The organism is Paracidovorax cattleyae, assembly GCF_900104515.1.
GTDB lineage: Bacteria > Pseudomonadota > Gammaproteobacteria > Burkholderiales > Burkholderiaceae_C > Paracidovorax > Paracidovorax cattleyae.
In genome coordinates this window covers 1-57,671 of sequence record NZ_FNJL01000018.1, presented here as the reverse complement: position 1 = coordinate 57,671, position 57,671 = coordinate 1, and the positions used below count along the sequence as shown (strand labels likewise).

38 protein-coding genes and 5 pseudogenes (1 of these 43 running past the window's edge) are annotated in these 57,671 nt (G+C 65.8%); 21 read left to right on the top strand and 22 right to left on the bottom strand.

What is annotated here, in order from left to right; genetic code table 11:
* The 11 genes and pseudogenes from BLR05_RS15515 to scpA form a co-directional block, all read right to left on the bottom strand.
* Nucleotides 1-286, bottom strand: partial view of a VOC family protein gene (locus BLR05_RS15515; protein ID WP_092835767.1) — the 5' portion only. It extends 185 nt beyond the left edge of the window; the window shows 286 of its 471 coding nt (coding positions 1-286); it begins with the start codon at nt 284-286; its stop codon lies beyond the left edge, outside the window.
* A gap of 47 nt (nt 287-333) precedes the next feature.
* Nucleotides 334-1,152, bottom strand: coding sequence for a YdcF family protein (locus tag BLR05_RS15510; RefSeq protein ID WP_092835765.1), 819 nt, complete (start codon nt 1,150-1,152; stop codon nt 334-336).
* Nucleotides 1,149-3,197: an acetyl-CoA carboxylase biotin carboxylase subunit gene (locus BLR05_RS15505; protein ID WP_092835763.1), complete on the bottom strand. Its 2,049-nt coding sequence runs from the start codon at nt 3,195-3,197 to the stop codon at nt 1,149-1,151. The genes BLR05_RS15510 and BLR05_RS15505 overlap by 4 nt, the downstream gene beginning before the upstream one ends.
* Before the next feature lie 55 nt (nt 3,198-3,252).
* Nucleotides 3,253-3,792, bottom strand: coding sequence for an NYN domain-containing protein (locus BLR05_RS15500; RefSeq protein WP_092835761.1), 540 nt, complete (start codon nt 3,790-3,792; stop codon nt 3,253-3,255).
* Nucleotides 3,789-3,932: pseudogene (locus tag BLR05_RS15495) on the bottom strand (transposase); the annotation flags it as partial. The gene BLR05_RS15500 and the pseudogene BLR05_RS15495, both read right to left, overlap by 4 nt.
* Before the next feature lie 40 nt (nt 3,933-3,972).
* Nucleotides 3,973-4,401 carry a WapI family immunity protein gene (locus BLR05_RS25980; RefSeq protein ID WP_143015935.1) on the bottom strand — a complete coding sequence of 143 codons (429 nt, stop codon included), beginning with the start codon at nt 4,399-4,401 and terminating at the stop codon, nt 3,973-3,975.
* Between the two features lie 294 nt (nt 4,402-4,695).
* Entirely contained in the window at nt 4,696-5,094 is a 399-nt protein-coding gene (locus tag BLR05_RS25975; RefSeq protein WP_143015934.1) for a hypothetical protein, read from the bottom strand.
* A 144-nt stretch (nt 5,095-5,238) separates the two neighbouring features.
* Nucleotides 5,239-6,771 carry an acyl-CoA carboxylase subunit beta gene (locus BLR05_RS15490; RefSeq protein ID WP_092835756.1) on the bottom strand — a complete coding sequence of 511 codons (1,533 nt, stop codon included), beginning with the start codon at nt 6,769-6,771 and terminating at the stop codon, nt 5,239-5,241.
* A gap of 76 nt (nt 6,772-6,847) precedes the next feature.
* Nucleotides 6,848-7,870, bottom strand: a complete 1,023-nt coding sequence (gene meaB, locus BLR05_RS15485) for a methylmalonyl Co-A mutase-associated GTPase MeaB (RefSeq protein WP_092835841.1) — start codon at nt 7,868-7,870, stop codon at nt 6,848-6,850.
* The gene (locus BLR05_RS15480; protein WP_092835754.1) at nt 7,867-8,295 is read right to left on the bottom strand and encodes a GNAT family N-acetyltransferase; all 429 of its coding nucleotides are present in this window, start codon (nt 8,293-8,295) and stop codon (nt 7,867-7,869) included. The genes meaB and BLR05_RS15480 overlap by 4 nt, the downstream gene beginning before the upstream one ends.
* A gap of 101 nt (nt 8,296-8,396) precedes the next feature.
* Nucleotides 8,397-10,565, bottom strand: a complete 2,169-nt coding sequence (scpA, locus tag BLR05_RS15475) for a methylmalonyl-CoA mutase (protein WP_092835751.1) — start codon at nt 10,563-10,565, stop codon at nt 8,397-8,399.
* Between the two features lie 140 nt (nt 10,566-10,705).
* Between scpA and BLR05_RS15470 the strand changes: the two genes are divergently transcribed.
* Both BLR05_RS15470 and BLR05_RS15465 read left to right on the top strand, forming a co-directional pair.
* The gene (locus BLR05_RS15470) at nt 10,706-11,341 is read left to right on the top strand and encodes a GntR family transcriptional regulator (RefSeq protein ID WP_092835748.1); all 636 of its coding nucleotides are present in this window, start codon (nt 10,706-10,708) and stop codon (nt 11,339-11,341) included.
* Nucleotides 11,342-11,598: 257 nt separating this feature from the next.
* Nucleotides 11,599-13,737, top strand: a complete 2,139-nt coding sequence (locus tag BLR05_RS15465) for a sensor domain-containing diguanylate cyclase (protein WP_092835746.1) — start codon at nt 11,599-11,601, stop codon at nt 13,735-13,737.
* 78 nt (nt 13,738-13,815) lie between these two features.
* Here the strand turns inward: BLR05_RS15465 and BLR05_RS15460 are convergent, their stop codons facing one another.
* The 6 genes from BLR05_RS15460 to BLR05_RS15435 form a co-directional block, all read right to left on the bottom strand.
* Nucleotides 13,816-16,968 (bottom strand): CusA/CzcA family heavy metal efflux RND transporter, encoded by a 3,153-nt coding sequence (locus tag BLR05_RS15460; protein ID WP_092835744.1) that lies wholly within the window; start codon nt 16,966-16,968, stop codon nt 13,816-13,818.
* Between the two features lie 8 nt (nt 16,969-16,976).
* Nucleotides 16,977-18,230, bottom strand: a complete 1,254-nt coding sequence (locus BLR05_RS15455) for an efflux RND transporter periplasmic adaptor subunit (RefSeq protein WP_092835742.1) — start codon at nt 18,228-18,230, stop codon at nt 16,977-16,979.
* A 5-nt stretch (nt 18,231-18,235) separates the two neighbouring features.
* Nucleotides 18,236-19,456 carry a TolC family protein gene (locus BLR05_RS15450; RefSeq protein ID WP_244160112.1) on the bottom strand — a complete coding sequence of 407 codons (1,221 nt, stop codon included), beginning with the start codon at nt 19,454-19,456 and terminating at the stop codon, nt 18,236-18,238.
* A gap of 140 nt (nt 19,457-19,596) precedes the next feature.
* Entirely contained in the window at nt 19,597-19,977 is a 381-nt protein-coding gene (locus BLR05_RS15445; RefSeq protein ID WP_092835738.1) for a hypothetical protein, read from the bottom strand.
* Between the two features lie 290 nt (nt 19,978-20,267).
* A complete protein-coding gene (locus BLR05_RS25970; RefSeq protein WP_143015933.1) occupies nt 20,268-20,738 on the bottom strand; it encodes a hypothetical protein in 471 nt (156 codons plus the stop codon).
* A 450-nt stretch (nt 20,739-21,188) separates the two neighbouring features.
* Nucleotides 21,189-22,805 carry a methyl-accepting chemotaxis protein gene (locus tag BLR05_RS15435; RefSeq protein ID WP_092835733.1) on the bottom strand — a complete coding sequence of 539 codons (1,617 nt, stop codon included), beginning with the start codon at nt 22,803-22,805 and terminating at the stop codon, nt 21,189-21,191.
* A gap of 509 nt (nt 22,806-23,314) precedes the next feature.
* Here BLR05_RS15435 and BLR05_RS15430 point away from each other — a divergent pair.
* The 9 genes and pseudogenes from BLR05_RS15430 to BLR05_RS15395 all read left to right on the top strand — a co-directional run.
* A pseudogene (locus tag BLR05_RS15430) lies at nt 23,315-23,870 on the top strand (transposase); the annotation flags it as partial.
* Between the two features lie 43 nt (nt 23,871-23,913).
* A pseudogene (locus tag BLR05_RS15425) lies at nt 23,914-24,108 on the top strand (conjugal transfer protein TraG N-terminal domain-containing protein); the annotation flags it as partial.
* A 310-nt stretch (nt 24,109-24,418) separates the two neighbouring features.
* On the top strand, nt 24,419-33,127 hold the full coding sequence (locus BLR05_RS15420; RefSeq protein ID WP_092835729.1) for a Tc toxin subunit A-related protein: 8,709 nt from the start codon (nt 24,419-24,421) through the stop codon (nt 33,125-33,127).
* A 39-nt stretch (nt 33,128-33,166) separates the two neighbouring features.
* Nucleotides 33,167-34,876 (top strand): hypothetical protein, encoded by a 1,710-nt coding sequence (locus tag BLR05_RS15415; protein ID WP_092835727.1) that lies wholly within the window; start codon nt 33,167-33,169, stop codon nt 34,874-34,876.
* A gap of 10 nt (nt 34,877-34,886) precedes the next feature.
* On the top strand, nt 34,887-35,516 hold the full coding sequence (locus tag BLR05_RS15410) for a hypothetical protein (RefSeq protein WP_092835725.1): 630 nt from the start codon (nt 34,887-34,889) through the stop codon (nt 35,514-35,516).
* Between the two features lie 93 nt (nt 35,517-35,609).
* The gene (locus BLR05_RS15405; RefSeq protein ID WP_092835723.1) at nt 35,610-36,413 is read left to right on the top strand and encodes a hypothetical protein; all 804 of its coding nucleotides are present in this window, start codon (nt 35,610-35,612) and stop codon (nt 36,411-36,413) included.
* A 15-nt stretch (nt 36,414-36,428) separates the two neighbouring features.
* Nucleotides 36,429-43,661, top strand: a complete 7,233-nt coding sequence (locus tag BLR05_RS15400) for a SpvB/TcaC N-terminal domain-containing protein (RefSeq protein WP_167361274.1) — start codon at nt 36,429-36,431, stop codon at nt 43,659-43,661.
* 211 nt (nt 43,662-43,872) lie between these two features.
* On the top strand, nt 43,873-44,061 hold the full coding sequence (locus BLR05_RS27645; RefSeq protein ID WP_143015932.1) for a transposase: 189 nt from the start codon (nt 43,873-43,875) through the stop codon (nt 44,059-44,061).
* Nucleotides 44,037-44,729: an IS66 family transposase gene (locus BLR05_RS15395; protein ID WP_143015931.1), complete on the top strand. Its 693-nt coding sequence runs from the start codon at nt 44,037-44,039 to the stop codon at nt 44,727-44,729. Before BLR05_RS27645 ends, BLR05_RS15395 begins: the two co-directional genes overlap by 25 nt.
* Before the next feature lie 229 nt (nt 44,730-44,958).
* Here BLR05_RS15395 and BLR05_RS26790 read toward each other — a convergent pair whose 3' ends face one another.
* On the bottom strand, nt 44,959-45,144 hold the full coding sequence (locus BLR05_RS26790) for a hypothetical protein (RefSeq protein ID WP_196289341.1): 186 nt from the start codon (nt 45,142-45,144) through the stop codon (nt 44,959-44,961).
* A gap of 289 nt (nt 45,145-45,433) precedes the next feature.
* On the bottom strand, nt 45,434-46,345 hold the full coding sequence (locus BLR05_RS15385; protein WP_092835716.1) for a LysR family transcriptional regulator: 912 nt from the start codon (nt 46,343-46,345) through the stop codon (nt 45,434-45,436).
* A gap of 150 nt (nt 46,346-46,495) precedes the next feature.
* Between BLR05_RS15385 and BLR05_RS15380 the strand changes: the two genes are divergently transcribed.
* A complete protein-coding gene (locus tag BLR05_RS15380; RefSeq protein ID WP_092835714.1) occupies nt 46,496-47,194 on the top strand; it encodes a type 1 glutamine amidotransferase domain-containing protein in 699 nt (232 codons plus the stop codon).
* Between the two features lie 8 nt (nt 47,195-47,202).
* Nucleotides 47,203-48,384 (top strand): MFS transporter, encoded by a 1,182-nt coding sequence (locus tag BLR05_RS15375; RefSeq protein ID WP_244160110.1) that lies wholly within the window; start codon nt 47,203-47,205, stop codon nt 48,382-48,384.
* Between the two features lie 94 nt (nt 48,385-48,478).
* Here BLR05_RS15375 and BLR05_RS15370 read toward each other — a convergent pair whose 3' ends face one another.
* Nucleotides 48,479-49,399, bottom strand: coding sequence for a LysR family transcriptional regulator (locus tag BLR05_RS15370; RefSeq protein WP_092835710.1), 921 nt, complete (start codon nt 49,397-49,399; stop codon nt 48,479-48,481).
* Nucleotides 49,400-49,515: 116 nt separating this feature from the next.
* Between BLR05_RS15370 and BLR05_RS15365 the strand changes: the two genes are divergently transcribed.
* Genes BLR05_RS15365 through BLR05_RS15350 form a run of 4 tightly spaced genes read left to right on the top strand, consistent with a single transcriptional unit; the run spans nt 49,516 to nt 54,180 of the window.
* Entirely contained in the window at nt 49,516-50,706 is a 1,191-nt protein-coding gene (locus BLR05_RS15365) for a serine hydrolase domain-containing protein (protein ID WP_092835708.1), read from the top strand.
* Entirely contained in the window at nt 50,706-51,779 is a 1,074-nt protein-coding gene (locus BLR05_RS15360) for a zinc-binding alcohol dehydrogenase family protein (RefSeq protein ID WP_244160109.1), read from the top strand. Before BLR05_RS15365 ends, BLR05_RS15360 begins: the two co-directional genes overlap by 1 nt.
* Nucleotides 51,776-53,014 carry an MFS transporter gene (locus BLR05_RS15355; RefSeq protein WP_092835706.1) on the top strand — a complete coding sequence of 413 codons (1,239 nt, stop codon included), beginning with the start codon at nt 51,776-51,778 and terminating at the stop codon, nt 53,012-53,014. Before BLR05_RS15360 ends, BLR05_RS15355 begins: the two co-directional genes overlap by 4 nt.
* A complete protein-coding gene (locus tag BLR05_RS15350; protein ID WP_092835704.1) occupies nt 53,011-54,180 on the top strand; it encodes an MFS transporter in 1,170 nt (389 codons plus the stop codon). Before BLR05_RS15355 ends, BLR05_RS15350 begins: the two co-directional genes overlap by 4 nt.
* Nucleotides 54,181-54,185: 5 nt before the next feature.
* Here the strand turns inward: BLR05_RS15350 and BLR05_RS15345 are convergent, their stop codons facing one another.
* A complete protein-coding gene (locus BLR05_RS15345; RefSeq protein ID WP_092835702.1) occupies nt 54,186-55,103 on the bottom strand; it encodes a LysR family transcriptional regulator in 918 nt (305 codons plus the stop codon).
* Between the two features lie 131 nt (nt 55,104-55,234).
* Between BLR05_RS15345 and BLR05_RS15340 the strand changes: the two genes are divergently transcribed.
* On the top strand, nt 55,235-56,446 hold the full coding sequence (locus BLR05_RS15340) for an MFS transporter (protein WP_092835700.1): 1,212 nt from the start codon (nt 55,235-55,237) through the stop codon (nt 56,444-56,446).
* Nucleotides 56,447-56,602: 156 nt separating this feature from the next.
* Here BLR05_RS15340 and BLR05_RS25960 read toward each other — a convergent pair whose 3' ends face one another.
* Nucleotides 56,603-56,866, bottom strand: a complete 264-nt coding sequence (locus tag BLR05_RS25960) for a hypothetical protein (RefSeq protein ID WP_143015930.1) — start codon at nt 56,864-56,866, stop codon at nt 56,603-56,605.
* Here BLR05_RS25960 and BLR05_RS25955 point away from each other — a divergent pair.
* The 3 genes and pseudogenes from BLR05_RS25955 to BLR05_RS15325 form a co-directional block, all read left to right on the top strand.
* Nucleotides 56,853-56,963: pseudogene (locus tag BLR05_RS25955) on the top strand (IS5/IS1182 family transposase); the annotation flags it as partial. The gene BLR05_RS25960 and the pseudogene BLR05_RS25955 sit on opposite strands and share 14 nt — an antisense overlap.
* Nucleotides 56,964-57,057: 94 nt before the next feature.
* Nucleotides 57,058-57,360: pseudogene (locus BLR05_RS15330) on the top strand (IS110 family transposase); the annotation flags it as partial.
* 67 nt (nt 57,361-57,427) lie between these two features.
* A partial coding sequence (locus BLR05_RS15325; protein WP_143015929.1) for a transposase occupies nt 57,428-57,671 on the top strand: 244 nt, incomplete at its 3' end.

The window sequence follows — 57,671 nt, the reverse complement described above, 5'->3', positions numbered from 1 at the left end:
GCGGCAGGTCGTCGATCCACAGGCCCACGTGGTTCAGCGGCGTCGCGTGCACGGCGGGCTTGCGGTCGATGTCGAGCGGCTGCATCAGGTCCACCTCCACGGCATGGGCGCCCTGTCCCATCGAGAGAATGTCCTCGTCCACGTTCTCGCGCTCGCTGCGGAACGTCCCGGTCTGCTGCAGGCCCAGCATGTCCATCCAGAGCGTCTTGAGCCGCTGCTTGTCGGTGCCGCCGATGGCGATCTGCTGGATGCCGAGAACCTTGAAGGGGCGCGTGTCGGAAGTCATGAGGAAACTCCTGGAAGAAAACCGGCCCTGGCGAGGCCGCGGTGGATTCAGATCTCGCTCAGCGCCCAGCTGCTGAGCATGGCGAAGTATTCACGCAGCCAGGCGTTGTAGCGCGTGTTGACCGGCGTCGGGGCACCGACCGGCACCACGCCGGCCAGCCCCTGGCGGCGCGCGATGCGCGTGGCGCGCATGAGATGGAAGTCGCTCGTGACGACGGCCGTGGGCGCCGCAGCGGCCACCCCGCGCGCCTGCAGCAGCGGTCGGCTGAGCGCGATGTTCAGTTCCGTGCTGGTGCTCTCGCGCTCCTGCACGATCCGTGCGGGTGCGATGCCGTGACGCTCATTCAGGTAGCGGGCCATGATCGCGGCTTCGCTCTCGGTCTCGCCCAGGTCGATGCCGCCGCACACGGCCACGAGCGCCTGCGGCTGCCGGCGCGCCAGCTCGGCGGCCGTGTCCAGCCGCGCAGCCAGCGTGGGCCGCGGCTGCCCGTCCAGCGTGCCGGCGCCCAGCACCACGATCGCCTGCACGGGCAGCACCTCGGCCGGCGGCACCCCGTAGTTGCGCAGCAGGGCCCAGAACCACAGCACCGACACCATCCAGAGGCCGAGCGCGCACCAGGCCAGGCGCCACGCCCAGGTGCGGCCCCGGTGCCCGCGGCGCCAGCGGGCCGCCTGCTCCCAGCGCAGCACCAGCGCCAGCAGCGCGGCACCGCAGACCGCCGGCAGCGCCACGCCCAGGTTGAACTGGCGCATCGCCATGAGCCACACGCCGTCGGCCAGCAGCACCAGCCCGGCCAGGGCCAGCGGCAGGCGCGCACCGGGCAGGCGCCATCCCGGCCCGGCGGCAGCGGACGTCGCCGTCTTCACTGGAACTCGAGGATGATGTCGTCCACCGCGAGCGATTCACCCTTGCCGGCCACCACCTTGCCGACCACGCCGTCCTGCGCGGCGAACAGGATGTTCTCCATCTTCATGGCCTCGATCACCGCCAGCTTCTCGCCGGCCTGCACCTTCTGGCCCTCCCGCACCGCGACGTCTACCAGCAGGCCGGGCATGGGCGAGAGCAGGAAGCGCGACAGGTCCGGCGGCGCCTTGTAGGGCATGAGCCGGTGCAGCCGAGCACCCGCCGGCGACAGCACCATGGCCTCGATCTGGGTGCCGTTGTGCGCGATGCGCAGCGCCAGCGGGTTCTTGCCTGCGCCCCGCTCCACCTGGGCGGTGAAGCCCACGCCGTTGCACTGGCCCTGCACGCGGATCTGGCCCAGCGTGGCAGCGCTGCCGATCTGATAGTCCTTGCCGCCCACGCGCACGCTGCTGCCGCCGGACGGATCCTGGAAGTCGGTCACCGACACCTCGTGGTGCACGTTCTCGCCCCCGGCCCCCAGCACCACCACCACGAATTGCTCGCCCACCTTCACCTGGTGCCCCGCCAGCTGGCCGCTGATGCCGCTGGCGCGCGCGCGGTAGCGGCGGTGCATGCAGGCGGCCAGCGCCACCAGGAAGAGCGGATCGTCGTGCGGCACGTCCTCGGCATGGAAGCCCTGGCCGTAGTGCTCCGCGATGAAGCCGGTGTTGAACTGCCCGGACACGAACTTGGGGTGCGCCAGCAGCGCCGCCTGGAACGGGATGTTGCTGCTGATGCCGCGGATCACGAAGCCGTTGAGCGCCGCGCGCATCTTGTGGATCGCGTCCTCCCGGTCCGTGCCGTGCACGATGAGCTTGGCGATCATCGAGTCGTAGAACATCGGGATCTCGCCGCCCTCATAGACGCCCGTGTCCACCCGCACGCCAAGCTTCTTCTCGGTGTCGGCCTGGAACATGCTCTCCAGCGGCGGCTGGAAGCGCACCAGCCGCCCGGTGGAGGGCAGGAAGTTGCGGAACGGGTCCTCGGCATTGATGCGGCACTCGATGGCCCAGCCGTCGCGCTTCACGTCTTCCTGCGCGAGAGGCAGCGCCTCGCCGGCCGCCACGCGGATCATCAGCTCCACCAGGTCCAGGCCCGTGATGCACTCCGTCACCGGATGCTCCACCTGCAGGCGGGTGTTCATCTCCAGGAAGTAGAAATCCTGGTCCTTACCGACCACGAACTCCACCGTGCCGGCGCTCTGGTACTTCACGGCCTTCGCCAGCGCCACGGCCTGCTCGCCCATGGCCTTGCGCGTCGCATCGCTGATGAAGGGCGACGGCGCCTCCTCGATCACTTTCTGGTGGCGCCGCTGGATCGAGCATTCGCGCTCGTTCAGGTAGATCACGTTGCCATGCGCGTCGCCCAGTACCTGGATCTCGATGTGGCGCGGCTGCTGCACGAACTTCTCGATGAAGATGCGGTCGTCGCCGAAGCTGTTGCGGGCCTCGTTCTGGCAGGCGGTGAAGCCTTCGAGCGCCTCCTTGTCGTTGCAGGCCACGCGCAGGCCCTTGCCGCCGCCGCCGGCCGAGGCCTTGATCATCACCGGGTAGCCGATGTCGCGCGCGATCTCCACGGCTGCTTCAGCCGATGCGATGGCGTCGTTCCAGCCCGGGATGGTGTTGACCTTCGCCTCGTTGGCGAGCTTCTTGGACGCGATCTTGTCGCCCATGGCCGCGATCGAATGCGCCTTCGGGCCGATGAAGGCGATGCCTTCGTCCTCGCAGCGCTGCGCGAAGGTCTCGTTCTCCGAAAGGAATCCATAGCCCGGGTGGATCGCCTGCGCGCCCGTCTGCTTCGCGGCCGCGATGATGCGGTCCGCCAGCAGGTAGGACTCGCGCGAGGGCGCCGCGCCGATGTGCACGGCCTCGTCGGCCAGCCTCACATGGCGGGCGTCCTTGTCGGCATCGGAATACACGGCCACCGTGGCGATGCCCATGCGGCGGGCGGTGGCGATGACGCGGCAGGCGATCTCGCCGCGGTTGGCAATGAGGATTTTGGTGAACATGGTGCGTCGGAAATGGGGTTGCGGGCGGACGTGGATGGAGCTGCCGGGCAGGCGATCAGGAGGTCCGGTCGATGGTCGGGCTCATGTCCTCCATCCAGAGGACGTTGTCCGAATACGACTGCAGGTCCGGAGACAGGCTGGCCGCGGAGCCGGACACCCAGACCTCCTTGTGCAGTTCGGATTTCACGTAGGAGATCGCGTCCTCGAAATCGCCGTCTCCCGCGGAAAGGATCAGCCGGTCGTAGACGTTCTGCGCAGCCAGCTTGATGATCAGCGTGGCGATGCCCACGTCCACCCCCTTCTGGACCCACCGGTCGGACGAGTGGCCGCATGCCGCGCAGCTCATGTGCATCCTCTTGAGCTTGTAGAGCTGCACCCGGAACTTCGGCCCATGGGGCGGCGCGGTCTTGATCCACGAGTGGAACGCGTTCTGCGCATCCGTGGCAGGGTCGCTCACGGAGTTCAGGTAGTAGCTCTCGCGGATCGGCCCGCCATTCAGCCGGGTGATCTCGTTCTTCAGCTTGAGGTAGTCGAAGGGCCTGCTCTTGCCGTAGTTGAAGAGGTAGGCACCATCGACGATCCAGACAGTATTCATAAAGGCTTAGGAAAGGTCTGCGCAACACGCAACAGCGTGTGCAACTGCGCTGTGTTCTCAGCCAGCCCTCGGTGGCGCACATTGGCATGCCCGAACTGGCGCTTGAGCAATCGGAACGGGTGTTCGAGCCGTGCCTGGATGCCAGGGCTTCCATCGACTGAATAATAAAATAAGACCAAATCATTTTCCTCGAAAATCGAGCAGATCATCCAAATCCCCAATCATTTGGGGGAGATAACTCTGATCAATTTCAAACTCACCTTGAAGCTTTGGACCGACGGGGAAATCATGAAGGCAGTATTTCACAGATATATGGCCGACCAAATCAATCAACTCCAAATTCAATGAAAAATGCGGCTCAATTCCGGAGAAGCAGACAGATCCAGCACTTGGATTGCCACTTACAAGAGATTCGTAAAAAATCGAGAGTTCATCTTTGAATTTTTTTATCTCGAAAGGCATGACACTCCAATCGGACACCCCATTAAACGCCTTCGTAGAGATGTTTATCTGGAGCACAATCCAGTCCAAATACGGCCCACCTTGTTCCTCGACATGGCGAGAAATAGGGTTAATAAAAATAATGGCGTCAGGATGTTCGATTTTCATATCTACTACCAGTATTTAAAATGTGAAATCGTCCAATCGGCCTCTCGCACCAAAACCTCAAGATTATACTTTTTCGGGATGTATATCATCTCTCTCCGCCCCTCAATCATGACCACTTGCCTGGTCAGTTTTATCATTTCAGGAAATGTATACATAAAATAGCCTTGAACCCCCTTGGGATCTGCTCTTCTTGCACCGAATCGAATAGCCCCTTCGAGGATATGAATAGGCACGAATCTTGTTGGCTCTGCCATATGTCGCGCCGCGGATTCAGTGAATTTCAACTGCCTTGCTTTAGCGCGCCAAGAGTCTGGCGCGTAATAACTTGGCAAATCTCTGCACCACCACTTCTCCGGCAAATTTAATAGCGGCCGGGCCATTCTTACGTGCGACCCATCCCCATCGGCCCAGCTTCAAAAGCAGGCCCCCAAGAATCAACACATCGAAAGGATCAATCGGCGATGCCTCCAAAGGAATTTCTTCGATGGCGACCTTTTCTCCCATTGCATTGTAAATATGCCAAACCCCACGCGAGCCCTCGTACGCATAGCCAATGCATCCCCCCATTTGCTCGTCAATGATACGTCGAGCCGTTGGCGGAACCGAGGGCGGCCTGATTTCAAACCCGTCCAAAACACCTGGAGGGACATTATTTCCTATAATTAATCCAGGCTCCAGAGCAACACTCTCCATTATCAAATTCCTTCATTTTTATATATGACTTGGAAAGCCGCCCCAGCAAACCGGCTCTAGCGAGACGTTACATCCCAGGCAGTACACGTGGCACGACGAGATGCGGCGACGACGCCAGGCGGGTCATGCCATTCACCTTGCAACCTAAAGTGGAATGTTCCCGTGCTTGCGCCACGGGTTCTCGATCTTCTTGTTCTGCAGCATGACCAGGCTGCGGCAGATGCGCTTTCGCGTCTCGTGCGGCAGGATCACGTCGTCGATGAAGCCCCGGCTGCCCGCCACGAAGGGGTTGGCGAAGCGGGCCTTGTACTCGGCCTCGCGCGCGGCCAGCTTGGCGGGGTCGTTCTTGTCCTCCCGGAAAATGATCTCCACGGCCCCCTTGGCGCCCATCACCGCGATCTCCGCATTGGGCCAGGCCAGGTTCACGTCGCCGCGCAGGTGCTTGGAGGCCATCACGTCGTAGGCGCCGCCGTAGGCCTTGCGCGTGATCACGGTGATCTTGGGCACGGTGGCCTCGGCATACGCGTACAGCAGCTTGGCGCCGTGCTTGATGATGCCGCCGTACTCCTGGCTGGTGCCGGGCATGAAGCCGGGCACGTCCACGCAGGTCACGATGGGGATGTTGAAGGCATCGCAGAAGCGCACGAAGCGCGCGGCCTTGATGCTGGACTTGATGTCCAGGCAGCCCGCCAGCACCAGCGGCTGGTTCGCCACGATGCCCACCACCTGCCCGTCCATGCGGCCGAAGCCCACGACGATGTTGCGCGCGTAGTCGGGCTGCAGCTCGAAGAAGTCGCCGTCGTCCACCGTCTTGGCGATCAGCTCCTTCATGTCGTAGGGCTTGTTGGGGTTTTCGGGCACCAGGGTGTCCAGGCTCAGGTCCTTGCGGTCGGCCGGATCGGTGCTCCTGCGCACCGGGGGCTTCTCGCGGTTGTTGAGCGGCAGGTAGTTGTACAGGCGCCGCAGCATCATCAGCGCCTCCACGTCGTTCTCGAAGGCCATGTCGGCCACGCCGCTGCGCGTGGTGTGCGTGACGGCGCCGCCCAGTTCCTCCGCGGTGACCTCCTCGTGCGTCACGGTCTTGACCACCTCGGGCCCGGTGACGAACATGTAGCTCGAATCCTTCACCATGAAGATGAAGTCCGTCATGGCGGGCGAATAGACGGCGCCGCCCGCGCAGGGGCCCATCACCATGCTGATCTGCGGGATCACGCCCGAGGCCATCACGTTCTTCTGGAACACGTCCGCATAGCCGCCCAGGGACGCCACGCCTTCCTGGATGCGCGCGCCGCCCGAGTCGTTCAGGCCGATCACCGGGGCACCGACCTTCATGGCCTGGTCCATGATCTTGCAGATCTTCTCGGCATGCGCCTCCGACAGCGCGCCGCCGAACACGGTGAAATCCTGGCTGAAGACGAACACCAGCCGGCCATTGATCATGCCGTAGCCCGTCACCACGCCGTCGCCGGGGATCTTCTGGTCCTGCATGCCGAAGTCCGTGCAGCGGTGCTCCACGAACATGTCCCATTCCTCGAAGGTGCCATCGTCCAGCAGCAGTTCGATGCGCTCGCGCGCGGTGAGCTTGCCCTTCTTGTGCTGCGCCTCGATGCGCTTCGCGCCGCCGCCCTGGCGGGCCTGCTCGCGTTTTTTCTCCAGCTGTTCCAGGATGTCTTGCATGGTCTTCCTTCCAACGATCCGTGAAGTTGTCTGTGCGGTGTCCGTGTGGCGCGCCCGCTGCCCGCGAAGGGGCCGGTCAGGGCGGCGCGAAGCCGCCTGCCTGCAGCAGGCTGCGGGCCGCCGTCGATGCCGCGATGCGCCCGGCGAGCACGTCCTCGCGCAGGCCCGGCAGCATCGCCTGCACCTGCGGCTGCGCGCGGAACGCCTGCTTCAATCCGGCATCGATGCGCTCCCACATCCAGGCCTGCGACTGCTGCCGGCGCCGCGCCGCGAGGTGCCCGTTGGCCGCCTGCACGCGCCGGTAGTCGTCCACCGCAGCCCAGAAGGCGTCCACGCCGCGGCCCTGCAGCGCGCTGATCTGCAGCACGCGCGGATGCCACAGCGCCGTGTCGTGCCGCGCATGCCCGGGGTGGCCGTGCTGGCTGAACAGCCGCAGGCTCGAGGTGATCTGCGCCTCGGCACGCGTCGCCGCGTGGGCGTCGATGTCCGCCTTGTTGATCACGACCAGGTCCGCGATCTCCATCACGCCCTTCTTGATGGCCTGCAGGTCGTCGCCGGCATTGGGCAGCTGCATCAGCACGAACATGTCCGTCATGCCCGCCACGGCGGTCTCGCTCTGGCCCACGCCCACCGTCTCCACGATCACGATGTCGTAGCCGGCCGCCTCGCAGACCAGCATGGCCTCGCGCGTCTTCTCCGCCACGCCGCCCAGCGTGCCGCTGGAAGGGCTGGGGCGGATATAGGCCTGCTCGTGTACCGACAGGCGCTCCATCCGTGTCTTGTCACCCAGGATGGAGCCGCCCGACACGCTGGAGGACGGGTCGATGGTCAGCACCGCCACGCGGTGGCCCTGCGCGATCAGGTACAGACCCAGCGCCTCGATGAAAGTGGACTTGCCCACGCCGGGCACGCCGCTCAGGCCCAGGCGGAAGGCCTTGCCGGTGTCCGGCAGCAGGGCCGTGAGCAGCCCGTCGCCCTGCGCGCGGTGGTCGGCGCGCGTGGATTCGAGCAGCGTGATGGCCTTGGCGATGGCGCGGCGCTGCACGGGGCCGGGCGCGCCGGTGATGCCGGCCAGGAGCGGATGGGGGGGCGCATTCATGGCTGCGTCCCCGGGGCCGGGCCGTCCCACGACGGGCTCCAGCGGTACTCCAGGTCGAAAGGCGCCTCGGCCACCTGCCGGAAGCCGTGGCGCAGGTAGAAGCGGTTGGCGTCGCTGCCCTTGAGCGCGCACAGCGTCACGTCGCAGCCGCGCTCCCGGGCCTGCGCCTGCACCCAGGCCATGGCCCAGCTGCCGGCGCCCGCGTTCTGCGCGCCCGGCCGCAGATAGAGATGGTGCAGCCGTAGCGTGCCGTCGGCCGCGCGCGGCAGCAGCGTGAGGTAGCCGATGCGCTCGCTGTTCCGCACGATGTGGCGCATGCCTTCGGGCACGAAGGCATCGCGCAGCCGCTCCCGCACGCGCACCGGATCGAAGCGGCCCAGCCCCTCCAGGCTCTCGCGCAACGCCTCGGCCCGCAGGTCGGCCATGGCGGCGAAGTCCCCTCGGGAGACGGCCTCCCAGCCCAGGCCGGAGGGTCCGGGCGGTGGGAAAAACGACGAGGCGACAGGCATCGCGGACGCACGCATCCTCAGGCGGCCACGGCCTTGCGGATCTGCTCCAGCACGTCCTTCGCGCTCGCCGGGATCGGCGTGCCCGGGCCGTAGATGCCCCTCACGCCCGATTCGTAGAGGAATTCGTAGTCCTGCTGCGGGATCACGCCGCCCACGAACACGATGATGTCGTCGGCGCCCTGGTCCCGCAGGGACTGGATGATGGCCGGCACCAGCGTCTTGTGGCCGGCCGCGAGCGTGGAGACGCCCACGGCGTGCACATCGTTCTCGATCGCCTGGCGCGCGCATTCCTCGGGCGTCTGGAAGAGCGGCCCCATGTCCACGTCGAACCCGAGATCGGCGAACGCCGTGGCCACCACCTTGGCGCCGCGGTCGTGGCCGTCCTGGCCCAGCTTGGCGATCATCACGCGCGGGCGGCGGCCCTCGCTTTCCGCGAAGGCGTCGATCTCGCCCTTGAGCTTTTCCCAACCCTCGGCCGAATCGTAGGCGGCGGCATAGACGCCGGTCACCTTCTGCGTGTCGGCGCGGTGGCGGCCGAATACCTTCTCCAGCGCATCGCTCACCTCGCCCACCGTGGCGCGCAGGCGGATCGCCTGGATGGACAGCTCCAGCAGGTTGCCGGTGCCGGACTCCGCGGCTGCGGTCAGGGCATCCAGCGCCTGCTGCACGGCGGCGCCATCGCGCGTGGCACGGATGCGCTCGAGCCGCCCGATCTGGCCTTCGCGCACCCTCATGTTGTCGATCTGCAGGATGTCCACCGGGTCTTCCTTGGCCAGGCGGTACTTGTTCACGCCCACGATCACGTCCTTGCCGGAATCGATGCGCGCCTGCTTCTCCGCGGCAGCCGCCTCGATCTTGAGCTTGGCCCAGCCCGAGTCCACCGCCGCGGTCATGCCGCCCATGGCCTCGACCTCCTCGATGATCTTCCAGGCGGCGTCCGCCATGTCCTGGGTGAGCTTTTCCATCATGTAGCTGCCGGCCCATGGATCGATCACGTTGGTGATGTGCGTCTCTTCCTGGATGATGAGCTGCGTGTTGCGCGCGATGCGGGCCGAGAACTCGGTGGGCAGCGCGATGGCCTCGTCGAAGCTGTTGGTGTGCAGGCTCTGCGTGCCGCCGAACACGGCCGCCATGGCCTCGATGGTGGTGCGCACCACGTTGTTGTACGGATCCTGCTCGGTGAGCGACCAGCCCGAGGTCTGGCAGTGCGTGCGCAGCATCAGGCTCTTGGGGTTCTTCGCGCCGGTGCTCTTCATGATGCGGCACCACAGCAGCCGCGCCGCGCGCATCTTGGCCACTTCCAGGTAGAAGTTCATGCCGATCGCCCAGAAGAACGAGAGCCGTCCGGCGAACTCGTCCACGTCCAGGCCCGAGGCGATCGCGGTCTTCACGTACTCCTTGCCGTCGGCCAGCGTGAAGGCCAGCTCCAGCGCCTGGTTGGCGCCCGCCTCCTGCATGTGGTAGCCGGAGATCGAAATGGAATTGAACTTCGGCATGTTCCGCGCCGTGTAGCCGATGATGTCGCCGATGATGCGCATCGAAGGCTGGGGCGGGTAGATGTAGGTGTTGCGGACCATGAACTCCTTGAGGATGTCGTTCTGGATGGTCCCGGAGAGCTGGTCCTGCCGCACGCCCTGCTCTTCGGCGGCGACCACGTAGCCGGCCAGCACGGGCAGCACGGCGCCGTTCATCGTCATGGAAACGCTCACCTTGTCGAGCGGGATGCCGTCGAAGAGGATCTTCATGTCCTCCACGCTGTCGATGGCCACGCCGGCCTTGCCCACGTCGCCGGTCACGCGCGGATGGTCGCTGTCGTAGCCGCGGTGCGTGGCGAGGTCGAACGCCACCGAAACGCCCTGCCCGCCCGCCGCCAGCGCCTTGCGGTAGAAGGCGTTCGACTCTTCCGCCGTGGAGAAGCCCGCGTACTGCCGGATCGTCCAGGGACGCACGGCGTACATGGTCGCCTGCGGGCCGCGCAGGTAAGGCTCGAAACCCGGCAAGGTATTGGCATGGGGAAGGCCTGCCACGTCCTCTGCCGTATAGAGCGGCTTCACGGTGATCCCGTCCGGCGTGACCCAGTTCAGCGCGGAGACATCGCCGCCCGGTGCGGACCTGGCCGCCGCCTTCGCCCAGGCGGCGAGATCGGCGGGCTGGAATTCGGGCGGGGGCGTCTGGCTGCTGCTCATGGATGGCTCGCGTCGGGGTTTTGCTTGTCGGTCGGAGGTTCCGCGCCGCCTTGTCTCCGGGCCGCACGGAAAAGCGAGGGCTAGTCTAGCCGATTCCATAATTATTAATTCATCATTTTTTTGACGTACCATTCCGCGCCATGTCCACCGCCTTGCTCACCCCACGCGCACTCTACGAAGAGGTGGCGGAGCAGTTGCGCCAGCGCATTTTCCGCCGGGAGCTGCAGCCGGGCAGTTGGATCGACGAGCTCAAGATCGCCGAGGAATTCGGCATCAGCCGCACGCCCCTGCGGGAGGCCCTGAAGGTGCTGGCGGCCGAAGGGCTGGTGACGATGAAGGTGCGCCGGGGCGCGTACGTCACCGAAGTGTCGGACAAGGACCTGCGCGATGTCTATCACCTGCTCGCGCTGCTGGAAAGCGATGCCGCGCGCGTGGTCGCCGAGAGCGCCACCGATGCCCAGATGCGCGAGCTGGAGGTGCTGCATGCCGAACTGGCCGCCTCGGTGGACGACCGGGAGCGTTTTTTCGGCGTGAACGAACGCTTCCACATGCGACTGCTGGAGCTGGCGGACAACCGCTGGCGCAACCAGATGGTCGCCGACCTGCGCAAGGTCATGAAACTCAACCGCCACAACTCCCTGCTGCGCCAGGGCCGCATCGAGGAGTCGCTGCGCGAGCACGCGGACCTCCTCGGCGCCCTGCAGGCGCGGGATGGCAAACGCGCGGCGGCCGCCATGCTCGACCATTTCACCCAGGGCCTGCAGGCCGCGGCCTGAATCGCTCCCTCGCCCCTCCTCCCCGCCCCCTTCACGCTGCAGCCCTGGACCCGGAGGCTGACGCGCAGCCTGCCGCGCCGCATGCATGCCGCAGCACCGGGATATTGGGGCGGCGGCTTGTCGAGGGACGAAGCACGCCGCATCATTGGAGACACGAGAGAAAAGGCAACGCCGCCTGGGTGCGGACGGGGCACCGCCGGCGGCCGCTACGGAAGGGGGGCCGCCGACATCACAGACACCTGGGAGGAGCATTGCGCATGCTGGAGCTGGAGCGTTTCTTTCTTCTGGACGCGGCCGACGGGCTGCCCGCGGGCGCCCTGCTCACCGGCAGCCACGATCCCGCGCTCGTCGCCCTCTCGGTGGCCGTCGCGGTGCTGTCCTCCGCGCTTGCGCTCTACCTCTCCGGCCAGGCCCGCAGCGCCCAGATCTCGCTGTCGCGCGTGCTCGCCCTGGCCAGCGCCGGCGTGGCGCTCGGCGCGGGCATATGGTCCATGCATTTCATCGGCATGCTGTCGTTCACGCTGTGTGCCGAGGTGCACTACGACGTGGCACTCACGCTGCTGTCGATGTTCCCCGGAATGTGCGCCTCCTGGCTGGCGCTGTCGCTGCTGGCGCGCCCCGATGTGCGGCCCCGCCAGCTGGTGCTCGGCGGCGTGCTTGTGGGCGCGGGCATCGGCGCCATGCATTACATGGGCATGGCGGCCATGCGCATGGCCCCGCTGCTGCGGTACGACCCGCTGTGGTTCACCGCCTCGCTGGTGGTGGCCGTGGCGCTGGCCAACGCTGCACTGTGGGTGCGCTTCATTCTCAAGCGCCGCCTCGGCATGGCGCCGTGGAAGGCCAACCTGCTGGGCGGAGCCATCATGGGCTGTGCCATCTCCGGCATGCACTACACCGCCATGGCCGCGGCCCGCTTCGTGGGCGCGGCCGAGCCCGACGGCGGCGGGGGACGCGACTGGGTGCAGATGATGGCGCTCACCGTGACCCTGGTGACCGCCTGCGTGGGCCTGTTCGCCGGCGCAGTGAACGGCTTCATTCTCTACCGCGATCTCTACCGCAAGGTGCGGCGCAGCGAATCGCGCCTGCGCGTGCTGGTGGACACGGCCGTGGACGGCATCATCACCATCGACGGGCGCGGCATCATCCAGAGCTTCAACCAGTCGGCCGAGCGCATCTTCGGCTGGACGGCCGGCGACGTGCTGGGCCGCAACATCCGCATGCTGATGCCTTCCCCCGACAGCGAAGCCCACGACGGCTACCTCCAGCGCTATCTGGCCACCGGCGAGGCCCGCATCATCGGCACCGGCCGCGAGGTCGTCGGCCTGCACCGCGACGGCAGCGCCCTGCCGCTGCGCCTGTCCATCGGCCGCGCCAACGCACCGGACGGCCCGCTGTTCGTCGGCTTCCTGATCGACCTGCGCGGCGTGAAGGAAGCCGAAATGCGCCTGGGCATCGCGGCCAGCGTGTTCGAGCACAGCTACGAGGCCGTGCTGATCCTCGACTCGGACCACCACATCGTGGATGCCAATCCCGCCTTCGAGCGCATGACCGGCATCTGCCGGCAGGACCTGCTCGGCACCCCGGTGGAACAGCTTTACCCAGGCTCGGAAGACATGCCGGAGGACGGGGCCGCGGAAGACCGCGCACCCGACCGGCCGCGCTTCGCGGCGATCTGGCGCACCATCCAGTGGCAGGGGTACTGGCAGGGCGAGATCCTGGGCCGCGGCCTGGGCATCGCCATGCCGCAGCGCATTTCCATCGCCAGCGTGCTGGGCAAGGAAGGTTATCCGCACCACTACATCGTGGTCATCACCGACATCAGCCAGATCAAGGCGCACGAGCAGGAACTGCAGCACATCGCGCTCTACGACAGCCTCACGGGCCTGCCCAACCGGCGCCTGCTGGCGGACCGCCTCGTGCAGGGCATCGCGCAGGCACAGCGCAGGCGCCAGCTGCTGGCCGTCTGCTACCTCGACCTGGACGGGTTCAAGCGCGTGAACGACCAGCACGGCCATGCCGCCGGCGACCAGCTCCTCATCGAGGTCGGCCGGCGCATCCAGGCCCAGCTGCGCGCGGAAGACACCCTCGCCCGCCTGGGCGGCGACGAGATGGTCGTGCTCATCAACGGACTGCAGACCCCCGAGGACTGCACGCCCCTCATCGACCGCATCCTGCACGCCGTGCGCCAGCCCGTGCCGCTGCCCAAGGGCCAGGGTTTCGTCTCGGCCAGCATGGGCCTGAGCTTCTACCCCCTCGACGGCGATACGCCCGACCTGCTGCTGCGGCAGGCCGACCATGCGATGTACGAAGCCAAGCAGGACGGGAAGAACCACTGCCGGCGCTTCGGGAGCAATGCGGCCGGCACGCAGGGCGGCGGCACCTCCGGCGCGGATTGACGCGGACGGCGCCGTCGCCGCACAAGCCGCGGTCCGCAAGGGCCCTGGCTTGCGCCCCTGCGGGGCCGCGTTTCTCCGTCAGGCCACGCCCGCCCCACCGCTGCCGCGCATGCCATCCCTGCGGTGCGCCATGCTGTAGATTAGGGGGAGCACCAGCAGCGTCAGGACGGTGGAAGACAGGATGCCGCCGATCACGACCGTCGCCAGCGGGCGCTGCACCTCCGATCCGGTACCCGTGGCCAGGGCCATGGGAATGAAGCCGAGAGATGCCACCATGGCGGTCATGAGCACCGGGCGCAGGCGCTGCACCGCGCCGGTCCGCACCGCCTCGTGCAGCGGCATGCCTTCCCCGCGCAACTGCCGGATGAACGACAGCATCACCAGGCCGTTGAGCACCGCCACCCCGGAAAGCGCGATGAACCCGATGCCCGCGGAGATGGACAGCGGGATGTCGCGCAGCCAGAGCGCCAGCACCCCGCCCGTCAGTGCGAACGGTATCCCCGTGAACACCAGCAGGCCGTCCTTCGCGTTGCCGAACATGGCGAACAGCAGCACGAACACCAGGCCGAGCGACACCGGCACCACGATCTTCAGGCGGTTCGCGGCGGATTGCAGGTTCTCGAACTGGCCGCCCCATTCCACCCAATAGCCCGAGGGGAGCGGCACTTCGCGGATCGCCGCCTGCGCCTCCGACACGAAGGAACCGAGGTCCCGCGAGCGCACGTTGGTGCTGACGACGATCCGGCGCTTGCCATTCTCGCGGCTCACCTGGTTGGGCCCCGGCGCGATGTCCAGGGAGGCCACCTCGCCCAGCGGGATGAACGAAGTCGCGGCCGTGCCGTTCCTGGGCAGGGCGATGGGCAGCCGGCGGATCGCCTCCAGGTCGCTGCGGATGTCCTCCGGCAGGCGGACCAGGATGTCGAAGCGCCGGTCGCCTTCGAACATCGTGCCCGCGCGCCGGCCGCCCACGGCCGTCGCCAGGGTGCCCTGCACATCCGCGATGTTCAGGCCGTAGCGCGCGGCCCTGGCGCGGTCGATGCCCACGGTCAGGACGGGCAGGCCCGTGGTCTGCTCGACCTTCACCTCCGAGGCGCCGTCCAGCTTCTGCAGAACCGCCGCTATGCCGGCCGCCGTCCTGTTCAGCACGTCCATGTCGTCGCCGAAGATCTTGACCGCGACGTCGCTGCGGATGCCGGAGATGAGCTCGTTGAACCGCAGCTGGATCGGCTGCGAGAACTCGTAGCTGTTGCCGGCGATCTTCTCGACCTCCTCCTGGATGGCTTCCCGCAGTTCCGCCGGGGTCCTGCGCGGCTCGGGCCACTCGCTCTCCGGGTTCAGCATGATGTAGCCGTCGGAAATGTTCGGAGGCATCGGATCGGAGGCGATCTCCGCGGTTCCCGTCCGTGCGAAGACACGCCGGACCTCGGGAAATTTCGCCTTCACGGCGATCTCGATCTTCTGCTGCATCGCGACCGATTCGCTGAGGCTGGTGCCTGGAATGCGGATGGCCTGGATGGCGAGGTCTCCTTCGCTGAGGTTCGGGGCGAACTCGGTGCCCAGGCGGGTCGCCATGAGCCCGCACAGGACGATGGCGGCCATGGCGGCCGTGAGCACCACCAGCTTTGCGCCGAGCGCCCGTTCCAGCAGCGGTTCATAGCGTCCGCGCAGCCAGGCCATCATCCGGTTCTCCTTCTCCGCGACATGCCTGCCGATGAAGAGCGCGACCGCGGCCGGCACGAAGGTCACCGACAGGATCATGGCGCCGAACAGCGCGATCACGACGGTGAAGGCCATGGGATGGAACATCTTGCCCTCGACCCCCGCCAGGGCGAAGATCGGCAGATACACCACCATGATGATGAGCTGGCCGAAGATCAGCGGACGCCGGGCTTCCCGGGCCGCCTCGAACACTTCGGCGAACCGCTCCTTCAAGGTGAGCGCGCGCCCCGCGGCGTGCTGCACATGGGCCAGCCGCCGGATGCAGTTCTCGACGATCACCACTGCGCCGTCCACGATGATCCCGAAGTCCAGTGCCCCGAGACTCATGAGGTTGGCGCTGACCTTCTGCGAGACCATCCCCGTGAACGTGAAGAGCATCGCCAGCGGAATGACCATGGCGGTGATCAGCGCCGCACGGATGTTCCCGAGGAATGCGAAGAGCACCACGATCACCAGGACCGCGCCCTCGAGAAGGTTCTTCTTCACCGTGGCGATCGCCTTGTCCACCAGCACCGTGCGGTCATAGACCGTCACGGCCTTCACGCCCGCGGGCAGGGTCCGGTTGATTTCCTCCATCTTCCGGTCCACGGCCTGCGAGACCGTGCGGCTGTTCTCCCCGATGAGCATGAACACCGTGCCGAGGACCACCTCCCTGCCATTGTCCGTCGCGGCTCCGGTGCGCAGTTCCCTGCCGACGATCACCTCACCCACATCGCCGATGCGGATGGGGACGCCGGCCACGTTGCTGACGACGATGTTCCCGACATCCTCGATGGTCCGCACCTGCCCGGGCGCCCGGATCAGGTACTGCTCGCCGCGGCGCTCGATGTAGCCGGCCCCCACGTTCTCGTTGTTGCGCTCCAGGGCCGTGACGACATCGGCGAGCGTCAGGCCATGGGCATGGAGCTTCTCAGGACTCGGCGCGACCTGGTACTCCTTGGCGAATCCGCCGATGCTGTTGATCTCGGTCACGCCCTTCACATTGCGCAGCTGCGGCTTGATGATCCAGTCCTGGACCTCGCGCAGGTCGGTCGGCGTGTATTCCTTGCCGTCCGGGCGCCGCGCGCCCTCCTCGGCCTCCACGGTCCACAGGTAGATCTCGCCCAGGCCCGTCGAAATCGGCCCGATCACGGGACTCACGCCTTCGGGCATCTGCTCGCGCGCTGCCTGGATGCGTTCGTTGACCAGCTGGCGGGCGAAATAGATGTCCGTCCCGTCCTCGAAGATCACCGTGACCTGCGACAACCCGTAGCGTGAAAGGGACCGGGTCTGCTTCAGCCCCGGCAGTCCCGCCATCACCGTTTCGATCGGATAGGTGACCCGCTGCTCCGTCTCCAGCGGGGAGTAGCCTTGTGCCGCCGTGTTGATCTGCACCTGGACATTGGTGATGTCCGGTACCGCATCGATGGGCAGGCGCTGATAGTTGTAGATACCCAGGGCCGCCATGCCCGCGACGGCGAGCATCACGAGCCAGCGATGGGCGATGGAGAAATGGATGATTCGCTCGAACATGCTGGCTCTCAGTGTTCATGGCCCGAGGAGCCCTTGCCCTGCTGCGCCTTGACGACGAAGCTGCCCTTGCCGGCATAGGCGGTGCCGGCGGCCAGGCCATCGAGGATTTCGACGCGCCGGCCATCGGAGCGACCGGTCTTGACGGGTCTCGCCTCGAATCCGCCGTCCACCCTCGCATACACGGTCGGGCGGTTCTCCACCATCTGGATCGCGTCCGCGGTGACGGTGACGGGCGCAGCCGTCTTCCCGGTGACCAGTTCCACCGTGACGAACAACCCGGGGCGCCACGCCATCCCGGGATTCGGCAGCGCCACGCGCGCCGCGGCCGTACGCGTCTGCTCGCCGATGAGCGCGCCGACGTAAGACACCTTCCCCGTCGCCTCGCGCTGGAAGCCGGTTGCCTGGATGACCACGGAATCCCCCACCTTCACCAGCGGCAGGTTGGCCGCCGTCACGTTGATCCGGGCCCACACCGCGGAGAGGTCCGATACGGTGAACACATTCGCGTCTTCCTTCACCGACTCGCCCGGCGCGAGGTGCTTTTCGACCACCGTGCCGTCGAATGGCGCCCGCAGTTCGAAGCGCGCCAGGTCGCTGGAACCGGCCGCCGCGCCCAGGGCCCGCAACTTCTGGCCGGCGTTGGCGACGGCGATCTCCGCTTCGTGCAGAACCTGCTCTGCCTGCAGGACATCCTGCTGGGCCGAGATCTTGTCCTGGAAGAGCCTGCGCTCACGGTCCGCGGTGGTACGGGCCAGCGCCAGGCGCTTCTGTGCAGCCAGCAGTTCGCTGCGCTGCTCGGACAGCGCCACGCTCGAGATGACGGCCAGCACCTGGCCCTTGCGGACGTGCTGCCCCAGATCGGCACTGACACTTTCCACGACGCCGGCGACGCGGGGAACGACGTGCGCCGTGCGGTCCTCGTTGAAGCGGATTTCGCCAGGCAGCCGGGTGCGGGTTTCGATCTCGCCCGGCGCACTCGTCTCGACGACCACGCCGGAGGACCTGAACTGCTCGTCCGAGAAGGCGATGGGGCCTTTTTCATGGTCCTCCTCGTGGCCATGCTCCTCGGGTTTCCCGGTCTGGCCCTCGCCGTGCTCGTCGGCGGGCCGTGCGGCGGCCGCATGCCCGTCGGTGCCACCGGGTGGTTTGGCGGGCCGGAGGATGAAGAATCCGGCGATGGCCGCCAGAACGACAATCGCGGCGGCCAGGATCACGTGCCGGGCCTGGGTCTTGCCGGCGGAAGTTTCGATGGGGGATTGCATGGCGTTCAGGGCTTGGAGGGATGGAGGAGGCCGGACGACGCGTCCGTGACATGCAGCAGGCGCTCGAGTTCGGCCGCGGCGCGATAGGTATCGAGCAATGCACGAAGGAACTGGGCCTGGGTACCGACCAGGGTGCGCTGGGCATCCAGCGTTTCCAGGTAGCTGAACTTGCCCAGCTGGAAGCCTTGCGATGCAACGCGGTAGGCCTCGCGCGCGCCGGGAATCGCGTCCTGCTGCAAGGTCTGCGCTTCGGCACGGGCAGACCTCAGTTGCTCGCGGACCTGGGCGATCTCCGACGCCAGCCGAAGCTCGGCTGCGTTCTGTTCCTCGCGGGCCTTCTCCTCGCGCGCCAGTGCTTCGGCGAGGTTGCCCTGGTTCCGGTCGAACAGGGGCAGAGGCACGGTCAGGCCCACGACGGCAGCCGTCTCCCCGTTCTCCTGGCTGCGCTTGACGCCGACGGACACCGCGACATTCACGACCTGGCGCGAACGCTCGAGTGCCACGGCCGCCTCCGCCCGCTCCCGTTCCAGCAGGGCACGCTGGAGCACCGGCGATGCGGTCATCCGGGCGAACACCAACTCGTCGGACAGGCCTCCGGCAGGCAGGTCCAGCGGGCCGATCAGCGTGGGTTCGCGGTGGCCCGTGTCGCCCCAGAGAGCGAACAATTTCTGGCGGCCGGCCCGCAGCGCGCCTTCCGCCCGGGCCACCTCGGCCCGCGCCGCGGCGCGCGCGACCTGGGCGCGCGTCTCCTCCAGCGGGGCCACCTTGCCCGCCTGCACGCGCTTGCCGGTCGCTTCCGCATCGCCGGTGGCGAGCTGCAGCGAGGACTGAGCCAGCCGCAAGCGCTCCTGGCCGACCAGCGCCTCATGGAAAGCGACGACGACCTGGAAGCGCACGTCCGCGCGGGCCTGCTCGATGTCGGCAGCGGCTTGCGCACTGATCCGCTCCGCGACCGCCGTTCGGCTGGCCCGCTTGCCGCCGAGCTCCAGCGATTGCGTGATCTGGACGGTGGACGTTCGCCGCCCCTGTTTGAAATCCTCCTGCTGGACGGACAGCTCGGGGTTCGGGCGCAGCCCGGCCTGCAGGACGGCGCCGCGCGTCGCATCGAACTCGCGCTGCGCCACAGCGATGGCGGTGTTCCTGTCGAGCGCCAGCGCAATGGCTTCCGCCAGCGTCAGGAAACGGGCCGCGGGTCCAGTGGACGTGGCCCCGGGCGGGGTGGCCAAGGGCTGCGCGTGTGCGGGCGCAGGAAAGAGGGGCAAGCCGGCCAGCAGGACGGAGCAGGCCGTTGCGATGAATGGTCTGGTATGGGACACCTGGGTCTCCGAAGTGATGAAAACTTCGGTGGACCGCAGGGGGCAGTCAATCAGGCGATAGTTCCCCCGCCGTCCACCGTCGATGGAGCGTGGAAGGGCCACTTGGGGCGCTCGATATCATTGGCCGCGCCGGTGCCCTGGTGCCGGAGATGCCTGGGAACGACCCATGCATTCGCGGCCTGCTGCATGGGGAGCCACGGGTTCGGCAGGTCGCCGATCGACGAAGGTTGGGCGACGTTGTGGAATGGGCAGGGAACGCCGCGGTCTTCGGAGAAATGAAGGCTGCTCGCCTCGTCGGCGATTTTCTTCTGGGCCGAGGCGTACCCTGCCGCCACGGACCCGGCAGACGCCGCCGACTCATGGAACTGCGCTGCCGTCCATTGGAGCGGCAGCAGCAACAGCATGAAGACGATGACGATCCGGCGAACCATTGTCAGGAGGGGGACTGCTTCGTTGGCGGCGCGAGCCGGCCGATGGGACGTGGCACGGCACATGCACCGAGGAGCGCCGCGAGACGGGCGATCCGGGCAGGTGATTTTCGGAAGCGGATTCTAAGGCGCTTCGGCGGGCCCGGCCGCACCAGGCTGCCTGCCGACCTGTTCCTGCAGCCGCCGATCACGCGATGTACACAGCAGGAGCCGCGCCTTGGAAAGACCTGGCAACGTGTGCTGCATCAGGGCGCCTTGGCCTTGTCTTCGCGCTCCCTCTGCGGGCATCATCATCATCCTTTGCGGCATCCCCTGCGTATCTGGCGAGCGTCGCCAGGCATTGGGCATGTAGCCCGTTGCGGTACTGCGTGATGGCAAGGCCGTTGCGAATGGCCCCCCTCGTCTTCCCAGTCCAGGGTCACCGAAAATTTCTCCAGCACGGAAGACAGGGCGGCGAGCGCCGCCTTGGAATTCCGGCGGTCATAGAGACGCTGGAACGCAGCACGCGTGCGATCGACCTCGTTTCTGCCGCAACCTTCCTTCACCCGCATATAACGCCCTGCGAAACTCCCGTTGCAGCCACAAAAATCCCTCCACTCGGCACGCGTAGCGGCCTTCACATCGATCCCCTGCGCGCTGCGGCCAAAGCACACCATGCAGGAAGAGCGCCCGCCATCCAGCCTGGCAACGCCCTGCCCGCCGTCGATGGTTCCATCGAGCGAGCACAGGCTGTCACCCGTCGTGCTTTCCAGCGAAAACGTCATCTCGCCTTTCTCGCTCCCGATCAAAAGACGTCCCCGGCCCCGCTCCGTCATGTATCGCCCGGCTGCAACGCACCGCTTCCGGATGGCGACGGGCGCTCTGGAGGCTGCGGACTGCCGGCCGACTGCGCAGTGGCACCACCCGCATACGCCGAACAGGACATGGCAAACAGCAGAGTGATCGATGCAAACATCCGCGATACCGTCGGCCGGGAAACGCGATGGGGTGGCCGACAATCGCCTGTGTGCCGCTGGCGCAAGCGCAGGGCGCCAGCGAATACAACAAGGTGGCGATCAAGTCCACCGGCGAAGCCGCCACGACGGCGTTCGTATGCGGCAAGCTCAACCAGACCCAGATCGCCGTGAGATGTTCCTTCCCGGTGTGGTCCGAGAGATTGGACCGGGCCGAAGCGCGTTCGCCCACATTGCGGCAACGATACAAGGCGGGACGTGTCAGTTGCTCCAAGGTGCCAGCGCCCGGTCGCTGCTCAAAAAGACGGCCTCGCTCGTGGCCATCGACTGCCCCAGCCTGAAGATGCCCACCGCCTGCACCAGATCCTGCGCCCGTGCCTTGAGGCTGGTGGCTGCGGCCGCGATCTCCTCGACCAGCGCGGCGTTCTGCTGGGTGACCTGGTCCATCTGTATGACGGCTTCGCCCACCTGGTTGACGCCGGCGCTCTGCTCCCCGCTGGCTGCGCTGATTTCGCCCATGATCTCGGTCACCCGGCGAATGCTGCCGACCACCTCGCCCATGGTGCTGCCAGCCCGATCCGCAAGTTGTTCGCCCATTTCGACACGCGCGACGCTGGTGTTGATGAGGTCCTTGATTTCCTTCGCTGCCTCGGCACTTCGCACGGCCAGGCTGCGCACTTCCCCCGCCACCACCGCGAAACCGCGTCCCTGCTCACCCGCGCGCGCCGCCTCCACCGCCGCATTCAACGCGAGGATGTTGGTCTGGAAGGCGATGCCATCGATGACGTTGATGATGTCGGCAATCTTGCGTGAGCTTTCGCTGATGCCCTTCATCGTCTGCACCACCTGCGACACCACCTCGCCCCCCCGGGTTGCCACCACGCTGGCATCCTGTGCGAACTGATTGGCCTGGCGAGCATTGTCTGCATTCTGCTTCACGGTCGAGCCCAGTTGCTCCATCGATGCGGCGGTTTCCTCCAGCGCACTGGCCTGGCGTTCCGTCCTCACGGAAAGATCGGAATTTCCCTGGGCAATCTGGGTGCTGGCAGCAGCCACCGATTCGCTGCCCTCGCGCACCCGCTTGACAACCTGGGTGAGCGATTCATTCATGGATTTGAGCGCCAGCAGCAGGGTACCGACTTCATCGCGGGCAGCGACTTCGATACGCGTTGTCAGGTCGCCGTCCGCCACCGCCTGCGCGACACCGAGGGCCTGGGAAACCGGCTTGGTGATCGACCGGATGACCCACATTCCAAGAAGGGTCGCCATGACCACCGCCAATGCCGATCCGCCGAACTCGAGCATCAAGGTCGTACGCCTGGCACTGTCCAGCGCGGCGGAGCGCACCGCGAGCAGATCCCTCTCCATTTTGCTGAAATCGCCTTCCAGGGCGCGGAAGCCATCCATGGCAGCCTTGTCACGGCCTTTCCTGAAATCGGCGAGGAAATCATCCCAGGGAACGGCGCCACTATTGACTTCCCTGCGGATTCTTTGCATCGCCTCCGCGACACTGACGAACTCTGCTTTCCGGGCGCGCATATCCTCCAGGCGCTTTTGCTGAGCTGGATTATCGGAAGTCAGGGATTTTGCCTTGTTCCAGGCGGCATCGAAGTCCTTGATGCCCGCGCTCCAGGGCTCGAGGAACCGCTCTTCACCGGCGAGCAGGAATCCCCGGGCACCCGTCTCCATGTTCACCATGCTCTGCAGCATGTCCTGCCCGACACCCAGTACCACATAGGTGTGCTGATTCATTTCATCAGCCTTCTTGAGCTCGTTCTGGCTGCTGATCGCCACTCCGATGACGGTCAGAAAAATCCCTATCACGCCCGCGAATGCCATAGAAAGCCGGCGAGCGAGGGGCCAGTTTGAAAAAATCATGGCAAACCTCCCGTGTAGAATTTGGTTATTGGCACCGGTGGAGCAGTGCATTTTCCATTCTAGAAATTGACATAATTACGACAAGAGCTGACACTACGGATTGCGGCATCTAATTCGTTGTGGTATTTGAGCAGCAAAAACAACCGACTGGACAATAAAAATCACTTCTCGCAGCTTTCAACTCTTTTATCTCAATTCACTGGCAATTCCGATCCAAATGATCATTCAATTCAATATGAATTGACAAAAAAATCATCAATGCGCGGTTTTATTCATATATCTGAGAAATTTGAGGCTCACTGCCCAGCCTCGGCTCCACCGGGACTTTGAATTTGAAGTGCGACACCTGAGCTCCGAGTCAGTTGCTCACCATGGGCGGCGGCGCCCTGGCCAATCGCTCAAGTTGGCATACATCCGCTGCAGGAATGCCAGCAGCTGCATCTTCTCCTCATCGGAAAAACCGGAAAGCGAAGCATCGTTCCCCGCCTGGAGCACTTCCTTGCTCCTCGGCAGCACCTTCAGCGCTTCCGTTGTCAGTTTCGACCAGGAACGCGCAGGGCAAGCGCGACCCCGGGATGCACCAGACCAGGAAGGGCAGCCAGCGGCACTTCGGAATGAGGGCGCACATTGGCGTGGATGGATGCCGAGTCGGGCCTGGTGCATACGGTCATCGGCACGGCGGCCACCGTCAACGACGTCACCCAGGCCTCACGACTGCTGCATGGGCAGCAGCAGGATGCCTTTGGCGATGCGGGCTGCCAGGGAGTGGACAGGCGGCCCGAGGACCGAGGCCTTAAGGCGAGGTGGCCCATTGCCCTGCGCCCGGGCAAACGTGCCGTGCTGGACAGGAGCCGGCCACTGGCCCAGGTAATCGAGCGGGTCGAGCAGATCAAGTCCAGCATCCGTGCGAAGGTGGAGCGTCCGTTGCGGGTGATCAAGCAGCAGTTCGGCCACGCCAGGGTGCGCTACGGGGGGCTGGCCAAGAACACGGCGCGGCTGCAGGTGATGTTTGCGCTGGGCACTGCGTGGATGGCCCGCCGGCCGTTGCCGGCGCTGCAGGCATGAGTGTGCGTCCGGAATGCGCCGAAGGGCCGCTGCACGGGCCAAATCGAACGCGTTCACCACGCTCAACAACCAGAGTGCGCGCGTGCCGGTGTGATGGTTCTTCATGCACGCGATTTCCAAGGCCGTGACCGGCGCCGCCGTCGCCGCCATCCCCTGCGGGACGGATCTGCGGCAGATGCGGATGGAGATCGACAGCACGCGGATCAACGATTCCGTGCTGGCACAGGAGGTGGCCAACAAGAAAGGTTCGGATCACATCCCATATCGGCGGGTTGTATAGGTAATTCCATAAAAGTCAGGCTATTTTTTGGCCTCTCGCACTCAGTCTCGATGGTTTTCACGACGACTCCTCTGTGGATAAGGTCGACAACACCGCCGCGATCCGCTCTCGCGGCTGTCGTATTGCTTCAGCCTGAGTACTTTTCGACGAATCCGATGACCATATGGACTGTATGGGAATCACCGTTCTGCCGCAAAAAGCCGCTAGCCTGTCTCAAAAAAGGGCCGTGCATGTGCAACGCTCGTCGAAATCCCATCGACTGCATTGAATGGGCACGACGCCGCTAGCGGGCGATGCCTGCGCCGACTTGACAGAGGGTCCGAAGCGCATTTTGGGTAATGCGGTTCGACAAAAAAGGGAGGGAACGATGATTTCGGCAGAGTTTCGAAGCGTCAGCAATTTCCTGACAAAGCATCCCGAGTGCAGTATTCGGCGGCTTGATCTGCACGCAGAGCGGCGGCGTCTCGAAAAGATGCTGGAGGAAGCTTCGGCAGATTGCGACTGGAGCGACCTGACCCGCTACCAACGCATGGTGCGTCTACTCGACGACACGGTACCGATCCCCGCAGATGTTGAACTCGAGAGCCTGTCGGCGTTGAGCAACGCGCACTTCAGCTCCGCACACGAAATCGCGGCCGTTCCCGTGGCCAGTTTCATCGAACGCCTGAGGCAATCGCTCCCCGGCGGCGCGACACAGGCGCGAACGATTCACCAGCGCGCGTGCCAAATTCGGAACCTGAGCACCCACATCGCACTCTCCGTGCGCGCGCTGGTGGCCTCGCCCCATGCCCGAGCGCAGCCCAGCCACAACGCGGCAGCGGTCATCGCGTACATCGAGCAGATTCCGAGTTACCGCCAGATGTTCGGCACGCTCGACTTCTGTAACTGCACCGAATGCCAGAGCATCTTCGGGCCGGCCGCCTATCTGGTGGATCTGCTGCGTATCGTCGACACCTACCTGGAGCCTGCGAACACGATCGACGAGGCATGGAAGCTGCAGACGCGCCGCCCGGACCTCTTCACCACGCCGTTGGACTGCGCCTCGACCCAGACGCCGGTTCCCTACCTGAGCCTGGTCAACGGCATCCTCGGCGAGCAGATCGCGGCGCGCACTGGCCTGCCCGCCTACCAGGCCGTCTTGAACGCGCCCTACCCATTCAACCTGCCTTTCAGCCTGCCGCAGGCGCAGTTACGCGAGTACTTGTCGCACCTGTCGACCACTTTGGCCGCAGTGTATGCCGCCTTCGTGGTGCCGGCGCCCGCCAACTCGCCGGTCACGCCCGAGGCGGCGGCGCGGGAAGCGCTGCGGATGTCGATCGAGCAGTTCGCGATCATCACCACCGCGCTCAGCACCGCCGAGACCATCCTGCCCTACTACGGCGGCGCCACCCTGGCAGATCTGCAGGTGGTCGCGGTGTTCCTCGAACGCACGGGCCTGACGCGCGACCAGTTGGTCGCTCTGTTGACGCAGAACCTGAGCAGCGCCGAGTTCGCCGCTGGCGCAGCGGACGGCTTCTTCATCAACGCGACGGGCGAAGACCTGCCCGCGATGAAGCTCGAGTACCGCACGGTCGGCACCGACTTGGTGGAGCACATCGCCGATCTCTCTGTCCTGCGGCTGGACCGGCTCAACCGCTTCATCCGCCTGCACCAGCACGTGGGAGCGCAAAGCTCGGCTGTCAGCGCGAACACGCACGGATCGCTCGATTTCGCAACCCTGCAGTGGGCACTGACGACCTCAAACAGCACGCCGATCGACTCGGCAACGATCGTGAGCGTCTCGGGCCTGGTGCAACTGAGCATCGCAGTATCCACCGCAGCGCTCGACCTCACGGCCCTGTGGCACGACCTCAAGACCGACGGCCGCGGTAACGGCGCACAGCCGGCGGATCCTTTCGACCGCGTATTCAATGCGCCCTCGCTGCTCGATGGGCGCAATCCGTACACGTCGCCCGTGGCGATCCCCTTCGATCCGGCGCGCCCATTGGACTGGAACATCGAAGGGCTCGGCGCCGTCGACAACGAGATCCGCGCACGGCTGAGCGCCGCGCTTCAACTGTCGAATGACGACCTCGACACCATGGCGCGCTACCTACTGGCCCTCCAGGGCCTCACCGGAAGCACGCTCAAGACCGACCTGCCCACGCTGTCCTGGCTCTATCGGCTCGCGCGCACGGCGAGGCTGCTCAAGCTCGGAGTGCAGGGCCTGCTGCGGCTGGTGGGGCTGCTGTTCTATCCCGCTGCCTCTTGGCGGCAGCCGCCGAGGGCGGCCTGGAACGCCACTCAGTCCGAGATCGGCCGACTGTTCGATGCGGCGCACTGGCTCAAGGACAGCAGCTTCGACGTCTACCAGTTGCAGTATGTGATCACCGGCGAGCTGAGCCCGCAGGTCTCGCCTGGCTACCGAGTGGCCGACCTCGGCACGCTGCTCGACCGTCTGGTCGCGGCCAGTATCGACACACGCGTGGTGGTCGACGAATTGGTGTTTGGCGACATCGGCCCCGAGAGCGCGGAGGCGCTGCGCAAATCTTTGATCGAGTCGGGCTTCATCGATGCGCTTGGGCTGGTGCTCGCCGTGCCCAGGAGCTTCGCCGAGCTGTCGCCGATGCTGCCGCTGGCGGAGGCGAGCTTCTGGCAGCCCGGCGGCATGCTGACGCAGGCTGAGTCCCAGACGGCGTTCAAAGAACTCGTCGCCGAGCAGTTGATCGTCGCGCCCGCTGGCGCCGCCAGGGGCGCGCTGAGCGCGAGCTACACCAGCGCCACCCCGCTCGACTTCCTTTTCGTGGCAGACCCGCAGGCGCCGGCCAAGCGCGACCAGGTACGCAATGTGCTCACGGCGCGCAAATCGGACATCGACCAGTTGGTCGCCGTGATCTCCGCGGCCGCGAGCGCGCAGCAGGTGGTCGCGGTAACGGGGCTGGGCGAGCTCTTCAACACGGGCACCGAACGCATCGCGCTGCTCACGCCGCTGGCAGGCGCCATCGCCGCGCTGCCGAACTGGTGCGCGGCACTCCTTACGCCGCGGCCGGCGAACACGGTGCCAACGGAGATCCAGCGCTTCATCGAGTCGATCGCACGCAATCTGCGCCTGATCGACCTGCTGCCGCTCGACCTCACACAAACGGACGCCCTGCTGCGCTCTCCCGCCAGCTTTAACATCGCAAATCTGCAGGCGCCCAGCGTGGCCGACATGCGCTCGCTCCGCGCCTTCGTCGCACTCGAAGCCAGCCTGCAGGACCGCAACAATGAGCTGGTTCGCTGCTACTTCCAAATCCTCCCCGACAGTGGCTGCCAGGGCACGCCGGTCGAGATCCTGGCGCGCTTGACGGGCTGGCCCGAAGCGCAGATCGACCAGCTGATCGCACTGTTTTGGCCCGACAATGTGCTGACACCGCCACCTTGGCAGACGGTCGAGGGCCTGGTTCTGCTGCAGCGCGTGTTCTCGCTGTGCGCCGATTTGGGGGTCGACTCGCAGGCGTTGCTACAGCTCGCGCGGCTGTCCACCCTGCCGCTGCTCGACGGCAACGGCCCGATAGCCGCCAACTGGGCCACTTGGAACGAGCGCGCTCAGGCAACACTCGGCGCCGTCGCCGGTCGCTACGGCGACAGCTACGAATTGGTCTACGAGAAGATCGAGACTGCGATGCTCGCGGCCCAGCGCGACGCCCTGCTGGGCTACAGCGTGTGGCTGCTTGAGCGCGATGGCCTGCCGGTGCACGACGCCACCGACCTTTTCGACTACTTCCTGATTGACGTCGAGATGGGCGGCATCGATCGCACCTCGTGGGGCGCACAGGCAATCCAGTCGGTCCAGCTCTATCTGCAGCGCGCGCGTCTTCAGCAAGAACCCGGCATCACGCAGATTCCAGTGCCAGACATCTGGTGGCGCTGGCTGTCCCAGTACCGCGTCTGGGAGGCCAACCGGCGGATCTTCGTGTATCCCGAGAACTACGCCGATCCCGAACTGTTGAGCAACAGTTCGCCGATCTTCCGGACGTTCTCCGAGGACCTGCGCCAAAACGAGATCGACGACAGCACCGTCGCCGCCGCCTACACACGCTACTTCGACCAGTTCACGGTAGCAACAAGCCTGGCGCAAGTATCCGCACTGCGCGAACGCAGCGCTGACCTCCATGACGGTCGGCCGCGCGACACGCTATTCCTGGTCGGGCGCTCGCTGACCGAACCCTACAGCTACCAATTGCGCACTTTCATTGACGGCCGCCGCTGGACGCCCTGGCAGCCGATCGACCTGAGCATTGCATCGAGCTCGGTGGCCGCAGCCTACGCGTTCGGCCGGCTGCTGGTGTTCTGGAGCGAGAGGGAGCGTACCAGCAGCTCGGCCGTCTCGAGCGGCAACGCCAACGCCCAAACCACCCTGAGAGCGACGCTGAAGTACTCGTTCCAGAACGCGGCAGGAGAATGGGTACAGCCGCAGGTGCTCTACGAGAACTATGTCATCGACGCCCAGCCTAACAACTACCCGCCGATGGCAAACACAGCGATCTCCTCGCTGTTTTCCGAAGAGCGGCCCGGCTGGCAAACGCCGCAGGTTCTGCGCATCGGTCGTGGCATTCCGGGCCAGGGGCGGATCACGATCGCCAAGGGCGCTCTCACCGTCATCGGCTACGAAACCAACTTCCCGCACGAGCTCCGCGTCGGCGACCGCATCTGGGTCGCGGGCCAGGAGCGCGAAGTGACCGAGATGCTGAGTGCTTCTGCCATCGTGAACGACGTCTGGACCATGTCGGCGGACCAGGCGGAGTTCAAGATCATCCCAGCAGAGCAGGCACGCAGCACTCTTCCAACCTTCCAGGGCAAAGGCAAGGTCAGCATCACGGCAGGCTTGCCGCTCGCCTCGGGCACCGGCACCGACTTTACGGCGCAGATCGAGGTAGGCGACCGCATCAGCGCGATGGGCGAAACGCGCACGGTGCTGCTGGTCGACGTCACAGCCTCCGCGCAGCAGTTGGTAGTTGACTTCCCCTGGACCTTCTCGAGCGCCGGCCTGGTCGACTACACGATCACGCCGATGACCGCGGGCATTGACCGCCTTCTTGTGCTGTACGGCAGTGCACTACCCACCGCCGAGCGCGTTCCCGATCCGCCGCAACCGACACCGGTGGCCAATCCGGGGCGCGACCCCTTCACCAGCGCGCTCAACGAGTTCAACCGCGATCTTTATCAAACCTTGGTGCTTGCGGACCGCATCGACGCCTTCGTCGCGCCGGGCACTGAGAGCCCCGTCGCCGGCACGGTGACTGCGGGCATCGCGATCCAGCTGACCGAAGATCTCATCCCCAACGTCGGCCGCGCGCTACTGCTGGACTACAGCTTCGGCGCGGACTACTCCAAGCTGCTCAACCTTCAGCCCTACGCGCCGCACCTGGACCGCAACAATAACATCCTCTCGATCGTCCCGAGCTACGACATTCTTTCGGACGCCACCTGGGGCAACATCGAACCCAAGGCGATGCGCTACGCGCCCGAACTCGAGCAGGCGCTGGCGACCGCGGCCAACAGCCTCCCGCTGCTGTACAACCTGCCCGACCGTGTCAGCACGTTCCACAACGTGGTCAATCAGACCGGCTGGCTGGTCTACGGCAATGGCACCGACGCCTATCTGGTCCAGAGTCAGGAGCCAGGCCTGATCGACACCACCACGCTGACCTTCGTACGCCCCTATCTCACCTCGGGCGTCTACCGCAACGAGCTGGCGATCAGCACCGGGCCGTACACCGCCAAGCCGATGCCTTTCGCCGAGCTCAAGTTCCGCTTCACGCGGATCTCGACCTCGGTGGCGAGCCGCCTGAACACCACGCTGCTGGCGCGCGGCCTGCCGGGCCTGCTGCGACTGGAAACGCAGTACCTCCCCGAGGCTCCGTTCAGCCGCTTCTACAGCGACGCCACCCACCAGCCCGCACCGGCCATCGACAGCACCCACCTGCCGCCCGAGCTCATGGACTTCGACGGCGCCTACGGTCAGTACTTCTGGGAGGTGTTCTTCTACGCACCGTTCCTGATTGCCTCGCGCCTGAACAACAACCAGCGCTTCGAGCAGGCCAAGCAGTGGTACGAGTACCTGTTCAACCCGACGCAGCCGATGGAGAACGGCGCGCCCGATCCGGGCGACCGCTTCTGGCGCTTTCGCCCGTTCCGGCCGCTGGTCGTGCAGTCGCTGATAGACAGCCTGAGCAACGTTGAGCAGATCGACATCTACAACGATGACCCATTCGACCCGGACTCGGTCGCGAGGCTGCGCCCAGGCTCCTACCCGAAGGCGATCTTCTCGCGCTACGTCGGCAACCTGCTCGACTGGGGAGACCGACTGTTCACGGTCGACACGCGCGAGTCCATCGGCGCCGCCACCAACATCTACCTGATGGTGACTGAATTGCTGGGACCGCGGCCGCGCTCGATGGGCGACTGCGAGCAACAAGCGCCGCGCAGCTATGCGCAAATACGCGCCGCCTACGACACCAGCGGTACCGCCCAGGGCGGGAACGCCGACACATTGATACTCGAAAACACCGCCTCGGACAAGAACAACTTCTACAACGGCCTGTTCCTCACGATCACCAGCGGCGAAGGCAATGGCCAGCGCCGCACCATCGTCGCCTACGCCGGCGCCACGCGCACCGCCACCGTCGACCTGCCATGGGACGCGCAGCCGGTCGCGGGCTCCGGATACCGCATCAGCTCGGTGCCCCAATTCCTGATCGACACCGAGAACACCGGCATCGACGCGTCCGCCCTTCCCTCGCTCCGTGAACTGCCCTACAACATGCTCGACAGCTACTTCTGCGTGCCCGACAACGCCGATCTGATCGGTCTGTGGGACCGCGTGGAAGATCGGCTGTACAAGATCCGCCACAGCATGAACATCAACGGCGTGGTGCGCATGCTGCCACTGTTCGCGCCGCCGCTCGACCCCAACGGACTGGTGCGCGCCGCGGCCGCCGACGGCTTGGGAGCCAGCTACGAATCGGGCATGGCCGAGCCGCCCGTGTCGCCTTACCGCTTCGAGTTTCTCATCTCGCAGGCGCAGAGCGTGACCGGCACCGTGATGCAGTTCGGCCAGTCGCTGCTGCTGGCACTGGAAAAACGCGATGCCGAAGCGCTCGCTCAACTGCAGAACACGCAGACCGACACGCTGCTGCAGCTCACGCGAGGTGCCAAGGTCAATGCGCTGGCCGAGGCGCGCCAGCAACTCGAGGCGTTGCGCGTCGGCCAGCAGTCGGCGCAGTGGCGCCAGAACTTCTATCAGGGACTGCTGGACACGGGCCTGTCGATCGGCGAACGGCAGAACCTCGACGCGATGGCTGCGGGTCTAGCGGTCAACATCCTCGCGACCGCCACGAAGACCGCTGCTTCGATCGCCTACACAATCCCCAACGTCGGCTCTCCGTTCGCGATGACCTACGGCGGCGTCCAGGTTGGCAACGCGCTCGACGCAGCCGCGAGTGTTCTGGAGATCGGGTCGCTGATCTCGAACTACATCGCGCAGCGCAGCCTCATGGTGGCCGGCTACGAGCGGCGCGAGCAGGACTGGACTTTGCAGCAGACCATCGCCGGGTTCGACGCCACGCAGTCCATGCACCTGATCGACGCGGCCGTGCTGCGCGTAGAAATGGCGCAACAGGAGTTGTTGTTACTCGACGCCCAGATCGCGCAGAACCAGACACTGGGCAAGCTGCTCAAGCAGAAGTTCACCAACCTGCAGCTCTACGAATGGATGTCACGCCAGCTCTCAGGCCTCTACCTGCAGCTTTTCCAGATCGCAGAAGATCTCGCACGGGCGGCACAGCGCGCCTACGAGTACCGGCTCGGAGCGGGCCGCAGCTTCATTCGCGGCAGCACCTGGGACAACCTCTACAAGGGCCTGCTCGCAGGCGAATCATTGCAGCTGCAGCTGGCGCAGCTGGAGCGGGCCTATCTCGACGACAACCGCCGCCGCTATGAGATCGTCAAGACCGTCTCGCTGTCGCAACTCGATCCAGTGCAACTGCTGGCGCTGCGCGAGACCGGCGAATGCGTGTTCGCGCTGAGCGAGCTGCTGTTCGACCAAGACTATCCAGGTCACTATCAACGCACCATCGCCAACGTCACGGTCTCGATCCCGGCGGTGCTCGGGCCTTACCAGAATCTCAAGGCCACGCTGACGCAGCTGAGCAATCAGGTGGTGATCGATTCGAACATCGAGGCCATCACCTTCCTGGCCACCGGCAAGGGCGCGGGCACTTTCCCACCGCGTGCGCTGCGCTCGGACTGGCGCGCGCTGCAGCAGGTCGCGCTGTCGCGCGGACTCGACGACTCCGGGCAGTTCTCGCTCGACCCGTCGGATCCACGCTTCCTGCCGTTCGAGGGTACCGGAGCAGTGTCTTCGTGGCGCCTCTCACTGCCGCCGCAAACCAACCGCTTCTACTTCGCGAGTATCAGCGACGTGGTGTTGCAGGTGCGCTACACCGCACTCGACGGCGGTGAGAGCCTTCGCCGGAAGGTGGTCGCGATCCCGGAAATGAGCATCTACCACGGCGCCAGCCTGCTGCTGCTGCGCCAGATGTATCCGCAGCCCTGGCACGTCTTCATGACGGATCACGCTAGCGTCGCCGCGCAGACGATCCGGTTCCCGCTCGCGGCGGGCACGGTGCCTGCGCACGTCAGCGGCGCCGAGGCCACCGGCTTCTCCTTGCAACTGCAGCTGACCGCTGGCGTTACGGTGCCGGTCGGCAGCAACTTCCTGCAGCTGAAGCTGACGCCCACCGACAGCGTCGCCATCACCTTCGGCGCGAACGCCACGGCGCTGGTCACGCTGAGCTCTCCTGTGGACATGAGGGCGCTCCTTGCGCAACCGCTGGAACTGACCTTCGATCTCGCGGCGACACCGGCGGCGCTGCTGCAGGACGGCTTTCTCGATCCCGAAAAGCTGGAAGGGATCGGTCTGATCCTGGATTTCAGCGCAACCATCGACTGGTAGCCCCGGTCGCCATCGTCAACCACGTCAAGGAGCCGCGTCATGCCGGATTATTTGCCAGGATGTGTAGAGAAGGTCAAGGCCAAAAATGGCAAGCTGTGCAGTTGGGACAACGTCTGCAAGATCGTCCAGGACAACACCGACGTCTATTGCAAAAACCGCCTGGACCATGACGGAACCCCGTTCGACGAGCCGGTCCCGAACGTCGAAAATGGCAAACCCTGCTTTTGCTGTTGCTCTTGCTTCGCGCAGCACACACCGATTGAGGTCAGCCCGGGCGAGTTCGTCGCCGTACGCGACATCGAGACACGCGACTTCGTGCTCTCCGGATTCGAGCAGAATGGCCAGATGCAATGGCAGCCCAGCGAGATCGTGCTGAGCAACGGCATCGGCCCGAAGCTGGAGTTCGACTACATGTACTACGTGCAGTACATGTCGGGTGAATTCAACCAGCAGATGATCGTCACCGTCGACCACCTGTTCTTGCTCGAGAACGGCAAGGTCAAACCCGTGCAGTACCTGAACCCGCAGGACCGTCTGCGCCGGCCCGACGGCACGGTCGCCGAGGTGCTGTTCGTGCTTTCCGCCAAGTACGTCGGCGGCGTGCACCATGTGTCCTTCGCGGGCTTTGACAACACGACGCTCAACGGTCATCTGCTCAGCGCCAACGGCGTGATCACCTCCGACTACTCGGTGCAGCTGGCCTACAGCGCCGGCCAGCTCAATCCCGCCCTGCTCGACCGACCGGCAGCACCACCGCTGCGCGTGGGCACGGCCGAATATGCCGCGCAGTTCGAAAACCCCGCGCAGCGTGCCTTTCTGGCTGACCCCGAGCGCTGGCCCGCGGGGCTGGAGCCGCTCCCGCGCCCGCTGATCAACGTGCCGGCCACGGCACGCGCCTTCTTCACCGAAGCCCAGGCCAGGCAGTTGCAGGCCGCTGCGCCTTCCTATCCCGCTAACTCGTCGATCAACATGGCGACGCTGCGCTGGCTCATGAACACGATCTACGGCAGCTACCGGCCGAAGACGACGTTCCTGCTCGACTGGGAGAACCCGTTGCCCAACATCTACGGCTGGCAGGGCGACGGCACGACCTATGTGCTGGTCACCGGCGGCCTCGCACTGATCGAGGGCCTGCAGTACGAAGGTCTGGCGCTCATGATGGCGCACGGTATCGCCGCGGGTTCCGGGCTGATGTGCGTGGGGCCGGCGGACTACGACGCGGTGTTTAGCGTGCTGCGCATGAACTGGTCGAACGCGCTGTTCTTCGATGTCTTCGCCGCCGGCCTGGACCAGGTGACGACGCTGTTCTCCCACATCCAGGACAGCGAGGCGAACCCCGACAACATCTGCAATCAGCCCTCGCTGCAATGTCGCCTGGACACCTACAACGCGGCCTTGTCCATGATGCCGCTGCCAGCCTGTGCGACACCTGTTTCGGCCTTCTCGCTCGAAGGGGCCAAGGCGGGGCGCGCGTTGGACGGCGTGGTCGCAAGCTTCAGTCTCTCGGTCGACGTGTCCAGCGCCGAGAGCACCGACAACTACACGATCTCACCGGAAGATCCGACGCATGTGCCCGTGACGGTGGACAGCGCCATCGTCCGGGGCAAGGGCGGGGGTCGCACGGTGCGCCTGCTCACGACCGGCCTGCAGCCAGGGCAGAACTACGAGTTGAGCGTTGACGGGGTGCAGTCCAAGGACGGTGCCTCGCTCAACCCACAGAAGCGCACCGCCGTGTTCACCACGCCTTGAGGACGACACCATGCAGAACCAGACACCCCAGGCCCTGCTTGAAAATCTCACCACCGCCGGCTCGATGCCGCAAGTTCGCCAGCGCTTCGCCGAGTTCCTCGGGCTGGACGATCCTCTGCCCGATCCCGTGATCCACCGCGCGCTGTCGGATCGGCCCTTCCTTCACAACCTGATCGTGTCGCGCGGCTCGCCGCAGTTTTTGCAGATCCTGATTTCGGATCCAAAGAACGCCGCGTTTCCACGGCCGCCCGAGGGCCTGCTGGGAATCGAGGAACCTGCCGATCCCGACGTCCAGGATCCAGCCGAGGCAAAAGCGCTGCCCGGCAGTCTGCGGCTCGCGGCGCGCGCCGCAGGCGCACTCGCTCGCTGGGGCGCGGCAGGCATCGTGCGGGTCGAGCCCGAGGTCTTCGAACAACGCTGGTCGAGCTGCCAGGCCTGCCCACACCTGATCGAGCCGCCCGAGCGCGTGGTCTACAAGATTACGAGCAGCCTCGCCGCGCGCCAGCAGGCCGACGCACGAGTATGCGCGGCCTGCGGCTGCGTGGCGCAACGCAAGGCCCGGCTGCCGACCGAGCGCTGCCCGCGCGCCGATCCGGCGCAACCCAACTTCAATCGCTGGGGACAGGCGCTGGCGAACTGAGCCTGGAACGGCGACACAGGCCAGGGGGAGGCGTGCTCCCCGCTGACTAAACCGGCAGTCCTCGTTGATCACTCGCAAGGAGCCTAGTTATTTATGCACGAGTACGCGTCGATCTGCGTGGAGCAGGTCAAAGCTATGCGCGGTCAGCTATGCAACTGGAAGAGTACCTGCTGGCCAAACCAGCATGGCATCAGCACCTACTGCCAGGAGGTCGGATTCGACCATCCGGTAGCGCTGATCGAGGACGGCAAACTCTGCTACTGCTGCTGCGCCTGCTTCGGGCAGGACACGCCGATCGAGGTCAGTCCGAACAACTTCGTACCGGTGCGCGACATCGCGCAGAACGACCTGGTGTTGTCGGGCTTCCAGAAGGAGGGCGGCATCGAGTGGCAGCAGCGGGACATCGCGCTGAGCAGCGGTTTCAACGCGCAGATCGGGTTCGACATCATGTACTACGTTCACTACCTGCTGGACACTGACAGCCAGGGGGTCTTCGTGACCCGCGACCACCTGTTCCTGCTTCCGAGCGGAAAGGTCAAGCCGGTGCAGTACCTGACGCCGAGGGATCGCCTCGCAAGGCCCCATGGTGCCCCAGTCGAGGTAGTGCTGGTGGTGCTCGCGAAATACCAGGGCGGCGTGCACCACTTGGCATTCGGCGGCTTCGACAACACCACGCTCGACGGTCACCTACTGAGCGCCCACGGCGTGGTCAGCGCTGATTTCGCGGTGCAACTGGCCTTCAGCTGCAACCAGCTCAATCCGGCGCTGCTGGAAAGCAGTGCCGAGGAGCCCCTGCAGGTCGGCACCCGCGAATATCTCGCGCGCTATGACAGTCCAGAGCGGCGCGCATTCTTGGGTGATTCGAGGCAATGGCCGCCAGGGCTTGTGCCGCAATAGAGACCGATGACACCAATGAGCAACCACGCCTCTTTCAGCAACGCCAAAAGCGGGGACACCGCCGCCGCTGCGCCCCCGCTGTTCGGCAGCGTACCAACCCTGCAGGCCGGTGGCTTCACCGGCAGCGTCGAACTGAGTTTCGCGCTGGATCTGCCACAGGCGCGCGGCCTGGCACCACAACTCGCACTGGTCTACGCCTCGCGCGCCGGCAACGGCCCCTTCGGCCTGGGCTTTGGACTCGGCCTGCCCGGGTTCTCGGTTCGCACCTCCGTGGGTGTGCCCGAGTACCTAGGCGACGATCCGCTCGAATTCGCAAGCGCAGGTCCGCTTGTTCGGCGCACCACCACGGGCCCGGGCGACGACGAGGGTGTGGTTTATCTGCCCCAGTTCGAGAGCGACTTCACGCTAATGATCCAGCGTCCGAATGCCGACGGCACCAGCTCGTGGAAGACGGTGGACCGCGAGAACCGCGTCTCGATCTACGGCACCGGAACGGCTTCGCGCATCGCCGATCCGCGCGACGCCACGCGTACCACCGAGTGGCTGATCGAGGAAACCAGCGACAGCAAAGGCAACTGGGTGCGCTACCGCTACAAGAGCGACGACCAAGCCAACCTACCGAACGCGGTCTACGAATCCGACCGCGGTCCGCCAGCTCAGCGCTATATCGAGCGCATCAGTTGGGGCAACTACATCGACGACGACGGCACGGAACAAGCCGCGTTCGAACTGGTGTTTGACTACGGCGAATATGCCCTGGACACACTAGACCAGCCCGGCAGCAATCCCTACCAACCGGTACGCGCCTGGGCCACGCGGCCCGATGCCTGTTCGAGCTTTCGGCCGGGCTTCGAGTTGCGCACCCAACGACTCTGCCGCAACATCCTTCTGTTCCATCGATTCAAGGAACTCGGCGACCAGCCGGCGCTGACGCGATCGTGGGCGCTGGAGCACACGCCCAGCCCGGTCTTCACGACGCTGGCCGGGCTGCGCGAGACAGGCTGGCGCCGCCGATCCGATGACGGCACCTATGAACAGCTCTCGCAGCCCTCCGTCAAGCTCGACTACACGCGCTTCGACCCTCCGGCTGCGCCCACCTACCGAGTCCTGCAGGTGGACACTCTGGGCGCCCAGTTCCCGGGTACGGTTGGCTCGCCGGCCCTGCAAGCCATCGACCTGGACGGCGTCGGCCTGCCCGGGCTTTTGAACAGCGAAGGACCCACCCTTTACTACCACCGGCCGCTGGGCGATGGGCGCTACGCAGCGCCACTGCCGCTCGACGATCTCCCTGACCTGGGCATGCCGCAGGCGCCGTCACTCGAACTGGCCGATCTCAACGGTGACGGCCGCTACGCGCTGGTAGCGAGTACCGACACGCTGCACGGCTACTTTCAACGCGAGGACCACCGCTGGCTGCCATACCGCCCCTTCCCGAACCGCCCCACTGCGACGCCTGGCGTCGCGAGCATGGAGGTCGCGCTCAGCGGCACCGGCCGCAGCGACGCGCTGATGCTCGGGTCGGCCCGCGCCACCGTGTTCGAGGGCCGCGGTACCGAGGGCTGGGGCGAACCGCACGGCACGGCGCTGCCGGATGGCTTTCCGATCGCCAGCGAAGGCGGCGAGTCCGAGGTGCTGACCTTTGCCGATCCCTTCGGCGATGGCCTGTCTCACCGCGTGCGCATCCGCGACGGCAGCTTCGAGGTCTGGCCCTCTCTGGGCCACGGGCGCTTCGGCGAGCGCATCGTGCTGGCCAACGCGCCGCGCTTCGACAGCCGAACGCAAGCCACCCGAATCTTCCTGGCCAACCTCAGCGGCGGCGCGGGCGTCGACCTCGTGATCGCGCGCGACGACTGCATCGAGATCCACGTCAACGAATCCGGCAACGGCTTCTCCGCGCCACGACGCATCGCCCTGCCAGGCCAGCTCTCGGACACCGCGCAACTGAACTTCTCCGACATCCTGGGCGATGGCTCGGTCTGCATCGTATTTACGCAAATGCATCCGCAGACCGCGCACTTCTATTTTCCTCTGGACGGGCAGGCACCGGCCGGCATCACGGCCAACGCCACGCCGAGGCCCTGGATGCTGCTGCGCTGGGACACCCAACGCGGCACTGAGACCGTGTTGGGCTACGCCAGCTCCACACGCTACGCGCTGGCGGCGCAGCGCGCGGGCCAGGCCTGGCTCACGCAGATGCCATTTCCGGTCGAGGTGGTGGCCAACGTTTGCGTCACGGACCACATCAATCAGGTGCGCAGCTGGCAGGAGTTCGACTACGCCAACGGATACTACGACCCCGTTTGGCGCGAGTTCCGCGGCTTCGGGCACGTCACGCGGCTGGACCGAGAGGAATCCCTTGCGGGCTTCCCGAGCCTGGCTAGCACGTCGCAGGCACTCACGCGCAGTTGGTACTTGGCGGGAGATCCCCGTCAGGACCAGGCGCTGTTGGAGCAGGCGCGCTCGCAGTATTTCCCCGATCCGCATGGCTTCGTGCTCGAGCCGGTGATGCTCCAGCCAGATATCTCCAAGGCGGGCGCGGACACGGTCGACCAAGCCTGGCGAGCGATGGCCGGCCATCTGATACACGAGGAGCTCTATGCGAACGGCGGCAGCCAGGCAGTGCCACTGACCGTGAGCAGCAACGCCTGGTCGGCGCGACTCGAGCAATCGGCGGACGCCGACCGCCCGGCCAGCATTTACGTGCATCCGCACGAGTCATTGAATCTGAGTTACGACGAGGTCGCCGACGATCCCTCGACCCAGCACCATTTCGTACTCGAGGTGAACGCCTATGGCGACATCGTGCGCAGCAGCAGCATCAACTACCCGCGCCGCGCCACGCTCGACCCCGACCGCATCGTCTATCCGGAGCAGACCGTGGTGCGCGGCATCGTCGAGCTCAGTGACCTCAGCACCGTGACCATGCCGTTCCGCTTGCTCGGCGCCGAGTTCGAGATCCAGGGGTTGCAGCTGGGCGGACTGACGCTTCCTCCGGCTGGACACTTCGACTGGGCCGGGATGCGGGCACTGGTCGAGTCGGCGTTGCTGCAGCGCATCGCCTATGGCGAGCCCTTCGATCCGGCCAGGCAGCAGACGCGGCCCTACAGTTGGCGCCGCACCTACTACTGGAACGACGCGCAGGATGCAGCCTTGCCATTGGGCGAGATCTCCGCCCGCGCGCTCGCGCACCATCGCGAGGATGCAGCGTTCTCGGACTACTGGCTGACCGAGGTTTTCGGCACAAAGGTCGATGCGCCCCTGCTGCGCGACGAGGGCGGCTATGTGGCCGCCACGACCGGCTATTGGTGGAACCCGGGCCTCGTCACCGACTATGCGCTGCCGGCCAAACCCGAGTCCTTCTTCATGCCATGGCGAACGCGTTATGAGGCGCCGGCTGGCAGTCAGCCAGTGGACGGTCTGCTGTCGGAGACGGTGTTTGGTCACGACAAGCCGTACCACCTGTTCATCATCGGCAAGCGCGAACGCATCGCCGACACCGTCTGGCTCGACAGCTGGGTGCAACCCAACTATCAGAGCCTGTTGCCAGCGCTGGCCATCGATGCCAACGGCAATCACCAACAGTATCTATACGACCCGCTCGCACGCGTGCTCGCCACCTCGATCTTCAAGCCTGCCGATGCGAGCGGGCCACGCGTGGGTGACGGCAACCTCGACGATCCCGCCGACTTCCAGCGGCGCCCGGGCGCCACCTTCGCAGACGTGCTGGAGCACAAGGCCTACTACCTGCAACAGTCCACCTCCTTTTGCATGTACCACGGCAGGGCCTATGCCGAGCATGGGCAGCCTTGCTCACGTATCACGCTCACGCGCCAGACACATGTCAGTGACCTGGGCAGCGACCCGAACAATGGAAAGAGCACGCTGATCCTCGCCCAGGTCGATTACGAGGATGCGCAGGAAGGGTCGGTGCAATCACGGCGCGAAGCCGACCATGACCCAATCACGGGCTTGCCGCTCTGGCTGGTCGAGGGCAGCAAGCGATTCAATGCCTCCAGCCTCGAAGTCGAGCAGTTTTACGCCTGGCTTTCGGACAGCCCGCTCTACACGCCCGGCGATACAGCGATAGGCGGCTCACCGGTGCCGCCCACACGCCATGCCTACGACCCGCTGCAGCGCCTGTTGCGCAGCGATGATCCCAAAGGCTTCTTCTCGCGCTCTCGCTATACCCCGTGGGAGACGCTGAGTTACGACCGTGACGACACGGTGCGCGACTCGGTCTACTACCAGGCCTTCATGCGCGACTATCCCGGCGACCCCACCACCGCGCAGCGCGACGAATGGGAGGCGTTGACGCAGGCGGCGGACTTCTACAACACGCCGCGCACCGACGTATTCGACAACGCGGGCTCGCAGATCCGCGTGCTGCAGAACAACCTGGGCAACGTGCCGCCCGATGCCTTCGAGGCGATCGTCCAGGGCAGCGGCGTGACCTCCCAGGCGCTGTGGAACGAACTGCACCGTCAAGGCTATCTGGTCACGCGCAATGACTCGCCCACCGGCACATGGATCACCGGCAGGTTCCGTCCGTACTTTCCGGGCTTCATGTTGCATCTTGGACCAGAGTTCGCGCCATTCGCGGCAGCTGTGACGGCGCAGCTCAAGCCCAATGGTCTGACCACGTTCCTGCGCACCGATGCTCAGCAGCGGCGCCTGCTCGCGATCGATCCGCGCCTGTACTACGACAACGTCACCAACGGCACAGATCATGCGAACTTCCGCTACATGTACGCGATGCAAAGTTCCACGCCTGCGCGCTCGATCAGCGTGGATGCAGGCACGCGCTGGACGCTGGAGAACATCTTCGGTAGCCCAATGCGACGCTGGGATGCGCTGCGCGCCACCCTAGAGTCGTACGACCGGCTGCAGCGTGTGCTTCGCGTGGACATCGATGACGGCACCTCTGCGCGCTTACGCACTGAGCAAATCACCTGGGGAGAAACCGCCGCCAACGCCGCACGCCACAACCTCTGCGGCCGGATCCACGAATACCGCGATGAGACTGGCCTGCTCGTACACACCGACTATTCGCTTCAGGGACAACTGACCGCGGGTTCCAAACAACTGCCGTTGGACTATCGCGTGACACCGAACTGGAACCAGCCGGTCGAACTCGAAGCCACCGTCTACCGGATCGAATCACGTTTCGACGTGCAGAAGCGAACGATCGCGCAAGTTTTCCCCAATGGCAGTGCGACGCGCCTGCGCTACGACCTCACCGGGCGCATGCGGCAGTCTCAACTGCGCGGCAGCGACGGCGCTTGGCTCGAGGTCACAACCGACATCGTCTGGAACCCTTCCAGCCAGATCGAGCGCATCGCATTCGGTGGTGGTATCGATCAGGAGCGCGGCTACGAGGCCACCACGCGGCGGCTGTTGACATGGACCAGCAGTGCACCGCCGCCGCAAGGCAGCGGCAACCGGCGAGGGCTGCAGAACATCGGCTACGTCTACGACCCGGTCGGCAACCTCACGCTGGTGCGCGACCGCTGCGCCAGCTTGCTGTTCTGCTACCCGCAGCCCGAGGCCGTGAAACGCTACCGTTACGATGCGATCTACGAGCTCTGCGGCTCAACGGGCATCGAACACCCCGGAATCACCGCGAACACGCACGTGGCTGGCTTCAAGCAGTCGATCTTTGCACCGCTGTGCCCGGCCAATCCCGAGCAACAGGTCAGGCTGCGCGGCTACGAGGAACGCTACGTCTATGACGACGCGCGCAACCTGATATCGCTCACGCACCTCGTGTCCAGCAACGGCGGCACCGACTTCGAGCGGCGGCAGCCAGTGCAGCCCGACAGCAACCGGCTGGCAGGCCAGAGCTACGACTGCAACGGCAATCCGCTGCAGCTCCTGCTTGGCACCGAGGTGTCGTTGGGCTGGAACGCGCGCAACCTGATGGCGCAGGCCGGCCCTTACGACAAGACCGCACCGGGCACACGCCGCGAGTGGTACAGCTACGACCACACGGGCAACCGCGTGCGCCGCGTGATCGAAGAGCACGACGCCGAGGGCACAATGGTGCGAGTGCTCCAGCAGATCTTCCTGGGCCCTGGCTTTCAGGTCGACCTGATGCAAGACGTGGCAAGTGGCGGTGCACTCACCTTGCGCTCCACCCGCACGCGCCTGGCCAGCGCACAGCAAATGCTCGCGATACTCGATGAGCGCATCGACGGCGCGACGACGACCTCGCAGCTGCGCCTGCAACTGGCCGCAGCGCAGAACTCGATCAGCGTCGAGGCCGATCCCGGGGGCACCCCGCTGAGCTACGAAGCCTACTACCCTTTTGGCGGCACTTCGGTCGTCGCGGGCCCCGATGAGGCCACTGTCGATCCCAAGCACATACGCTACAGCGGCAAAATCGCCGACGATGGGCTGGGCCTCTACGACTATGGCGCACGCTATTTCGCTCCTTGGCTGGGACGATGGCTTAATCCTGACCCTTCGGGGACCATCAACGGCCTGAACCTGTTCCAGTTCGTGAGGGACGATCCGACCACGCTTGCGGATAGCGACGGGCGCCAGATCATCGTGTGGCGTGTCCCTGGACGCAACGGCAACCTGCCCACGCTGCGCATCAGGATGACCGGTGTTTTGTTGAGCAACGTTCCCGGCGGGACCTTCACGCCGTTGCAGGTACGCAGGTTCGCGCGCCGCCTCGAACGGCAGATAGCACGCAGCTATAGCCGCAACGGGACCATGGCGGGTGACACGGTACGCGTCGTAACGTCGGCGAGAATTCGCGCCTCCAACCACATTTATCCCAACGACCATGTTTTCCGGCTGGTGCCTTTGGGTCGACTTCCGAGTTTTCAGCAGGGAGTCGGGCCTCGCTACATGCCTGGGCAATACCGACCAGGGGGGGTCGCCGGCTACGCACCTGGTCGCAATATTGCCGGCGGCCTTCGAGAGAGGCAACGCGTAATCTTCATCCGCCAGAACATCGCGAACATCTTGCCCGCAGCGGCAGGCCCGCATGCGGGCACGGGCCGCAGCGCGGCCGGCGGCGCGTCGTTCGAACGCACGGGCGCGCACGAGTTCGGACACACGCTCGGCCTGAACCATCCGCCCATTGGAGGAGCACCTGGCAATCTGATGAATCAGACGAACCAACCCAATGCAGGCCTGCTTACCACCGAAGCGCAAGCACTCACCGTGGAGGCTGAATTCAATGCAGGCCGGCTCAATGGGCCAGATCAGGGCATCGATCCGCAGACACTGCCCTTCTGAGGGCTTGTCAAAGCGTTACGAGCGCACTTCAGTGCGCTGACATTCCCCTGGGATCCCAGAGATGAAGTTACTGATGGCGTACCGGAAGCCCTGAGGGCAATTTCCAACCTATCCCGCCACGCCAGCGACCGACGCCCGGTGCGCACCATAGAACTCCACGTTGGCGACGACCAAAGTCGGTTCCTCGATGTAAGCGGCGGGCCGTTCCCGCGTGAAGCTGCTCGTGCACGACGGCTTGGGCGTGTGGTGCGCGACGCGCCGGCTCAACCAGGGCCGCTTCGCCTGCCGGGCGCGGGCGACGCGGCCGTGCCTGCGCTCACGCGGGCACAGTTCGATGCCCTGGTGCCGGGGCTGCCGTGGCAGCGGCTCGAGCAGATGGACGAAGACCAGGCGAGCCTGATGGAGCAGTTGCGCGTGCTGCAAGGCGAAGACAATCACCCCGAGCCGCCGTTCGACGACAAGCGCCAGCCGGGCTGCAAGCCGCTGCCCGAGCACCTGCGCCGCGTCGAGCATCGCCACGAGCCCCAGAACACGACGTGTGCCTGCGGCCAGCCGATGACGCGCATCGGCGAGGACGTGAGCGAGCGACTGGACATCGTGCCGGCGGAGTTCTTCGTGCTGGTCAGCCGCTTCGTCGACCACCTGCCGTACTACCGGCAAGAGCAGGTCAACGCGCGCTCGAACGTGCACACGCCGCACTCGACACTGGCAGCGTGGTCGGGTGCAGGCGGCGCGGGCCTGATGCCGCTGTGCGACGCGCACCGCGCGTTCTTCCTGGGCGCGCCGGTGCCGCACGCCGACGAGACGCCTGTCAAGATGCTCGACCCCGGCGAGGACAAGATGGCCAAAGACTACGTGTGGGCGTATGCGCGAGGCGAGCACGACGCGGAGCCGGGTGTCATCTACGAGTTCTGCACGGGGCGCGGCCCAAAGTACCCGGTGGCGTTCCTCGATCGATGGCGAGGCACGCTGACCTGCGACGACTACGGGGACTGCGACGCGGCGCTCGAGGCTGAAGGCCGCATCGAGGCGGGATGCCTTGCACACGCGAGACGTTCGGTGGCTTGACGATCGCGGTCGCGGCGATGGCCGCCACCCTGCCCCGCAAGATTGACATCGCGCCGGCCGGCAATCTCATCGAGCAGGTCAAGGTGCTGGGCAGCGGGTGCCTGCTGATCGCGTTCGGCATGAACTTCCGTGCCCGGGGCGGCACCTTCGTCGCCCTCGCCTGCCTGCCCAGCATCCTGGCCGGCATCACCGGCTTCGGCCCGAACGGCGTGGACTGGATGCCGGCCCTCTACGGTGTCTCGGTGATCGTCGGCAATTTCCTTGGCGGGCGAGTGTCCGGCAAGAAGGTCGTGCCGACGCTGACGCCGATGCTCGCGCGCAAGCGGCGGTGCTCTTGGATCTTCACCTTCACGGCCCCATCCATGCTCGGTTCGATCCTGGCGCTCGGCGTGCTGGGCGCGCTGATGTTCTGCAACGTGCCGGGCCTGGCGCTCTACGTCGTGCAACTGGCCCAGCGCCATCGGCCGGGCAAGGTGGACATCGCTTCCACCATCACGTGTCGGCCGCCAATGCCGGCATCGCGCTCGGCGCCTTCATCGGCGGGCTGGTGGCGGATTCCCGGCCAGGGTTGGGGCAACGCCTTGGGTCGGCGCGGTCATGGTGGGCATTGGCCTGCTGCTGACGGTGTGGAGTGGCTGGCCGGACAGGCGGCCGGTGCCGGTTGCGGCAGTGTTGCCTGGCAGCACCCAAGGACACTGAACATGTCAGGCCGCATCCCACGGCGCGTCCCGCCAGCGTTCCAGCAAAAAATCGCTGAAAGTCGTCAGCCGCCGCGGTACGGGTTCGCGCCGCGCCCGGACGATGCTGATTTTGGAAGGTTTAGCCTCCCACTGCGGCAACACCCGAACCAGACGCCCGTTGCGCAGTTCCTCGTGAATGTCCCAGGTCTCGCGCAGCGAGATGCCCAGCCCGGCCAGGCACCAGGCATGCAGCACGTCGCCACTGTCGCTGCACAGTGTGCCGCTGACCACGGTGGGCTTCTCGCGGCGGCCCTTGCGCAACGGCCAGGCGTTTTGCAGCAGGCCGGGATAAGCGAACACCAGGCAGTGGTGCTGCGCCAGGTCTTCCGGCTGCGCAGGCTGTCCATGCGCTTTCAGGTAGGCGGGCGACGCCGCCAGGATGCGCCGGTTGTCGGTCACGCGCCGCGCTACGAGGCGGGAGTCGGCCAGTTCGCCCATGCGGATCGCCATGTCCAGGTCGCCGCTGTACAGATCCTGCACCTGATCGGACAGGCGCAGGTCGAAGCCGACTCCCGGATGCAGGCGGCAGAAGTCGTGGATCGCCGGAGCCACGAACTTGCGGCCGAATGGCGTGGGTGCGGTCAGGCGGATGGTGCCGCTGAGTTCCTGACTGCCGCCGGTCGCCAGTTCCTGCATTTCCTCCAGAACGCCCAGCGCCACGCGCGCCCGTTCGGCGATGGCGCGGCCTTCGTCGGTGATGCGCAGGTTGCGGGTATTGCGTTCGAACAGCGTGGTGCCCAGTGCCTGTTCCAGCCGGGCGATCTGCTTGCTGACGGTCTTGGGTGCGAGATGCAGTTCGCGGGCGGCGGCGGAGAAGCTCTGCCGCTCCACCACATGCACGAACACGGCAAGGTCGTCGAGATTGCGCAGCGCCATCTAGGTCATTCCGTAGAAAGTGTTTGTTTATTTTGATCATTTAAAGGATATACCGATTTGCCCAGACTGACACTCTTTGTTCCCGATGCCGTTGCCAACCTCGCTTTCTGTCGAGGTGTGTCCGGCAACGCCCATGGACAGGAGTTTCAGATGACCCAGCGCATTCTTTTCGTATTGACCAGCCATGACCGCAAGGGGCCAGCCGATGCCGCCGACGCGGCACCCAGCGGCTTCTACCTGTCGGAAGTCACTCATTCGCATGCGGTGTTGACCGCAGCCGGCTACGCGGTTGATTTCGTCAGCCCCAAGGGCGGCCGCACGCACGTCGATGGCCTCGACCTGGACGATCCGGTCAATGCCGCATTCTGGAGCGATATGGCGCTGCGCACGGCCACCGAATCCACACTGGCACCGTCACAGGTCGATACCGGCGCCTATGCCGCGATCTTCTACGCCGGCGGCCACGCGACCATGTGGGACTTCCCGGGCAACGCCGAATTGGCCGCCATCGCGGCGCGCATCTACGAGCGTGGGGGTGTCATCGCGGCGGTGTGCCACGGCCCGGCCGGGCTGGTGAACCTCACGCTGTCCGATGGCCGTTATCTGGTCGATGGGAAGGACGTATCGGCTTTCACCAACGACGAGGAACGTGCGGTCGGTCTGGCCGAAGCCGTTCCATTCCTGCTGGCCGATGCCCTGCAGGAACGCGGCGCCCGGCACGTTCCCGCAGCGAACTTCCAGGCGCAGGTGGTGGTCAGCGAGCGGCTGGTGACGGGACAGAACCCGGCGTCAGCCAAGGGCGTGGCCGAAGCGATGCTGCCTTTGCTGGCGCAGCGGGTATCGGCATGAACGAGCGCATGCCCTTCGTCATCTACGTGTTCGCGCTGTGCGCATTCGCCCTGGGCTTCACCGAGTTCGTCACCATTGGGCTGGTGTCCACCATTGCTGCTCACATTCATGCCAGCGTCAGTCAGGTCGGCACGGCGGTCACCGCCTATGCGCTGGGTGCGGTGATCGGTGCGCCGGGCCTGACCGCACTCGCTACGCGCTGGCCGCGCAAGCGGCTGCTGCTGGTGGCGATGGCGCTGTTCACGCTGGGCAACGCGGTGGTCAGCCTGTCCGATGCGCTGACACCCATGCTGATGGCTCGCTTTGCATCGGGCCTGGGACATGGCGTGTTCCTGGCCGTAGCGTCCAGCGTCGCCACGCAACTCGCGGGACGGCATCGCGCCGGCGAGGCTGTGGCCGTAGTGTTCGGCGGACTGACGCTGGCCCTGGCGCTGGGCGTGCCACTTGGCACTTACCTCGGCAGCGTGTTGAGCTGGCAAGTCATCTTCATGGCCGTGGCTGCCAGTGGGGCGATTGGTTTCCTGGGCCTGCTGACCCTGATGCCGACGGATCGCGCCGATGCCTCGGCGCAGGCCGATGCGATGGATGGCCTCAAGGCCATGTTCAATCCGCGCCTGCTGGCAGGGGCCGGCATCACCGTGCTGGCCTACGCCGGATCGTTCTCGCTCTACACCTACATTTCGCCGCTCCTGTTGCAGGTGACGAAGACCGGCGAAAGCACCGCCAGCCTGCTGATGCTGGTCTATGGCGTGATGGCGGCCATCGGCAACGTGTGGGGTGGACGGCTGACCGATCGCAAGGGCGCTGACACGGCCGTGATGACGGTGCTGGTCGGCCTGGCCGTGGTGTTGCTGGCGATATGGGCCTGTGCGCCGTCACTGCCGCTGATGGTGCTGCTGACCGGCGTGCTGGGTGCGCTGACCTACGCGTCGGTACCGGCCTTGCAGGCACGGGTTATCGGCTTGTCGCACCTGCACGCACCGCAGGCGCCCGCCGTAGCGGCCGGGCTGAACATCGCCGGCTTCAATGCCGGCATCGCACTCGGTTCGCTGCTGGGCGGTGCCAGCCTTGAGGCGATGGGGCTGACCAGTACGGCGTGGGTCGGTGCCATTGCCATGGGTCTGGGCATTGCGTGGATGCTTTGGCAGATGCGGCGTCCCGCGTTCCAGTGCAGGGCACTGCAAGAATAAAGCGCCATGGAGTCTCGGCATTTGCGTTGCTTTCAGGCGGTTGCCGAAGACACCCGCTTCGTCGGGCATTGGGCTGAATCTCCCATGGTTGGTGCTATCGCCGAGCGACTCGGCCCCGCTCGGCACGGCGCTCTGGAAACACCCTCGCGCCAAGGAAGTCCACCAGCGCCCTCACTTTCGGCGCGGGGTGCTTGCTCGCAGGCCAGAGCACGTGGAAGACGCCGCCGCGCTCCACATGGTCGGCGAGGATGGGTTGAAGCCGGCCGTCGGCCAACGGCTCGCGGATGGCGAAGTCCGGCAAATAGGCGATCCCCAGTCCTTGGAGCGCGAAGCACGCGCGCGTCTCGATGTTGTTGCAGATCATCGAGGTGGGCAATTGCAGCTCCGGCGCGCCAGGTTCCTGTCGCAATGCCCAGGTCTCCAGCTTGCCGCTGTTGGGGAAGCGGTAGTGCAGGCAAGTGTGCAGCAGAAGATCGGCAGGTGCTTGGGGTGTCCCCCGCCGTTCCAGGTAGCCAGGCGAAGCGACCAGCACCGAGCGGAAGGTGCCCAACCTGCGCGCCGTGAGGCGAGAGTCGGTCGGCTCGCCCGTGCGTACTACCGCGTCGAAACCTTCCTCGATCACATCGACCATCCGGTCGGTGAAGTCCAGGTCCAGTTCGATCTCGGGGTACTCGCGCATGAACTCGCCCAATACCGGCAGCACCAGCGAGCTGACCAGCGGCAGGCTCACCCGCAGGCGTCCGCGCGGCGCCGCGGTGGCTTGCGACAACTCCAGTTCCGCCGCCTCGATCTCGGCCAGGATGCGGCGGCTGCGCTCCAGGAACAGCGTGCCCTCGGCGGTCAGCGTGACGCTGCGCGTGCTGCGGTGGAACAGGCGCACCCCCAGCTTCTCCTCCAGCCGCGCCACGCTCTTGCCGACGGCCGAGGCCGACACACCCAACAGCCGGCCAGCGGCGACGAAGCTGCGCGTCTCAGCCACCTGCACGAACACCACGAAGCCGTTCAGGCTGTCCATTTCACACCTCTATTGCGGACACATGGCTCCGCACAAACAGGAACTGTAGCCTGCTTTTTCTTTAATCGCAGGCTTTCTATCGTCAAGGCTTCACTCATTGAGGCGAGCGAGTTGCCATGACGAATCCCCCACTTTTCCTGCGCCAAGGCGTTCCGCCGGCGCACCTCGGTACGCGCATTCACGACACCGTGCAGCAGGCGCTCGACGGCCAGCGGCTGGTCGGTGCCGTCATCCTCGTGGCGCGTGACGGCGAACTGATCCACCAGCAGGCGGCCGGCTTCGCCGACCGCGAAAGCGCGCGGCCGATGGCCTTGGAGGCGGTGTTCCGGCTGGCCTCGGTGAGCAAGCCCATCGTTTCCGCTGCGGCCCTGGCGCTGTTGGCGCAAGGCCGGCTCGACCTGGACGCGGGCATCGGGCGCTGGCTGCCCGATTTCAAACCCCGGTTGGCCGATGGCCGCCCGGTATGCATCACGGTGCGGCAACTGCTCAGCCATACGGCCGGTCTCGGCTACCGCTTCTTCGAGGCCGACGCAGCCGGCCCCTATGCACGGGCCGGCGTGTCGGACGGCATGGATGCGTCCGGCATCAGCCTGGAGGAAAACCTGCGCCGCCTCGCCAGCGTGCCGCTGTTGTACGAACCGGGCACGGCCTGGGGCTATTCGTTGGCGACGGACGTGCTGGGCGCGCTGATCGCGCGCGTCCACGGCACGCCGCTGGACGAGGCGGTGCGCCAGCTCGTGACCGGCCCGCTGGGCATGGTCGATACGGGCTTCGTCGCGCGCGATCCCCAGCGCGTGGCGACCGCCTATGTGAACGACGCGCCGCAGCCGCATCGGCTGGCCGAGGGTGAGACGGTCTCGGCCTTCGAGGGCGCCGTGGGCATCACCTACAGCCCCTCCCGCATCTTCGATCCGCGGGCATTTCCTTCGGGCGGTGCGGGCATGGCGGGGACGGCGCAAGACCTGCTGCGCCTGCTGGAAGCTTTGCGCCAGGGCTGCGGTGCGTTCCTGCCCAACGAATGGATCGCGGAAATGGCGCGGGATCAAACGGACGGCCGGGAACTGCCCGATGCGCCGGGCTTCGGCTTCGGGCTGGGATTCTCGGTCTTGCGCGACCCGGTGCGGGCCGCTTCCCCCGAATCGGTGGGTACCTGGCGCTGGGGCGGCGCCTACGGCCATTCCTGGTTCGTGGACCGGGCGCAGGGGCTGAGCGTCGTGGCCTTCACCAACACGCTGTACGAAGGCATGTCCGGCCGCTTCGTCACCGACCTGCGTGATGCCGTCTATGGCGCGCTGGAGGTGCGGTGATGAAGACGAGTCCCGCACGCATGGCGGCCATCGCGTTTCGTCGCGGCTCCACGCTGGACGATCCCGACTGCCTGACCGATGTCGAAACCGAGCGTCCCGAGCCGGGGCCGCACGACGTGCGCGTAGCGGTTCACGCCGTCTCGGTCAATCCAGTGGACACCAAGATTCGGGCCGGCCGGGTCGCGGTGCCCGATGGCGTCCGCTCGCTGGGCTGGGATGCTGCGGGCATCGTCGAAGCCGTCGGCGAAGCGGTCACGTTGTTCCAGCCGGGAGAGAAGGTTTACTACGCCGGCTCTTTCGATCGCAGCGGCAGCAATGCCCAGTTCCACCTGGTGGACGAGCGCATCGTCGGCCACATGCCCCGGACGCTGAGCTTCGCCGAGGCGGCGGCGCTGCCGCTGACTTCGCTGACGGCCTGGCAACTGCTGTTCGACCGCCTGGGCGTGGCACCCGGCAAGCCGGCCGATGCCGGCAGCCTGCTGGTGCTGGGCGGTGCCGGCGGCGTCGGCTCCCTGCTGATCCAACTCGCGCGGCGGCTGACCGGCCTGACGGTGATCGCCACAGCCTCGCGCGGAGAAAGCCGCGACTGGTGCCTCGCCCTGGGCGCCCACCACGTCATCGACCACCGGCAACCGCTGGCGGCGCAGGTCGGCGCGCTGCCGGTGCCGCCTGTCACCCACATCGCCGCGCTGTCGCATACCGCCGACCATCTGCACACACTGGCAGACCTGATCGCGCCGCAGGGCAGGCTGGCGATCATCGACGACCACGACACTCTGGATGCGGCGCCGTTCAAGGCCAAGAGCGTGTCGCTGCATTGGGAGATGGTGTTCACCCGTCCGCTGTACCGCACGCCGGACATCATCGCGCAGCACCGCATCCTCGACGAAGTGGCCGCGCTGGTGGATGCGGGCGTGCTGCGCTCGACCGCCCGCCACGTGCTGCATCCGCTGGATGCAACCCGCCTGATCGAGGCCCATCGGCTGGTGGAAGGCGATGGCGTTGCCGGCAAGGTGGTCGTGGCCCGCACCAAGGACGACGCGGTGCAACCCGCGCGGGAGGCCGGACGATGAGCGCCGTTGCTCATGACCGCCTGCCGCTTGCGTCGTTGCTGGCGTTGGCGATGGTAGCTTTCATCACCATCCTGACCGAAGCGCTGCCGGCCGGTCTGCTGCCGCAGATGGCGCACGGTCTGGCGGTGTCCGAGGCTTGGGTCGGCCAGACCGTGACGATCTACGCCATCGGTTCGCTGGTGGCGGCGATTCCGCTGACCGCCGCCACGCAGGGCGTGCGTCGCCGCCCGCTGCTGCTGGCGGCCATCGCCGGTTTCGTGGTCGCCAATACCGTCACGACATTCTCCGGCAGCTATGTGCTGACGATGGTGGCCCGCTTCCTGGCGGGCGTGTCGGCCGGGCTGCTGTGGGCGCTGCTGGCGGGCTATGCCGCGCGCATGGTACCCGAGCACCAGAAGGGGCGCGCCATCGCCATCGCGATGGTCGGCACGCCGCTGGCACTGTCGCTGGGCGTGCCGGCCGGCACCTTCCTCGGCAACCTGGTCGGCTGGCGGACGTGCTTCGGCATCATGAGCGCGCTGGCGCTGGTGCTCATGGTGTGGGTGCGCGTCCAGGTGCCGGACTTCGCCGGGCAGGCCGCGGGCAAGCGGCTGCCGCTGGGCCGTGTGTTCACCATCGCCGGCGTGCGCCCGGTGCTGTTCGTGGTGCTGGCCTTCGTGCTGGCGCACAACATCCTCTATACCTACATCGCGCCGTTCCTCGCGGCGGCGGGCATGGCCGAGCGGACGGACCTGGTACTGCTGGTGTTCGGCGTCACCTCGCTGCTGGGTATCTGGATCGTCGGCGTGCTGATCGACCGCCATCTGCGTGCGCTGACGCTCGCCAGCACCATCGTGTTCGGGATGTCCGCGCTGGCGCTCGGCGTGGCGGGCGATGCGCCTGTCGTGGTCTATGTGGCGGTGGCCGCCTGGGGCCTGGCCTTCGGCGGCGCGGCGACGCTGTTCCAGACGGCGCTGGCCAAGACGGCCGCGAAACACGGCGACGGGGCGGCGGACGTCGCCCAGTCCATGCTGGTCACCGCCTGGAACACGGCGATTGCCGGTGGCGGCATCGTGGGCGGTGTGCTGCTCGAACGGCTGGGCGTTGGCGCTTTCGCCCCGGCCTTGCTGGTGTTGCTGGTGGCGACGCTGGTGGTGGTGTGGGCGGCCAGGCGGCATGGCTTTCCCGCTCCGGCGGGTGCGTCCGGGGCACGCCCGGCAACGACGCCCGATCGACGGACAGAGGCGCAGCCATGAACGGCGCGCGCGCACTGTTTTTCATCGCGCTGGGGCTGTTCGGCCTGTATGCCGTCGAGTTCGGCGTGGTCGGCATCCTGCCGGCCATCGTCCAGCGTTACGGCATCAGCGTAGCCCAGGCCGGCTGGCTGGTCGCGCTGTTTGCCGGTGTGGTCGCGGTGTGCGGGCCGGCCATGGTGTTGTGGCTGTCGCGCTTCGACCGGCGCAAGGTGCTGGCCGGTTCGCTGCTGGTTTTCAGCCTGTGCAGCCTGCTGTCGGCGTGGGCGCCGAGCTTCGGGGGGCTGATGGCGCTGCGCGTGCCGTCGGCCCTGCTGCACCCGGTGTTCTTCTCGGTGGCCTTCGCTGCGGCTGTTTCGCTGTACCCGCCGGAACGTGCCGCGCACGCCACCTCGATGGCATTTCTTGGCACCACGCTGGGGCTGGTGCTGGGTGTGCCCCTGGCGACCTGGATCGAGGCCAGGGTGTCCTACGAGGCGGCGTTCTACTTCTGCGCGGCGGTGAGCCTGGTCGCTGCTGCCGGGCTATGGATCGTGCTGCCTTCCAGGCCTGAGGCGCAGGCGGCCGTACAGAGTCGTCCACTCGCCGTCCTGCGCAGACCCACGGTCTGGCTGTCGATCGCGATGGCGGTGTGCGTGTTCGCCGCGATGTTCTCCGTCTACAGCTATGCCGCCGAATACCTGGCGCGGCAGGCGCACCTGGGTGGCGAGGCGATCAGCGTGCTGCTGGCGGTCTTCGGCGTGGGCGGTGTGCTGGGCAACCTGCTGGCCGGGCGTGCGCTGGGACGCCGGCTCGCCCAGACCGTGCTGGGCTATCCCGTGGCGCTGGCGACCGCCTATGGCGTGCTGCTGGCGTTCGCTTCGCCTTCGTTCGCGGCCATGCTGCCGATCTGCCTGCTGTGGGGCGCGGCGCACACCAGCGGTTTGATCGTCAGCCAGATGTGGATGACTTCGGCGGCGCCGGATGCGCCCGAGTTCGCCACCAGCCTCTATGTCTCGGCAGCGAACCTCGGCGTGGTTCTGGGGGCGGCGGCCGGCGGCGGCTTCATCGAAGCAATAGGGATGCAGGGAACGGTGTGGAGCGGCTGGTTGTTTGCGGTGTTGGCGATGGCTGCCGTGCTAGCCAGAAAGCCATGGCGCTCAAACCTGCATGGATACATGGACGGATGAGAATGTCAGGATTCCCAAGGTGCCTGCCGCCACTGTCCGGCAAGAAACTCCACGAACGCGCTGACCCGGCGCGGGACAGGCGAACGCTGAACGCGCACCGCCTGGATCGGCACCGCGGGTTCGGCCCAGTCGGGGAGCACGCGCACCAGGTCGCCGCTGCGCAACTCCTCCGCCACGTCCCAGGTCTCACGCAGCGCGATGCCCAAGCCAGCCCGGCACCAGGTGCGCAGCGCTTCGCCATTGTCGCTGCGCAGGTCACCGGGCAATTCCACCTGCTCGATCGCACCGCGCCGGGTGGAGTGCCTGAGCGTCCACCGGAGCGGACGCAGCCCCGGGTAGGCGAACAGCAGGCATTGGTAGCGCGACAGTTCGCGTGGGTGGTCCGGGATGCCCAGGCGCCGCAGGTACGCCGGAGCCGCCACCAGGATGCGCCTGTTCTGCGCCAGCCGCTGACTGAAAAGACGCGAATCGGCCAGCCGCCCAACCCGGATCGCCAGGTCGAGATCACTGTCGTAGAGATTGACGACGTGATCGCTCAATTGCAGGTCGAACCCCAGCTGCGGATGGCGCTCGCGGAACGCCGCGGCCGCCGCCGCGAGGTAGCGCGCGCCCAGCGTCACTGGCGCCGTGATACGCAGCGTACCCGTCAAGGTCTGCACGCCTTTACGGGCCACATCGGCCGCCTCATCCAGCAGCGCCAGCGCGGGACGGGCGCGCTCGGCGACGGCCCGGCCTTCGTCGGTGATGCGCAGCTGCCGCGTGCTGCGCTCGAACAGCCGTGCGCCCAACGCCTGTTCCAGACGTGCGATCTGCTTGCTCACCGTGGCCGGTGCCAAGTCCAGCGAGCGGGCGGCGGCCGAGAAGCCGCCGCAGTCCACGACCTTCAGGAACACCGTCAGATCATCCAGGTTGCGTATGGCCATTTATTCCGATTCATCACATATGTTTTGCCAATCTACTCCTTTTTGGAAAACTGCGAGATTCCCAAAATTGACGGCTGGATCACTGTGTTCGTCGCGTTCGATGGCGACGGACCACGCTCTGGAGCCGTCCCATGCCCGTTGCCATCTATGTTTTCACCCTTTGCGCCTTCGCCATCGGCTTCACCGAGTTCATCAGCATCGGTCTGGCGGCTTCCCTGGCCGACAGCCTGAAGACCGGTACGGCTCAGGTGGGGTTGGCGGTTACGCTCTACGCGACTGGCGTGGTGATCGGCGCGCCAGTCCTGACCGCACTGGCGTCGGGATGGTCGCGCAAGCGCCTGCTGCTGGTCGCCATGCTGGCCTTCACCGCCAGCAATGTGCTGGCGGCGCTGGCTACGCATTTGCCGCTACTGCTGGTCGCACGGTTAATGTCGGGGTTGGCACATGGGGTGTTTTTCGCAGTTGCCTCCAGCGTCGCGACTCGGTTGGTGGCGCCGCAGCGGGCGGGTGCGGCACTGTCATTGGTGTTCGGCGGGGTGACCGTGGCGATGGCGCTGGGCGTGCCTGCGGGCACCTGGTTGGGCCGCGTACTGCCGTGGCAGTGGATTTTTGCTTTGATCGCTGGCTGTGGCCTCATCGGCGCGCTCGGGCTGGCTTGGTGGATGCCCGCCGGTGCAGGCGACCTCGACAAGGCCGGAGCAGGTTGGCGGCAGTTGCCGGTGCTGTTCGATCGGCGCTTGCTGGCCGGAGCCAGCTTGCCGTTGCTGTCTTATGCCGGTTCGTTCGCACTCTATACCTTCATCACGCCGTTGCTTCTGCAAGTCACCCTCACCGATATTCGGGGCGCGAGCGCGATGTTGCTGGCTTACGGGATTGGTGCGGCGGTCGGCAATGTCGTGGGCGGGCGGATGACCGATCGCATGGGCATGGATCGCGCATCCCTTTGGCTGTTGGTCGGTATCGCAGCAGTGCTGGCTTTTATCGGCATGGGCCAGGCAAATTTCCCGCTGATGATGGCGTTGATCATGGCACTCGGATTGACGACCTATGGCGCCATCCCGCCATTGCAGTCGCGCATCCTGGCACTGGCGCACCGGCATCGGCCGCAGGCACTCGACGTGGCCTCGGGCTTGAACATCGCCGCCTTCAACGGTGGGGTGGTGGTGGGCTCGATGTTGGGCGCAACCGCGCTTGCGCGTTGGGGACTGTCCAGATTGGCTTGGGTGGGGCTGGCCTTTGCGATATTGGCCGTTCTCACATTGCTGTGGCAGTGGACCCGGCCGTCCATGCGCTTCAATACAGTGAGGGACTGTCCGCGCGCATCGCACGGAGCACGCGATTGATCTTTGACACCAAGCCGTCCATCGAGCAACTGCCACAGGCCTGCAGGCCTTGCCGACGCATGAGCCACTGCGACGCCTTCTCACCTGAGCTGGCGCCAGACCTTGTCGGCGCCATAAACCCGTGGTGTTCGTGGTGCCGATCCACGAAGGCGTACGTCACTTCAGCCGGCGGTCGAGCCATACCTGGGCGAAAAACCCGTTGGCCATCTTCAGGATCTCGTTGGCACGGCGCAATTCACGCACCTCCGGCTCGAGGTTCTTGATGCGCTTGACCTCTTCGGTGCTTGGACCTTCACGCTGATTGGTGTCGCGCTCGTGCTGCTTGACCCGGTTGTCTAGCGTCTGGGCGGTGCAGCCGCTTTTGCTGGCGATGGACTCAATGCACGCCCATTGCGATGGATGTTTTGCAGGCTTTGGCAAGCTGCGCATTCGCGTCGAAAGGCGGCTGCACATCCACGAAGCGCTATTGAAACTGGCTGCAGCGATCATCTGTGCACGCTTCGTGGATCGGTGGTGTCAGCCAATGGAATGGACGCCCCTCCTTTACCGGAGCACAGTGAGCGCTCTGCCACAAAGGTGGCTCAGCCCTCATTCACCACCAGGAGTCCACCATGCAAGCGACGACCATCGGTATTGATCTGGCCAAGAACGTTTTCCAGGTCCACGGCGTGGATGCGCATGGAAAGAAGCTCTTCAACAAGGCCTTGAAGCGCGAGCAGATGGCGGCCTTCTTCGTCAACCTTCCAGCGGCCCTGGTGGGAATTGAGGCCTGTGGAAGTGCGCACCACTGGGCGCGCAAGCTCCAGAGCATGGGGCACACCGTTCGGCTGATGGCGCCGCAGTTCGTGAAGCCCTACGTCAAAGGCAACAAGCACGATGCCGCAGATGCCGAGGCAATCTGCGAGGCTGTGACTTGACCTGCTCCCCATAGGGCGTACCAATAGAAGGTTAGTAGAGTCCGTTTTCAGAGGAAGAACGGACATGAAGAAGAGCAGATTCACCGACGAGCAGATCATCGGGTTCCTCAAGCAGGCTGAAGGCGGCATGCCGGTCAAGGAACTGTGCCGCCTGGGCGGCTTCAGCGACGCGACCTTCTACAAGTGGCGCGCCAAGTTCGGCGGCATGCAAGCCAGTGAGGCCACACGACTACGCGAGATCGAGGGCGAGAACGCCAAGCTCAAGAAGCTGCTGGCTGAGGCCCACCTGCACATCGAAGCGTTGAAGG

Excerpts from the sequence above, each read along its gene's own strand:
- BLR05_RS15365 (WP_092835708.1), top strand. The coding sequence starts at position 49,516 with ATGACGAATCCCCCACTTTTCCTGCGCCAAGGCGTTCCGCCGGCGCAC.
- BLR05_RS15405 (WP_092835723.1), top strand. The coding sequence starts at position 35,610 with ATGCACGAGTACGCGTCGATCTGCGTGGAGCAGGTCAAAGCTATGCGC.
- scpA (WP_092835751.1), bottom strand. The coding sequence starts at position 10,565 with ATGAGCAGCAGCCAGACGCCCCCGCCCGAATTCCAGCCCGCCGATCTC.
- BLR05_RS15465 (WP_092835746.1), top strand. The coding sequence starts at position 11,599 with ATGCTGGAGCTGGAGCGTTTCTTTCTTCTGGACGCGGCCGACGGGCTG.
- BLR05_RS15480 (WP_092835754.1), bottom strand. The coding sequence starts at position 8,295 with ATGGCCGACCTGCGGGCCGAGGCGTTGCGCGAGAGCCTGGAGGGGCTG.
- BLR05_RS15505 (WP_092835763.1), bottom strand. The coding sequence starts at position 3,197 with ATGTTCACCAAAATCCTCATTGCCAACCGCGGCGAGATCGCCTGCCGC.
- BLR05_RS15395 (WP_143015931.1), top strand. The coding sequence starts at position 44,037 with ATGGACGAAGACCAGGCGAGCCTGATGGAGCAGTTGCGCGTGCTGCAA.
- BLR05_RS15490 (WP_092835756.1), bottom strand. The coding sequence starts at position 6,771 with ATGCAAGACATCCTGGAACAGCTGGAGAAAAAACGCGAGCAGGCCCGC.
- BLR05_RS15360 (WP_244160109.1), top strand. The coding sequence starts at position 50,706 with ATGAAGACGAGTCCCGCACGCATGGCGGCCATCGCGTTTCGTCGCGGC.
- BLR05_RS25975 (WP_143015934.1), bottom strand. The coding sequence starts at position 5,094 with ATGGAGAGTGTTGCTCTGGAGCCTGGATTAATTATAGGAAATAATGTC.
- BLR05_RS15460 (WP_092835744.1), bottom strand. The coding sequence starts at position 16,968 with ATGTTCGAGCGAATCATCCATTTCTCCATCGCCCATCGCTGGCTCGTG.
- BLR05_RS15350 (WP_092835704.1), top strand. The coding sequence starts at position 53,011 with ATGAACGGCGCGCGCGCACTGTTTTTCATCGCGCTGGGGCTGTTCGGC.
- BLR05_RS15445 (WP_092835738.1), bottom strand. The coding sequence starts at position 19,977 with ATGGTTCGCCGGATCGTCATCGTCTTCATGCTGTTGCTGCTGCCGCTC.
- BLR05_RS15435 (WP_092835733.1), bottom strand. The coding sequence starts at position 22,805 with ATGATTTTTTCAAACTGGCCCCTCGCTCGCCGGCTTTCTATGGCATTC.
- BLR05_RS15370 (WP_092835710.1), bottom strand. The coding sequence starts at position 49,399 with ATGGACAGCCTGAACGGCTTCGTGGTGTTCGTGCAGGTGGCTGAGACG.
- BLR05_RS15375 (WP_244160110.1), top strand. The coding sequence starts at position 47,203 with ATGCCCTTCGTCATCTACGTGTTCGCGCTGTGCGCATTCGCCCTGGGC.
- BLR05_RS15415 (WP_092835727.1), top strand. The coding sequence starts at position 33,167 with ATGCCGGATTATTTGCCAGGATGTGTAGAGAAGGTCAAGGCCAAAAAT.
- BLR05_RS15420 (WP_092835729.1), top strand. The coding sequence starts at position 24,419 with ATGGGCACGACGCCGCTAGCGGGCGATGCCTGCGCCGACTTGACAGAG.
- BLR05_RS15455 (WP_092835742.1), bottom strand. The coding sequence starts at position 18,230 with ATGCAATCCCCCATCGAAACTTCCGCCGGCAAGACCCAGGCCCGGCAC.
- BLR05_RS25980 (WP_143015935.1), bottom strand. The coding sequence starts at position 4,401 with ATGAAAATCGAACATCCTGACGCCATTATTTTTATTAACCCTATTTCT.
- BLR05_RS15355 (WP_092835706.1), top strand. The coding sequence starts at position 51,776 with ATGAGCGCCGTTGCTCATGACCGCCTGCCGCTTGCGTCGTTGCTGGCG.
- BLR05_RS25970 (WP_143015933.1), bottom strand. The coding sequence starts at position 20,738 with ATGACGTTTTCGCTGGAAAGCACGACGGGTGACAGCCTGTGCTCGCTC.
- BLR05_RS15340 (WP_092835700.1), top strand. The coding sequence starts at position 55,235 with ATGCCCGTTGCCATCTATGTTTTCACCCTTTGCGCCTTCGCCATCGGC.
- meaB (WP_092835841.1), bottom strand. The coding sequence starts at position 7,870 with ATGAATGCGCCCCCCCATCCGCTCCTGGCCGGCATCACCGGCGCGCCC.
- BLR05_RS15500 (WP_092835761.1), bottom strand. The coding sequence starts at position 3,792 with ATGAATACTGTCTGGATCGTCGATGGTGCCTACCTCTTCAACTACGGC.
- BLR05_RS15400 (WP_167361274.1), top strand. The coding sequence starts at position 36,429 with ATGAGCAACCACGCCTCTTTCAGCAACGCCAAAAGCGGGGACACCGCC.
- BLR05_RS15345 (WP_092835702.1), bottom strand. The coding sequence starts at position 55,103 with ATGGCCATACGCAACCTGGATGATCTGACGGTGTTCCTGAAGGTCGTG.
- BLR05_RS15410 (WP_092835725.1), top strand. The coding sequence starts at position 34,887 with ATGCAGAACCAGACACCCCAGGCCCTGCTTGAAAATCTCACCACCGCC.
- BLR05_RS15380 (WP_092835714.1), top strand. The coding sequence starts at position 46,496 with ATGACCCAGCGCATTCTTTTCGTATTGACCAGCCATGACCGCAAGGGG.
- BLR05_RS15385 (WP_092835716.1), bottom strand. The coding sequence starts at position 46,345 with ATGGCGCTGCGCAATCTCGACGACCTTGCCGTGTTCGTGCATGTGGTG.
- BLR05_RS15470 (WP_092835748.1), top strand. The coding sequence starts at position 10,706 with ATGTCCACCGCCTTGCTCACCCCACGCGCACTCTACGAAGAGGTGGCG.